The organism is Novosphingobium sp. FG137 (genome assembly GCF_057809735.1).
Genome location: NZ_JBMDKN010000006.1, coordinates 168,109 through 225,595 on the forward strand (window position 1 = coordinate 168,109; position 57,487 = coordinate 225,595).

General features: G+C 66.4%; 47 protein-coding genes, 2 tRNA genes and 1 other RNA gene (2 of these 50 running past the window's edge). 24 read left to right on the top strand and 26 right to left on the bottom strand.

Annotated features, from left to right (window positions below):
* The 6 genes from ACODS2_RS17615 to ACODS2_RS17640 all read left to right on the top strand — a co-directional run.
* Positions 1–112, top strand: partial view of a DUF4402 domain-containing protein gene (locus ACODS2_RS17615; protein ID WP_488999985.1) — the 3' end only. The gene continues 419 nt to the left of window position 1, outside the view; only the last 112 of its 531 coding nucleotides appear in the window; the start codon falls outside the window, past its left edge; its stop codon occupies positions 110–112.
* Between the two features lie 452 nt (positions 113–564).
* Positions 565–1,062 carry a DUF4402 domain-containing protein gene (locus ACODS2_RS17620; RefSeq protein WP_298169251.1) on the top strand — a complete coding sequence of 166 codons (498 nt, stop codon included), beginning with the start codon at positions 565–567 and terminating at the stop codon, positions 1,060–1,062.
* A 72-nt stretch (positions 1,063–1,134) separates the two neighbouring features.
* Complete coding sequence (locus tag ACODS2_RS17625) at positions 1,135–1,668, top strand: DUF4402 domain-containing protein (RefSeq protein WP_488999986.1); 534 nt, start codon at positions 1,135–1,137, stop codon at positions 1,666–1,668.
* Between the two features lie 72 nt (positions 1,669–1,740).
* Entirely contained in the window at positions 1,741–2,700 is a 960-nt protein-coding gene (locus ACODS2_RS17630; protein WP_488999987.1) for a fimbrial biogenesis chaperone, read from the top strand.
* Positions 2,697–6,500, top strand: a complete 3,804-nt coding sequence (locus ACODS2_RS17635; protein ID WP_488999988.1) for a hypothetical protein — start codon at positions 2,697–2,699, stop codon at positions 6,498–6,500. The genes ACODS2_RS17630 and ACODS2_RS17635 overlap by 4 nt, the downstream gene beginning before the upstream one ends.
* Positions 6,501–6,538: 38 nt before the next feature.
* A complete protein-coding gene (locus ACODS2_RS17640) occupies positions 6,539–7,891 on the top strand; it encodes an APC family permease (protein WP_488999989.1) in 1,353 nt (450 codons plus the stop codon).
* 84 nt (positions 7,892–7,975) lie between these two features.
* Here ACODS2_RS17640 and ACODS2_RS17645 read toward each other — a convergent pair whose 3' ends face one another.
* Together ACODS2_RS17645 and rtcR are read right to left on the bottom strand one after the other, a co-directional pair.
* Entirely contained in the window at positions 7,976–8,971 is a 996-nt protein-coding gene (locus tag ACODS2_RS17645) for an MBL fold metallo-hydrolase (protein ID WP_488999990.1), read from the bottom strand.
* Complete coding sequence (gene rtcR / locus ACODS2_RS17650) at positions 8,964–10,556, bottom strand: RNA repair transcriptional activator RtcR (RefSeq protein WP_488999991.1); 1,593 nt, start codon at positions 10,554–10,556, stop codon at positions 8,964–8,966. The genes ACODS2_RS17645 and rtcR overlap by 8 nt, the downstream gene beginning before the upstream one ends.
* A 266-nt stretch (positions 10,557–10,822) precedes the next feature.
* Here rtcR and ACODS2_RS17655 point away from each other — a divergent pair, with 266 nt between their 5' ends.
* The 3 genes from ACODS2_RS17655 (at position 10,823) to rtcA (ending at position 15,279) form a co-directional block, all read left to right on the top strand.
* Positions 10,823–12,370, top strand: coding sequence for an RNA-binding protein (locus tag ACODS2_RS17655; RefSeq protein WP_488999992.1), 1,548 nt, complete (start codon positions 10,823–10,825; stop codon positions 12,368–12,370).
* Positions 12,371–12,995: 625 nt separating this feature from the next.
* Positions 12,996–14,222 carry an RtcB family protein gene (locus ACODS2_RS17660; RefSeq protein WP_488999993.1) on the top strand — a complete coding sequence of 409 codons (1,227 nt, stop codon included), beginning with the start codon at positions 12,996–12,998 and terminating at the stop codon, positions 14,220–14,222.
* Positions 14,223–14,262: 40 nt separating this feature from the next.
* The gene (gene rtcA / locus ACODS2_RS17665) at positions 14,263–15,279 is read left to right on the top strand and encodes an RNA 3'-terminal phosphate cyclase (protein ID WP_488999994.1); all 1,017 of its coding nucleotides are present in this window, start codon (positions 14,263–14,265) and stop codon (positions 15,277–15,279) included.
* A 34-nt stretch (positions 15,280–15,313) separates the two neighbouring features.
* On the opposite strand, the gene ACODS2_RS17670 is transcribed toward rtcA, so the two are convergent.
* Both ACODS2_RS17670 and ACODS2_RS17675 read right to left on the bottom strand, forming a co-directional pair.
* Complete coding sequence (locus ACODS2_RS17670; RefSeq protein WP_488999995.1) at positions 15,314–16,693, bottom strand: nicotinate phosphoribosyltransferase; 1,380 nt, start codon at positions 16,691–16,693, stop codon at positions 15,314–15,316.
* 76 nt (positions 16,694–16,769) lie between these two features.
* Positions 16,770–17,834 carry a bifunctional nicotinamide-nucleotide adenylyltransferase/Nudix hydroxylase gene (locus ACODS2_RS17675; RefSeq protein WP_488999996.1) on the bottom strand — a complete coding sequence of 355 codons (1,065 nt, stop codon included), beginning with the start codon at positions 17,832–17,834 and terminating at the stop codon, positions 16,770–16,772.
* 102 nt (positions 17,835–17,936) lie between these two features.
* Here ACODS2_RS17675 and ACODS2_RS17680 point away from each other — a divergent pair, with 102 nt between their 5' ends.
* A complete protein-coding gene (locus tag ACODS2_RS17680) occupies positions 17,937–18,620 on the top strand; it encodes an NUDIX hydrolase (RefSeq protein ID WP_488999997.1) in 684 nt (227 codons plus the stop codon).
* On the opposite strand, the gene ACODS2_RS17685 is transcribed toward ACODS2_RS17680, so the two are convergent.
* Genes ACODS2_RS17685 through ACODS2_RS17705 form a run of 5 tightly spaced genes read right to left on the bottom strand, consistent with a single transcriptional unit; the run spans position 18,601 to position 28,910 of the window.
* Positions 18,601–20,625: a hypothetical protein gene (locus ACODS2_RS17685; RefSeq protein ID WP_488999998.1), complete on the bottom strand. Its 2,025-nt coding sequence runs from the start codon at positions 20,623–20,625 to the stop codon at positions 18,601–18,603. The genes ACODS2_RS17680 and ACODS2_RS17685 overlap by 20 nt on opposite strands.
* On the bottom strand, positions 20,601–21,737 hold the full coding sequence (locus ACODS2_RS17690; RefSeq protein WP_488999999.1) for a VWA domain-containing protein: 1,137 nt from the start codon (positions 21,735–21,737) through the stop codon (positions 20,601–20,603). The genes ACODS2_RS17685 and ACODS2_RS17690 overlap by 25 nt, the downstream gene beginning before the upstream one ends.
* Entirely contained in the window at positions 21,734–24,088 is a 2,355-nt protein-coding gene (locus ACODS2_RS17695) for a DUF5682 family protein (protein WP_489000000.1), read from the bottom strand. Before ACODS2_RS17695 ends, ACODS2_RS17690 begins: the two co-directional genes overlap by 4 nt.
* 8 nt (positions 24,089–24,096) lie before the next feature.
* Positions 24,097–25,197, bottom strand: a complete 1,101-nt coding sequence (locus tag ACODS2_RS17700; protein WP_489000001.1) for an ATP-binding protein — start codon at positions 25,195–25,197, stop codon at positions 24,097–24,099.
* Positions 25,194–28,910, bottom strand: a complete 3,717-nt coding sequence (locus tag ACODS2_RS17705) for a DUF4132 domain-containing protein (RefSeq protein WP_489000002.1) — start codon at positions 28,908–28,910, stop codon at positions 25,194–25,196. The genes ACODS2_RS17700 and ACODS2_RS17705 overlap by 4 nt, the downstream gene beginning before the upstream one ends.
* A gap of 268 nt (positions 28,911–29,178) precedes the next feature.
* Between ACODS2_RS17705 and ACODS2_RS17710 the strand changes: the two genes are divergently transcribed.
* The 4 genes from ACODS2_RS17710 to ACODS2_RS17725 all read left to right on the top strand — a co-directional run bounded on the left by ACODS2_RS17710 (position 29,179) and on the right by ACODS2_RS17725 (position 33,284).
* Positions 29,179–30,762, top strand: a complete 1,584-nt coding sequence (locus ACODS2_RS17710) for a DUF4153 domain-containing protein (protein WP_489000003.1) — start codon at positions 29,179–29,181, stop codon at positions 30,760–30,762.
* 11 nt (positions 30,763–30,773) lie between these two features.
* Positions 30,774–31,484, top strand: a complete 711-nt coding sequence (locus tag ACODS2_RS17715; protein ID WP_489000004.1) for a response regulator transcription factor — start codon at positions 30,774–30,776, stop codon at positions 31,482–31,484.
* Positions 31,469–33,064 (top strand): sensor histidine kinase, encoded by a 1,596-nt coding sequence (locus tag ACODS2_RS17720; RefSeq protein WP_489000005.1) that lies wholly within the window; start codon positions 31,469–31,471, stop codon positions 33,062–33,064. The genes ACODS2_RS17715 and ACODS2_RS17720 overlap by 16 nt, the downstream gene beginning before the upstream one ends.
* Positions 33,065–33,208: 144 nt before the next feature.
* A tRNA-Thr gene (locus ACODS2_RS17725) sits at positions 33,209–33,284 on the top strand.
* Positions 33,285–33,403: 119 nt separating this feature from the next.
* Here ACODS2_RS17725 and ACODS2_RS17730 read toward each other — a convergent pair.
* From ACODS2_RS17730 to ACODS2_RS17745, 4 genes are read right to left on the bottom strand one after another with little or no spacing between them, the layout of a single operon-like run.
* The gene (locus tag ACODS2_RS17730; RefSeq protein ID WP_489000006.1) at positions 33,404–33,529 is read right to left on the bottom strand and encodes a hypothetical protein; all 126 of its coding nucleotides are present in this window, start codon (positions 33,527–33,529) and stop codon (positions 33,404–33,406) included.
* A complete protein-coding gene (locus ACODS2_RS17735) occupies positions 33,526–34,203 on the bottom strand; it encodes an AMP-binding enzyme (protein WP_489000007.1) in 678 nt (225 codons plus the stop codon). The genes ACODS2_RS17730 and ACODS2_RS17735 overlap by 4 nt, the downstream gene beginning before the upstream one ends.
* Positions 34,094–35,350: an AMP-binding protein gene (locus tag ACODS2_RS17740; protein WP_489000008.1), complete on the bottom strand. Its 1,257-nt coding sequence runs from the start codon at positions 35,348–35,350 to the stop codon at positions 34,094–34,096. Before ACODS2_RS17740 ends, ACODS2_RS17735 begins: the two co-directional genes overlap by 110 nt.
* Complete coding sequence (locus ACODS2_RS17745) at positions 35,347–36,042, bottom strand: nitroreductase (RefSeq protein ID WP_489000009.1); 696 nt, start codon at positions 36,040–36,042, stop codon at positions 35,347–35,349. The genes ACODS2_RS17740 and ACODS2_RS17745 overlap by 4 nt, the downstream gene beginning before the upstream one ends.
* Before the next feature lie 87 nt (positions 36,043–36,129).
* On the opposite strand from ACODS2_RS17745, the gene ACODS2_RS17750 reads away from it, so the two are divergent.
* A complete protein-coding gene (locus ACODS2_RS17750; RefSeq protein ID WP_489000010.1) occupies positions 36,130–37,014 on the top strand; it encodes a LysR family transcriptional regulator in 885 nt (294 codons plus the stop codon).
* Between the two features lie 216 nt (positions 37,015–37,230).
* Here ACODS2_RS17750 and ACODS2_RS17755 read toward each other — a convergent pair whose 3' ends face one another.
* Positions 37,231–37,539 (bottom strand): hypothetical protein, encoded by a 309-nt coding sequence (locus tag ACODS2_RS17755; protein ID WP_489000011.1) that lies wholly within the window; start codon positions 37,537–37,539, stop codon positions 37,231–37,233.
* Positions 37,540–37,610: 71 nt separating this feature from the next.
* Between ACODS2_RS17755 and ACODS2_RS17760 the strand changes: the two genes are divergently transcribed.
* On the top strand, positions 37,611–38,210 hold the full coding sequence (locus ACODS2_RS17760; RefSeq protein ID WP_489000012.1) for a pyridoxamine 5'-phosphate oxidase family protein: 600 nt from the start codon (positions 37,611–37,613) through the stop codon (positions 38,208–38,210).
* 106 nt (positions 38,211–38,316) lie between these two features.
* On the opposite strand, the gene ACODS2_RS17765 is transcribed toward ACODS2_RS17760, so the two are convergent.
* Positions 38,317–38,859 carry a hemerythrin domain-containing protein gene (locus ACODS2_RS17765; RefSeq protein WP_489000013.1) on the bottom strand — a complete coding sequence of 181 codons (543 nt, stop codon included), beginning with the start codon at positions 38,857–38,859 and terminating at the stop codon, positions 38,317–38,319.
* A 240-nt stretch (positions 38,860–39,099) separates the two neighbouring features.
* Positions 39,100–39,185 (bottom strand) — tRNA-Tyr (locus ACODS2_RS17770).
* Positions 39,186–39,384: 199 nt separating this feature from the next.
* Here ACODS2_RS17770 and rlmB point away from each other — a divergent pair.
* Together rlmB and ACODS2_RS17780 are read left to right on the top strand one after the other, a co-directional pair.
* On the top strand, positions 39,385–40,209 hold the full coding sequence (rlmB, locus tag ACODS2_RS17775) for a 23S rRNA (guanosine(2251)-2'-O)-methyltransferase RlmB (RefSeq protein ID WP_298169349.1): 825 nt from the start codon (positions 39,385–39,387) through the stop codon (positions 40,207–40,209).
* Between the two features lie 40 nt (positions 40,210–40,249).
* Positions 40,250–41,164, top strand: coding sequence for a hypothetical protein (locus ACODS2_RS17780; protein ID WP_489000014.1), 915 nt, complete (start codon positions 40,250–40,252; stop codon positions 41,162–41,164).
* A gap of 98 nt (positions 41,165–41,262) precedes the next feature.
* Here the strand turns inward: ACODS2_RS17780 and ACODS2_RS17785 are convergent, their stop codons facing one another.
* The 5 genes from ACODS2_RS17785 to ACODS2_RS17805 all read right to left on the bottom strand — a co-directional run bounded on the left by ACODS2_RS17785 (position 41,263) and on the right by ACODS2_RS17805 (position 47,760).
* Positions 41,263–41,535 carry an HU family DNA-binding protein gene (locus ACODS2_RS17785; protein WP_489000079.1) on the bottom strand — a complete coding sequence of 91 codons (273 nt, stop codon included), beginning with the start codon at positions 41,533–41,535 and terminating at the stop codon, positions 41,263–41,265.
* Positions 41,536–41,793: 258 nt separating this feature from the next.
* Positions 41,794–44,199 (bottom strand): endopeptidase La, encoded by a 2,406-nt coding sequence (gene lon / locus ACODS2_RS17790; protein ID WP_489000015.1) that lies wholly within the window; start codon positions 44,197–44,199, stop codon positions 41,794–41,796.
* A gap of 194 nt (positions 44,200–44,393) precedes the next feature.
* The gene (locus tag ACODS2_RS17795) at positions 44,394–45,425 is read right to left on the bottom strand and encodes an MlaA family lipoprotein (protein WP_489000016.1); all 1,032 of its coding nucleotides are present in this window, start codon (positions 45,423–45,425) and stop codon (positions 44,394–44,396) included.
* A 164-nt stretch (positions 45,426–45,589) separates the two neighbouring features.
* Positions 45,590–45,925 (bottom strand): YbaB/EbfC family nucleoid-associated protein, encoded by a 336-nt coding sequence (locus ACODS2_RS17800; protein WP_489000017.1) that lies wholly within the window; start codon positions 45,923–45,925, stop codon positions 45,590–45,592.
* Entirely contained in the window at positions 45,922–47,760 is a 1,839-nt protein-coding gene (locus ACODS2_RS17805) for a DNA polymerase III subunit gamma/tau (protein WP_489000018.1), read from the bottom strand. Before ACODS2_RS17805 ends, ACODS2_RS17800 begins: the two co-directional genes overlap by 4 nt.
* Before the next feature lie 96 nt (positions 47,761–47,856).
* On the opposite strand from ACODS2_RS17805, the gene ACODS2_RS17810 reads away from it, so the two are divergent.
* Complete coding sequence (locus ACODS2_RS17810; protein WP_489000019.1) at positions 47,857–48,348, top strand: DUF4188 domain-containing protein; 492 nt, start codon at positions 47,857–47,859, stop codon at positions 48,346–48,348.
* Positions 48,349–48,467: 119 nt separating this feature from the next.
* On the opposite strand, the gene ffs is transcribed toward ACODS2_RS17810, so the two are convergent.
* The 3 genes from ffs to hrpB all read right to left on the bottom strand — a co-directional run bounded on the left by ffs (position 48,468) and on the right by hrpB (position 51,507).
* Positions 48,468–48,562, bottom strand: an RNA gene (ffs, locus tag ACODS2_RS17815) — signal recognition particle sRNA small type.
* 55 nt (positions 48,563–48,617) lie between these two features.
* Positions 48,618–48,896 carry an ETC complex I subunit gene (locus tag ACODS2_RS17820; RefSeq protein ID WP_298169370.1) on the bottom strand — a complete coding sequence of 93 codons (279 nt, stop codon included), beginning with the start codon at positions 48,894–48,896 and terminating at the stop codon, positions 48,618–48,620.
* Between the two features lie 82 nt (positions 48,897–48,978).
* Positions 48,979–51,507 carry an ATP-dependent helicase HrpB gene (gene hrpB, locus ACODS2_RS17825; protein ID WP_489000020.1) on the bottom strand — a complete coding sequence of 843 codons (2,529 nt, stop codon included), beginning with the start codon at positions 51,505–51,507 and terminating at the stop codon, positions 48,979–48,981.
* Positions 51,508–51,563: 56 nt separating this feature from the next.
* On the opposite strand from hrpB, the gene ACODS2_RS17830 reads away from it, so the two are divergent.
* The 3 genes from ACODS2_RS17830 (at position 51,564) to ACODS2_RS17840 (ending at position 53,213) form a co-directional block, all read left to right on the top strand.
* Positions 51,564–51,704 carry a hypothetical protein gene (locus ACODS2_RS17830; protein ID WP_298169376.1) on the top strand — a complete coding sequence of 47 codons (141 nt, stop codon included), beginning with the start codon at positions 51,564–51,566 and terminating at the stop codon, positions 51,702–51,704.
* An 88-nt stretch (positions 51,705–51,792) separates the two neighbouring features.
* Positions 51,793–52,809 carry an aldo/keto reductase gene (locus tag ACODS2_RS17835; protein ID WP_421837432.1) on the top strand — a complete coding sequence of 339 codons (1,017 nt, stop codon included), beginning with the start codon at positions 51,793–51,795 and terminating at the stop codon, positions 52,807–52,809.
* A 29-nt stretch (positions 52,810–52,838) separates the two neighbouring features.
* Positions 52,839–53,213, top strand: a complete 375-nt coding sequence (locus ACODS2_RS17840; protein ID WP_489000021.1) for a hypothetical protein — start codon at positions 52,839–52,841, stop codon at positions 53,211–53,213.
* A 12-nt stretch (positions 53,214–53,225) separates the two neighbouring features.
* On the opposite strand, the gene ACODS2_RS17845 is transcribed toward ACODS2_RS17840, so the two are convergent.
* Positions 53,226–54,239, bottom strand: coding sequence for a polyprenyl synthetase family protein (locus tag ACODS2_RS17845; RefSeq protein WP_421837429.1), 1,014 nt, complete (start codon positions 54,237–54,239; stop codon positions 53,226–53,228).
* A 102-nt stretch (positions 54,240–54,341) separates the two neighbouring features.
* Between ACODS2_RS17845 and ACODS2_RS17850 the strand changes: the two genes are divergently transcribed.
* Together ACODS2_RS17850 and ACODS2_RS17855 are read left to right on the top strand one after the other, a co-directional pair.
* A complete protein-coding gene (locus tag ACODS2_RS17850) occupies positions 54,342–54,632 on the top strand; it encodes a chorismate mutase (protein ID WP_298169389.1) in 291 nt (96 codons plus the stop codon).
* Positions 54,629–55,678 carry an aromatic ring-hydroxylating dioxygenase subunit alpha gene (locus ACODS2_RS17855; protein ID WP_489000022.1) on the top strand — a complete coding sequence of 350 codons (1,050 nt, stop codon included), beginning with the start codon at positions 54,629–54,631 and terminating at the stop codon, positions 55,676–55,678. The genes ACODS2_RS17850 and ACODS2_RS17855 overlap by 4 nt, the downstream gene beginning before the upstream one ends.
* Before the next feature lie 15 nt (positions 55,679–55,693).
* Here the strand turns inward: ACODS2_RS17855 and ACODS2_RS17860 are convergent, their stop codons facing one another.
* Positions 55,694–57,487, bottom strand: the 3' portion of a protein-coding gene (locus ACODS2_RS17860; protein WP_489000023.1) for a beta strand repeat-containing protein. It continues 2,556 nt past the right edge of the window; only the last 1,794 of its 4,350 coding nucleotides appear in the window; the start codon falls outside the window, past its right edge; its stop codon occupies positions 55,694–55,696.

Below are 57,487 nucleotides of genomic sequence, written 5' to 3' on the forward strand. Positions count from 1 at the left end.
ATCGCCGGTTGGCACACTCGACATCGCGGTGGGCGGCACGCTTGCCGTGGGCGCGGCGCAGACTGTCGGCACTTACAACGGCACCTACCAGATCACCGCTTCCTACAACTGACGCCGCGCGAAACGCGCTGCCTTCCCACCGCCCGCGCCGCATCGGCCGCGGGCTTTTTTGCGTGCCCGGCGCCGCCAGAAGGCCGCGCCGGGCGGTCAGGTTACGCAAAAATCGCTGTCGGCAAAAAAATTTTCTCAATTTTTCCGTCACCTGGACGCCCCAGCGAGGTGCCTCGGCTTGGCCAGCGCATGCATGACTAAATGCAGATATTCAACTTGCAGCCGCTACTTGCTTGGTTAATTACGAATAAAGAGACATTACCAAGTGGTGTATATTCTCATTTTGGGACATATTCTAAGTAAAAATGCGAATAACTACCCATTAACTCGCCCCGAATACGTACGACTACGTACCGAATAACGGCGATCCAGCCCGAATTCGCAGTACCGCAGTTTGCTGTCGTGTCGCAGCCCAGGGGGGAGGCGCCACGGCCACTATTCGGGAGCATACACGTGAAGAAGATCATTCTCGCCTCGGCCATCGCCCTGATCTCGGCCACCCCGGCTTTCGCGGCTTCGGGCAACACCTCGAGCGCCACGGGCAGCGCCACCGCCACTGTCGTTGAACCCATCGTGCTCACCCACACCTCGGGCGCAGCCCTCGGCTTCGGCCGCTTCACCACCGGCACCGGCGGTTCGATCACCGTTTCGTCGGCGGGCGTGGGCTCGGTCGGCGGCGATGTCGCCTTCGTCCCGGGTTCGACCAACTCGGCCGACGCCTTCACCGTCACGGGTGATGCCAGCCGTTCGTTCTCGATCAGCACCGGTTCGGGCACCGTCACCGATGGCACCAACTCCATCGGCTTCACCACTGCGGCTTCGGCAGCGTCCGGCACGCTGAGCGCCGGCGGCACCGCCAGCTTCTCGGTCGGTGGTCAGCTGACTCTGGCCGGCACCGAACCGGCCGGCGCCTATGCCGGTTCGTACTCGGCGACCGTCACCTACAACTGATCGCACAGATCCGCGGGGGGCTGCCGATAGCGGCGGCCCCCGGCTTGTGCACTCCCTTTTCGGAACCCCTAGATGTCTTCGCCCGCGCGATTCCTGTCCGGAATGGCGGCCATGGCCTGCGCCTTGGCAGCCCTTTCCGGCACTGCGTTCGCAGCCCCGAGCAGCTCCACCGTGAGCGGCGCGGCGCAGGCGGTCATCCTCACGCCGCTGGCGATCGCGCCTATCGATGCCCTTTCCTTCGGGCAATTGACGCGTCCGACAGCAGCGGGAACCGTGGTCCTTTCACCTTCGGGCACGATCACCACCACGGGCGGCGTCATCACCAGCACGGCGATCGCGCAGACCGTGCGCCGGGGGCCCGGAACCTTTGCCGTCGTCGGTGAAGCGGGCCGCGCCTTCAGCGTCAATCTGCCCACGGTCGCCATCCTGCGCCAGGGCACGCGCAACATGCGCCTCAGCGCATTCCGCAGTAACTGGACCTCGGGCGACGTGTTGAGCCCCACGCGGACTTATGCGCTTTCGGTGGGCGCCACGCTCAATGTCGGGGCGAACCAGACCACCGGCACCTATACGGGCACTTACGTCGTAACTGTGACTTATCAGTAGTCTGCGATTGCCAGCGAATCAGGGATTCCCCATAAGGGCATTAACCTATTTCGCTGACCCGGGACGTACCACTTGCCATACATCGGACACCGCGGCCTTGCGGCAAAGCTGACGACCGCCGCGCTGGGCCTCAGTCTCGTTTTTGCGTTGCCTTCCAGTGCCTTTGCACAGGCGGCGAGCCAGGGCGACGAACCAGCAGACGCGCCGCCCGCCCCCGCTGCGCTGCCTGCCGGCGCGGTCGGCGGTATGGGCGACATTAACCTGTTCCCCAAACGCGTCGTCATCGACGACCGCACGCGCATCGCCAGCGTCGGGCTCTACAACCGCGCGGCCGCTGCCGGTGAGTACGAGATCACCGTGAGCGACATGGCGATGCAGCGCGACGGGCGGCTTGTCGATCTGGCGGCGGTGCAGGACGCGGCGGCACGTGATGCGGTCCACACCGCCAGCGGCTTCCTGCGCTGGTCCCCGCGCCATGTCGCGCTGCCGGCGAGCGAGGCACAGATGGTGCGGATCATGGCGCGCGTACCGCCCGATCTGCCACCGGGCGAATACCGCTCGCACTTTACCGTCGTCTCGGTCCCGCCCGAAACCGGGGGCACCAGCATCGACGAGGCGGCGGGCGCGGAGACCAACAACGGCATCGGCGTGCGCATCGTGCCGCGCTTCGGCATCTCGATCCCGGTGATCGTGCGCGTGGGGGAAACGACGCTGACGGCCGGCTTGAAGGACCTGAAGCTCTCGGCGCCGCCCGGCGGCCCCACAGCGCTTTCGCTCACCATCACGCGCGAAGGCACGCGGTCCGCTTTCGGCGACATCACGATCACCGCTCCGGGCGCGAAAAAGCCGGTGGCCGAGATCAAGGGCATCGGCGTCTACACCGAAATCGCCGAGCGCGCGGTGCAGGTGCTGATCGATCCCGCCACCGAGCCGCGCTTCATGGCGAAGGGAACGCGCTGGACGGTGAGCTATGTCGATGACGACATGTCACCCGGCAAAGTGCTCGCGCGTCAGGAATTCATCGTGCCGTGAAACCACGCGGGGGGGGCCAGCAACGCGGATCCTCCAGTTCGCTGCGGGTCGTGCTGGGCGCAACGCTCGCGCTCGCGGGAGATGCCGCGCGCCGTGAGCTGACGCCGCCGGAAGGCCCTGCCCCCGATCCCCCGCGCGAGGCTAAGAAGACCCGGCGCTTGGAAAAGCTGCCCGAACCGCGCTTTGCGGAAGCGACAACGCAGGCACCCAAGGCCAGGCCGGGACGGAAGGCCAGCCCGAAGCATGCGGGTGGGAAGCCGGTAGAGTTGGCACAGGCAGAGGCCGCTCCGCTTGCGTCCAGCCTCGCCGAACCTGCACCGCAGCCCGAAAGCGCGGGCGTGCTTTCGGCCGAGTTTCGCCGCGCGATTGCACCGGAGCCGGTGCCAGAGCCGGTGCTTGCGCCAAAGCCGCCCGCTGCCGCGCCCGCGCCGGTTGCCGAGCCGGTGCCGCCTGCAGCCGAACCTGCCGCTGCCTCACCGCCGGAACCGCCGCCAGCTGCCGCGCTTGTTGCTGCCGATCCGCTTCCTGCGCCAACCTTCGGTCCTCCGGCTGCTGCTGCGCCCGCGCCGCCGGTTGCCGAAACCGCCGCCGCTGATCCCGTAGCCGAACCTGCGGCGCTGGTTGCGTCTCCTGCACCCGTGCTCGCGCAGGCACCGGAAGCGCAGCCTGTCAGCAAAGCCCTGCCCCCTCAGCCGGAACCAGAACTTGCGCTTGCGCCTGAGCCGATCAAACCTGTGGCGGAGACGCGCACGGCCCAAACTGTGCCAATCCCGGCGCCGGAGGTCGCGACGACCGCCGCGCCGCAGCCCGCAAAGCTGGCTGCGCCAGAGCAGGCCGTGCTCCCGGCCCCGCCCGCCCCGCCTCCACCGCCCATAAAGCTCACAGAAGCGTTGCCGCGCCCTGCATTTGGCGGAGCTGAGCCTTCTTCAGCAGCTTCTGCCCCCTCACCGCTTCCCAACCTAGCCCCCGCGCCAACGCGCCTCGCTTATGCGCCAACCTCGCTGCCGCTGACGACCGTGGCGGCCGGCACGGCGCCCGCTGCCACGGCTCCCGCCAAGCCCGCCTCGCGCAGCTTTGCCGAAAGCCGCCGCGCCCTGCCGGAGCCTGCATTCGGCGCGCCGGCGGCGGCACCGAAGCCCGCCCTCACCGCGTCCCCACTGCGCGCCAATGTCACCAATCAGGCGGGGCTTGGCGCGGCTTCCACGGTGCCTGTAATCAGCGACGACGACGAACTGATCCTCCAGATCGAGACCGCGCAAGGCGAGATGAGCGACACGATTGTCGCCTATGGCCTGCGTCAGGGCGTCTATCTGCCGCTTGGTGCGCTGACCCGCTTTCTCGACCTGCCGGTCGCCGTCAGCGATGATGGTCATTACGCAAGCGGCTGGTTCCTGAATGAAAAGCGCACGGTCACGCTCAACCTGCGCGATGGCACGCTACTGGTTGCGGGCCAGCCGGTGCCGCTCGGCAAGGGCGATGCGGTTGCCTATGAAGGCGAGCTCTATCTGAAAGCCGAGCGCTTTTCCGATCTCTTCCCGCTCAATCTCAAGGTCGATCTGCGTGCCCAGACGATCGCGGTGAAGACGCGCGAGCCCTTCCCCTTCGAGGAGCGCCTGGCGCGCGAGGCCGACCGCGAGCGCCTTGCCTCGCGGTCCAATCGCGAAGGCCCGGCGCGCTTCCCGCGTGAGGAAACACCGTGGCGGGCGCTCTCGCTGCCCGTGGCAGAGACCGAGTTGCGCGCGCTGACCGACGATGATCTCGGCACGCGGCTGGAAGCCGACTTGCGCCTTGCCGGGGACTTCGCCTTCATGACCGCGCGCGCCTATGCCAGCGCTTCGACGCGCGACGGGCTGACGGCAGCGCGCCTCGAACTGGGGCGGCGCGATCCCGATGGCGATCTGCTGGGGCCGCTGAAGGCCACCGAGTTCCAGCTCGGCGATGTCGCCACCGGGGCGCTGCCCATCGGCCTGCGCGGGGTGAGCGGGCGCGGCGCCTTCGTGACCAACGCGCCGCTCGAGCAGGCCTCGATCTTCGATTCCGTCGATCTGCGCGGCGATCTGCTCGATGGCTATGAAGTGGAGCTCTATCGCAACAACGCGCTGATCGGATCGACTCGCATGCCGGTAAACGGGCAGTACGCCTTCCTGCAAGTGCCGGTCGATTTCGGGCTCAACGTGTTCCGCCTCGTGTTCTACGGGCCGCAGGGCCAGCGCCGCGAAGTGGTGCGCAAGATCAGCGTGGGCGATGGCCGCCTCGCACCGGGGCAGTTCATTTACAGCGTGGGCGCGGCGCAGAAGGACGTGAACCTGTTCGGTGTGCGCGGCCCCCGCTTCAGCCCGGCCCCCGATTTCGGCGCGTGGCGCGCAACGGCGGAACTGGGGTACGGCATTTCGCGCGCGATCACCGCCACGATGGGTGCAGCGACATGGGACAGCGGCAGCAAGCAGCGCTGGCTGGCAGCAGCCGGGCTCAGAAGCGGGATCGGCGCAACGGCCTTGCGGCTCGACCTCGGCGTGCAGGACGGCGGGGGCACGACGATCGAAGTGGGCCTTGGCGGAAAGCTCTTCGGTCTGGCCTACAGCGCAACCCACGCTGAATACGGCGGCGGCGCGATCGACGAGGTGCGCGCCTTCACCGCCGATCCGCTGCGCCGCGCAAGCGAGCTAAATCTCAACACGTCGCTCCATTTCGGATCGGGCACCAATGCGCATGTCATGCCGATCACCAGCCAGGTGCGGCGGATCGAATATGCTGATGGCCGCCGCCAGACCGATGCGGCGCTGCGCACCACGCTGCCGCTGGGCGGCGTGCTGCTGTCCAATACCTTCGACTTCAACCGGGTCAGCGCGCCGACCACGCCGAGCAGCAGCCGCCTGATCGGCAACTTCGATCTCGCCACGCTATCCGGCTCGAAGATGCGCTATCGCGCCAGCCTCGGCTATGGCCTTGTGCCCACGCTCAACCTGCAATCGGTAACGCTGGAGGCCGACCGGCGCTTTGGCGAAAACACGCTGGTGCGCGGCGGGGTGACGCATACGCTGGCAGACCACCAGACCACGCTGGCGCTTTCGGCGATCCGCCGTGTAGGCCCGGTGAACGTCGCGCTCGATGGCTCGTACGGCTTTCCCAAGCGCAACTTCTCGCTCGCCCTGCGCGTGGGCCTGAGCTTCGGGCGCAATCCGCTTTCGGGCCGCGGCTTCATCGCCCGCCCGGGCCTGACCAGCGGCGGCGCGGCGGCGCTGACTGCCTTTGCCGACGCCAATGCCAACGGCGTGCGCGATCCCGGCGAAGGACCGGTCGAGGGCGTCACCTTCCTGTCCGGCACGAACGAGAGCCGCACCGATGCGCAAGGCCGCGCCTTCATCCCCGGACTGGGCGACGGCGCGCGCGCCTCGATCCGGGTGGACAGCGATTCCATGCCCGATATCGCGCTCGCCCCCTCGCGCGCAGGGATCGAACTTGTGCCGCGACCGGGGCGCATCCACACCAGCGATTTCGCGATCGTTACCTTGAGCGACATCGAGGGCACGGCCTATTTCCGCGCCGAATCCGGCACGCGCGCCGTCTCGCGGCTCCAGTTGCGGCTGCTCCGGCCGGATGGCAGCCTTGCCGCAAGGGCGCGCAGCGAATCCGATGGCTTCTTCCTGTTCGAGCGCCTGCCTGCGGGCGAATACCGCCTCGAACTCGATCCGCAGCAGGCGGCCTCGCTCAAGATCAGGCTGGAAGTCCCGGTCATGCTCACGCTTGGCGGCAAATCGAGCGTGCTGCGCCAATCGATCTATGTGAAATCGGCGAACTAGCCTTCCCCAGTCGGTAAATTTCTCTACCGTTCCGCTTGATGCACACCGGTCCTGAATTCCCGCCTCACCACCAGCCCAAGCGCGTGCTGAGCACCACGGCCGCCGCTGCGGTGGTCATGGGCATGGTCATCGGGGCGGGGATCTTCCGCACGCCGCAACTGGTGGCGCAAAGCCTTGGCGGCGAAGGCGCGCTGATGCTGGCCTGGGCGCTGGGCGGGATCTTCGCGCTGATCGGCGCGCTTTGCTATGCCGAGCTTTCCGCCGCCTACCCGGATACCGGCGGCGATTACCGCTTCCTGCGCGAGGCGTTCGGCGGCGACGTCGCGTGGCTCTTTGCGTGGTCGCGCTTTGCGGTGATCTTTTCCGCCTCGGGCGCGCTGCTCTCCTTCGTCGGGATCGACTACCTCGCCGAACTGGTGCCGATGGGCACCTTCACGCGCGCGCTGGTGGCGGGCAGCATGGTGATCCTGCTCACCGCGCTCAACCTGCGCGGGGTGCAGACGGGTACGCGCGCGCAGATCGCGATGGTGGCGATGGACGTCGCGGCGCTGCTGGCACTGGGCGGCGCGGCGCTGTGGCTGGCCTATTGGGGCGTAGCGCCGCAGCAGGTTGCAGCGACCGCGCCCGCCCCGGTCACGCTTGCGGCTTTCGGACAATCGATGGTGTTCATCATGCTGGCCTATGGCGGCTTCAACGATGCCTCGACACTTTCCGCCGAAGTCCGCACACCCGCTGACATGACCCGCGCCCTTTTCGGCGGCATGGTGCTGATCACCGCGCTCTACATGATCGCCAACTGGGCCTATGTGCGCGGGCTGGGCATGGCTGGCCTTGCCAGCAGCGAAGCCCCCGCCGCCGCGCTGATGGCGCGTGCCTTCGGATCGGCGGGCGAAGCCGTAATCGTGGTCTGCGTCGCCGTGGCCGCCTTCTCGGTGCTCAATGCGCTGATCATCGTCGGCGGCCGCACGCTCTACACCGCCGCCGAAGACGAACCCGCGCTCGCCGCCCTCGCGCAGTGGGACCAGAGCAAGGGCGTGCCGCGCGCGGCGATCCTGGTGCAGACCGCGGTCGAACTGGCGCTGATCGCCTGGGGCGCGGCGTCAGGCCGGGGCTTTGCGACGATGGTCGACTACCTCTCGCCGATCTACTGGCTGTTCCTCACCATGAGCGGGCTTGCCGTGGTGATCCTGCGCCGCCGCCAGCCGCAGGTGGAGCGCCCCTACAAAGTGCCGCTCTACCCGGTCCTGCCCCTCATTTTTGCCGCAGCCTGCGCGGGCGTGCTCTACAGCAGCGTGGTCTATGTCGGCTGGTCGGGCTGCCTGATCAGCTTCGGCATGCTCGCGCTTGGCTTCCTTGTGCGCACCGGGCTGCGGATGACCGTGAAGGGCTGAGCCGCAGTGCGGTGAACCGAGATTGCCCGGCGGCGCGAGTGACCTGCTGGACAAGTGCCAAGTGTCAGGGTCGATGACGGGGGCTCAATCGAGGCCCCATTCCGGAATGAAGCGCGATTGCGGAAAGACCGCGCACGCGGCATCGCGCATCGCGCGCCACTGGGCCGGCGAATAGCGCCGCGAAAGGTGCAGCAGGGTGTAACAACCCACGCCTGCCATGCGGGCAAGCTCGGCAATCTCCGTCACGGTTGAATGATCGTACCTGCGGGCAAGTTCGATATCCTCGGGCGTGTACTGCGCTTCGGCATAGAGCGTGCCGACCCCGGCAAGCAGCGGGGCGAGCCGCGCGCGCTCGCCCGCATCGGCGCGGAAATCGGTCATGTAGGCGGCGCAGTCGCCGGGCATGGCGGTGATGACCTGCTCCCGCAAGGTAGCGGCATCGCGTTCGGCCCCGCCGATCTTGACAGTGCGCACCCCCGGATCCTTGAGCGCGGCGAGCCACGGCCCCGGCGCCAACCCCAGCGCCTTCACCGCCGCCATATCGACAGCGGTGCGATCCGGCTCGCGCACCACATAGCCCAGGCTCGTGCCGTGATGGCGCAGCGAAAGCGCGGTGACCGAGGCCTCGGGGGTCGCCAGCACCGGTCCTTCCAGCTTGCGACACGGCCCCTCATGCATCACCGCGAAGGCTTCGTGCGCCTCGAACCGGAAGGTGTGGACTTCCGCTTCCCCGATATCGTGGACATGCCACGTCGCCGAAAGCTCGCTCGCATGGTTCCACCAGAACCCCTGAAAGCGGTGGTGAAGAATGCGCGCGGTCCCCGGCGGGCCCCAGATGTGGTTCTCCACCTCGCCGCGCTGGAAGTTCATGCGAAAGAACGCATCGAACCCGGTGATGTGGTCCATGTGGAGGTGGCTGAGGAAGAGGTGATCGATCGCGCGAATCTCGCCCGGCGATAGCGCCGCCAGGGTATCCGCGCCGCAATCGAACAACAGGCGGCTGCGGCTCTGCCCGCCGTCGGCAGTGACGAGCAGGGCGTTGTCATTCGGCGGAGTGCCGAGGATGCGCACATCAAGCATGGCCGGAGACCTGATCCCAATCGAGCCCGAAGCGGACCAGATATTTGCGCAGCCGGTCGGCATCGTTGGTGCTGGCGCGGCGCGTGCGTGAGGCCGCAAACAGCCGGCGGCCTGCTTCCGAAAGCGAGCGGCTGGCGCGGCATTCCGCCACGACATGCGCGAGTTGCACCCGGTCAAACGGATCGATTGCGGCAAGGGCTTCGGCATCGAGCAAGGCACAAAGCCCATCGTCCCCACCAGCACCGCTGCCCCACAGGCGTTGCAGCCGCGCGATCTCGGTCGCCACCACATCGCTGTCGATCCGGCCCTTGGGGGAGAAGGTCGCCATGCGCGTCACGCTGGCGGCAAGATCGCGGAAATTGCCCGGCCAGCGCGCCGCCGGGCTCATCGCGAAGGCGAGGTAGCGTTCGCGGGCTTCCTTGTTGAACATCACCCGCTCGCCCTCGCGTTCGGCATGGCGATCGAGTTCGTAATCGAGGTTCGGCGCAATGTCCTCGCGCCGGTCGGCAAGCCCCGGCAGCGCGAAAGTCCACAAGTTGAGCCGGGCGAACAGGTCTTCGCGGAACGTGCCATCGGCCACGCAGCGCGCCAGATCGCGATTGGTACCGGCGATCAGCTGGAAATCGCTTTGCGCCTCGCGGTCGGCACCCACCGGGAGGAAGCGTTTGTCCTCGATCGCGCGCAGGATCATCGCCTGCTCGTCAAGCCCGAGTTCGCCGATCTCGTCGAGGAACAGCATGCCGCCATCGGCGGTGCGCAGCAGGCCCGGCCGATCCGCCGCCGCGCCAGTGAAGGCGCCCTTGCGGTGGCCGAACAGCGCCGACATCGCGCTGTCGCCGCGCAGGGTCGCGCAGTTGACCTCGACGAACTGGCCGCTGACCTGCCGCTTCAGCTTCTTCAGCTCGAAGATGCGGCGGGCGAGCTGGCTCTTGCCGGCGCCGGTCGGACCCATCAGCAGCATCGGCGCGCGGGTGCGGCCGGCGACCTGCTCGATCTCGTCTATCATCGTGTTGAACGCGGCATTGCGCGTCTCTATGCCGGACTTGAGGAACGAAGTGCTGGCCTGCGCTTCGCTGGCAAAGCGCGTGGCGATGCTGTCATAGCGCGAGAGATCGAGATCGATCACGCTCCACTTGCCCACCGCATCGGGGCCGCCGCGCTGCGGCTGGGTCTGCAGCAGGCGGCCCGGCAGATAGTGAGCCTCAGTCAGCAGGAACAGGCAAATCTGCGCGACGTGGGTGCCGGTGGTGATGTGGACAAGCACGTCCTCGGTATCGGGATCGAACGGCTGCGCGCGCGCGAAATCGAGCAGCTTGCCGTAAACTTCCTCGAAATCCCAAGCATCGGTGAAGTCGATCACATGCCGCTCGACCTGCGTTTCAGGCGAGACCGAGGCGATATCCTCGCTCACCAGTTCGGCGAGGCGGCGGTGGAGCGAGCCGTGGATCATGAGGAAGCGGTCGACCCGCAGGTCCTCGTGCATGCATAGCCCCACCGAGGGCCGCCACTTCATCCAGCGCGAAGGGCCGAACTTGGCAGCATCGAGGGTCGAGCCGAGGAATCCGATGACGGTGGTTGGCTTCATGCGCTGAATCTATAACTGCTTATACCACGATATACAAATTGGCACACGCCTTGCGGAAGCGGCGCGCGTGCTGCCAAGCCGGGTTTCAGAATAACTATAATATTAACAGCATCTTACCACTTTTCTTCGATCTCAACGATCAAACTGGCACGCCCTCTGCAGAAGCATTGGTGTCGGGTCGGTCGAACAGCCCGGCGCACGCGGAACCGAGGGGCGGCCGGAATGGGCCGGCCGCCCCCAAGGTCCGGACTTTCCGGAGTTGGACGATGGCCAACAAGAACCTTTTTGCTTCGGCGCTCTCGCGGTTTCTGCCGCGCGCCGACACGATCAACCAGGCGGGCGGATCTGCCTATGCCTACGGCTCTGAAGCGAAGCTCGCGCAGCTGGCCGTGACCGGCACGCTGGCCGACGGCTTCTATGGCAGCGCGGAAACGCAGCTGGCTGATGTCGTGCTGGCCGCGAAGGACGTCGATCCCGAGTGGGTCGCCAAATGCGCGGTCTATTCCCGCCAGTCGGGCGCGATGAAGGATATGCCGGCCTTGCTGGCCGCCTATCTCACCGTCGCGGATCCCGATCTTGCGGTGCGCGTCTTCCGGCGCGTGATCGATAACGGCCGCATGCTGCGCACCTTTGTGCAGATCATGCGCTCGGGTCAGGTCGGGCGGGCCTCGCTCGGTTCGCGGCCCAAGCGGCTGGTGCGCGAATGGCTGGAGACGGCATCGACGGCGCAGCTGATGCAGGCGGCGACGGGGAACGATCCGAGCCTGGCGGACATCGTCAAGATGGTCCACCCGGCCCCGGCCACGCCCGAGCGGCGCGCGTTCTATGGCTGGCTGATCGGCAAGCCTTACGACGTGGCCGCGCTGCCGGCGGAAATCGCGGCGTTCGAGGCCTGGAAGCGGGCGCCGGACGGCGAGCTGCCCCCGGTGCCGTTCGAATGGCTGACCGCTTTCCCGCTTGTCGCGGAGCAGTGGGGCGCGCTTTCGGCTCGCATGGGCTGGCAGGCGCTGCGGATGAACCTCAACACGCTGGCGCGCCACGGTGCGTTCGGCGTCACGGGGGTCACCGAAGCGGTAGCGACCCGGCTGTCCGATCCGGCAGCGATCGCCCGCGCGCGTCCGATGCCTTACCAGTTGATGGTGGCCTTGGACCAGGTGGGAGACGGTGTGCCGCTGGCGGTGCAGGCAGCGCTCGAAAGCGCGCTGGAGGCATCCCTGGCTGGGGTGCCGAAGCTCGAAGGCCAGGTCGTTGTCTGCCCGGACGTTTCGGGTTCGATGCGCTCGCCGGCAACGGGTGTCCGCAAGGGTGCCACATCCAAGGTGCGCTGCATCGACATTGCTGCGCTGGTCGCCGCCGCCGTGCTGCGCCGGAACAGCAATGCCCGGGTGATTCCGTTCGAATGCGATGTGGTCGATCTGAAGCTCGATCCCCATGCCCGCGTGGCCGTGAATGCGGCGAAGCTGGCGGCGGTGGGTGGCGGCGGGACCAACGTCTCGGCACCGCTCGCGCTCCTCAACCGGGAGCGGGCGCAGGTCGATACGGTCGTGATCGTCTCGGACAACGAATCCTGGGTCGATGCCAGGCGGCATGGCGCTACGGCGACGATGAGCGAGTGGAACAAGCTGAAAGCCCGCAATCCGGGCGCGAAGCTGATCTGCATCGACATCCAGCCTTATGGCTCCACGCAGGCAAAAGACCGGGCGGATATCATGAATGTCGGTGGCTTCACCGATGCGGTGTTCGATGCAGTGGCGCGCTTTGCAAAAGGCGAGACGCGCGACTGGATCGGGATCGTCCAGAATACGGAGGTTTGAAGAAGCGGGTCACGGCGAATGCCGGAAGGACTACATGGGATTTGTGGGTCGCGGGTTCGAGTCCCGCCTGCCTTTCGGGGCGGTAGCTCAGTCGGATAGAGCAACAAACGCCGCGAGGCGGTCGTCTTTCCAATCCTTGTCGCCGTGACCCTTAGCAAGTTTCAGGAATTGCCGTGGCGAATGCCGGTGGGACTACATCCCATTGCCAGGTCCGACGAGTAAAGCGCCCGCAGCCAGCAATGGCCAAGGGAGATGCGGGTTCGAAGCCCGCCATGGGAATGTAGCTTAAGGACCGCGTCTCGCCATCCTTCTTCGCCACGGCAAACAGCAATTCACGGCGAATGCCGGGCAAGGACTACATCCTTCAACGATGCAGGCGCGGGTTCGAATCCTGCCGGGTCCACTATCTGCGGGCCTGTAGCTTAGCGGAAGAGCGGCGCCCCCTCGGGGGCATGTCTTTCCCACACCTCGTCGCCGTGAACCCTTTTCAAGCGCTGGCGAATGCCGGCGGGACTACATGGTTGGAGGCCGAAAGGCCGAGCGGTTCGAATCCGCCCCGGAGCGATCCGGGATGTCTCGCCAAACCTTGTCGCCAGCACCATGATGCAAGCAAAGGAGGTCCACCGTGGCCGATACGACTTTTGAATTCCAGCATGTGCCCGGCGGGGTGCCGATCAAGATGTGGACGCGCGGCGTGCCGGTCGATGACAAGGCGCGCGAGCAGCTGGCGCGGGCGGCGAAGATGCCGTTCGTGTTCAAGCATGTCGCGGCCATGCCCGATGTGCATGTGGGGATCGGCGCGACTGTGGGATCGGTGATCCCGACCAAGGGTGCGGTGATTCCGGCGGCGGTGGGCGTGGACATTGGCTGCGGCATGATGGCCGCGCGCACTTCGCTCATGGCGCATGACTTGCCTGACAGCCTGGAGGGTATCCGCTCTGCCATCGAGCAGGCGGTGCCGCATGGGCGCAGCGTGGGGCGCGGGCAGCGCGATCATGGTTCGTGGGGTTCGCCCCCGCCGGCGATCGTCGAGGCCTGGGCGGTGCTTGCGCAGCGGTTCGAGGCGATTTGTGCCAAGTTCCCGCGGCTGAAGAACACCAACAACCTCACGCACCTCGGCACTCTCGGCACGGGCAACCACTTCATCGAGCTGTGCCTTGATACCGAAGGGCGCGTCTGGGTGATGCTCCATTCCGGCTCGCGCGGGGTGGGCAATGCCATCGGCACGTTCTTCATCGAGCTGGCCAAGCAGGACATCCGCAAGTGGCATATCAACCTGCCCGACGAGGACCTCGCCTACTTCCCGGAAGGGACCGACCACTTCGACGACTATGTCGAGGCGGTGGGCTGGGCTCAGGACTTCGCCGCGCTCAACCGGCGCATGATGATGGCAAACGTCATCGCGGCGCTGCGGGCGAAGATTGCCAAGCCCTTCGATGCGGAGATGGAAGCGGTGAACTGCCATCACAACTACGTGACGCGCGAAAACCACTTCGGCGAGAACGTGCTCGTGACCCGCAAAGGCGCGGTGCGTGCGGCCAAGGGCGTGTTGGGGATCATCCCGGGCTCGATGGGGGCGAAAAGCTTCATCGTGCGCGGGCTGGGCAACCCGGAAAGCTTCGACAGCTGCAGCCACGGCGCGGGGCGGGTGATGAGCCGGACCCAGGCCAAGAAGCTGGTGAGCCTCGATGAGCATATCGCCGATACCGAGGGCGTGGAGTGCCGCAAGGACGCGGGCGTAATCGATGAAACGCCCCGCGCCTACAAGCCGATCGAAGCCGTGATGGCCGCGCAGGCCGATCTGGTGGAGATCGTGCATACACTGAAGCAGGTGGTCTGCGTGAAGGGGTGATCCCCTTCACGCGGATCGCCCCAAACTGAATGACCGAACAATGATCACCATCGATGGATCGGAAGGCGAAGGCGGGGGGCAGATGGTGCGCAATTCCTGCGCGCTTTCGCTCGTTACCGGCGAACCTTTCCGGATCGAAAACATCCGCGCCAAGCGCTCCAAGCCCGGCCTCATGCGCCAGCACGTGACCGCGGTGGAGGCAGCCGCCGTCATCTCGGGTTCGGAATGCACCGGCCTCGCGGTCGGCGGGAGCGAGCTCACGTTCCGTCCGGGGCAAGTCGTGCCGGGCGAGTATCACTTCGCTGTCGGCACAGCGGGGTCGACCGGGCTTGTCCTGCAGACGGTGCTGATGCCGCTGGTGCTGGCGAACGCGCCCTCGCGCCTCGTGCTTGAGGGCGGCACGCACAACATGCTCGCGCCGCCGTTCGATTTCATCGAGCGCGCGTTCCTGCCGATCATCAACCGGATGGGGCCGCAAGTCTCGGCACGCCTCGTGCGCCACGGGTTCTACCCGCGCGGCGGCGGGCGGATCGAGGTGGACATCGCCCCTGCCCCGCTCTTGCCGCTGACCTGCACCACGCGCGGGCCGCGCACCGGCGAGGCCGCGCAAGTCGTGGTCTCCGGCCTGCCGTTCGCGATTGCCGAGCGGATGCTGGCACGGGTCCGGCGCGATCTTCCGGACTGGCCGGAAAGCGCCTTCACGCTGCGCCAGCTGCCCGCCGATCAGGGGCCGGGCGTGATCCTGATGCTGGAGGCGCAGCACAGCGAGGTGACCGAACTGGTCAGCGGCTTCGGCCAGCTCGGCGTGCCTGGCGAGCGCCTCGCCCGCACTTCAGCCGCGCGGATAAACGGCTATCTCGAAGCCTCTGCGTTCGCGGGGCCGTATCTTGCCGATCAGTTGATCCTGCCCCTCGCGCTGGCAGGCGGCGGTGCGTTCTCGACCGTGAAGCCGAGCCAGCACCTGCTGACCGCGATCGACATCGCGCAGCGCTTCACCGGGCGCCGGATCACCATCGAGCAGGCACCGGGCGGGGAGCATCAGGTCACCTTCGGCTAGGCGACCTGAAGCCGCGTCCCGCCACACCGCCCCGCTAAACCGCCCGCGCGCGCACCTCGTCAAAGCTGTGCCGCACAAGCATGGCCCCATCGCGCCAGACGGGGCGGAGCAGGTTGTCCGCCTCCGCCACCTCGTCCATCCGGCGTGCGGCGGGGCGGCCGTGCTCCATCACCACCGCCTGCCGCCCCGCCTTGCTCGCCTTGGCAAGGTCGGTGGCGGGCGCTTTGGCCACATCGTTCCACACGCCGTCCGCATCGCGCATGGCATTGGCTTTCATGGCAAACCGCAGCGTATCGCGGTTGACCTGCTGGAGCAGACCGCCGCCCATGCCGAAGGCAATATTGTCGATGGCAAAGCCTTCCGCGATCAGCCGGTCGATCAACCGGGCGATGCTGGCGGGGGTCATCCCGTCGCCCTGGATCACGCGGACATGCGGATCGAGCACGCGATAGCCCTTGGCATTCACGGTGCCGCCGAAGGCCTCCCATAGCGTCCTGATCGCGCGCACCGGGGTCTCCACCGGATCGCCGCTATCGGGGCGCACCACCAGCGTGCCCTTGCGGGTGAGCACCTTGCCGCGCAGCGTACCGCCCCAGATGCCGGTGAGCGCGGCATCGAGATCGTAGCTGTCCGAGACGACGGCCACCAGCTTGCCCTCGCCATCGAAGGCATCGAGCATGTTGGCATAGGCCGCTTCTTCGCGCGCCTTGCCCCAACTGGTCATCGTGCTGTGCTCGGCGGCGGGGATGGAAAATCCCGCCATGTCCGCACCGTAGTAGCGCCGCGCCGCGATGAGCCCCTCCATCGTATCGGTGCCCATGAAGTTCACGAGATGCGCCATGCCGCCCAGGCCCGCGCTCTCGCCGCTGCTGGTGCCGCGCGCGCCGAAATCGTGGAGCTTGAAGGGCAATTGGCCCTCCACATCCTCGCTCGTGCGCTCCAGCCCCGCGCGAATGATCAGGCGGCACTGGCGGCTGAGCGTGGCGACCGTGGTTGGATACCAGACCGCGCGCAGCAGCGCCGTTTCGATGAAGGTGGCGAGCCACGGCAGCCGCGCGTCGGTCGTCTCCACCTGCACCAGCGGCACGCTGGTCGGCACGATCATGCCTTCGGGCAGCGCGCGGATCGCGATGGGCAGATAGCCGCCGTGCTCCGCCAGCACGATCTCCCAGCCCGCACGGTTGAACGGCACGCCATGCGCCGCGCAGACCGCCTCGGCCTCGTCAATATCCGCAGCCGTGATCGGGCGCGCCAGATAGTCCATGAGGAACGGCTGCAGGCCGAAGAACACCACGTCATCAGCAAAGTCGTTGGGCCGCGCCTCGATATATGCGCTGATCGCGCGCGCTTCGGGCGGGTATTGCAGGTAATGGCTGTGCTTGTAGCTGTCGGTGGCCAGGATCAGGTTGGTCATGATGTGAACTCCTCACATGGTCGCGCCGGATGCAGGGCTCCCCTGCGCGGCGGGCAGATATTCTTTCGTCAGGCCCTCAAAGGTCGGCCATCTGCTCGATGATGGCCCAGTGGTCCTCGAACAGCATGTCCGGGCTGAGATCGCCGAGGCGGTACCACTGCGCGTGCGCGGCATCGTCGCCGCCCTTCACGCTGAACAGCTTGCGCCGTTCGGGCAGGCGGAACAGGAACGCATGGGTGATGATGCGCCCCCGCAAACTGCGGCCCGGCGCATCGAACACCCGTGTGCGCGCGTCCTCGATGAAGCTGGCGAGCATGGCAGGTGGGATCTGGCCCTTGCCGTCGCTGATCGCGGTTTCCTCGCGCAGTTCGCGGATCGCGGCATCACGGATGCGCTCGGCCGGATTGACGAAGCCGCCCGGCAGCGCAAGCAGCCCCTTGCCCGGCGCGCGCCCCCGTTCGACGAGCAGGATATGGCCCGACTGGACCACGACCGCATCGGCGGTGACGAAAGGCCCCCTGCCCCACTGCGCGGGATAGGCTGCGAGGTATTCAGCTTCCTCCAGCAGGGCCTTGAAGGGCTCGCCCAGCATGAACGCCCGCAGGAACTCCGCCACGCCTGCCGAAAGGATCGTCTGCGGCACTTCGGGAAGGCGCTGGAAATAGCGCTGCCGCACGTCGCTGGATGAGAAGGTGCCGTACTGGCTCTCGACCTGCAGGTTCTCCCATTCGGGGAAAAGCTTGAGGTAGTAGGACGAGGCATCCTTGCCATAGCCCGCCAGCGCCACGCGGAAATCCTTGAGTCCGTGGTTCTGGAAACCCTGGCGGTTGCCGTGTTCCAGCACCAGTTCGCGCACCTTGCGCTGCACCTGCGTGACCCACGCGGTATCCGAATAGAGATGATCGGCGATCGGCGCGATGATCAGACGGCCCATCGCCACTTCATGCCGGAAGGCGGAGCGCAACATCGCCTCGCGCTCTGCATAAGTGAAAGGGTTGCGCGGATCGCGCGCCTGTGCGGCCGATCCGACCAGCACGATCAGCCGCTCGACTTGATCGAGCGCGCGGGCAATCACATGTTCGTGGCCGATGTGCAGGGGCTGAAAGCGCCCGATGAAGACGCCGAAATCGAAACTGTGCATGTTCGAGGCTCCCTCGAAATAAAGAGCAAGCCGGACTCCCCGACTCGCTAAGTTAGCTTATTTGCAGTTTACATATATCCTGTCAATGTGTAACCTTGATTCATGACCCAAGCCCCCGTGGCCGTAACTGTCGATCTCGTACTGATGACCGTGGCAGACGGGCGGCTCGCCGTCCTGCTCCAGCGGCGCAGCAGCGAACCGTTCGCCGGCTGCCCCGCCCTGCCCGGTGGCTTCGTCCAGCCGCACGAAAAGCTGGATGATGCCGCGCGGCGGGTCCTGATCGAAAAGGCGGGCTTTGCGGCGGGCGATGGTGCGTGGCTGGAGCAGCTTTACACCTTCGGCGATCCGCAGCGCGATCCGCGCATGCGCACGGTGAGCGTCGCCTATTTCGCATTGCTCCCGCACGCGCGGCTTGCCGAGGCAGTGGCGGCGCGCACGGACCTTTCGCTTGCGCCGGTCGGCGAGGCGGACGCACCGCTTGCGTTCGATCATGCCCTGATCGTGCAAACCGCGCATGAGCGGCTGCGCGGCAAGCTGGGCTATTCGCCGGTCGCCCTCGCACTCCTGCCCGAACGGTTCGCCCTGCGCGATCTGCAGACCGTGCATGAAGCTATCATTGGCACCCGCTTCAAGAAGCCCGCCTTCCGCAGGCGCATGCTCGATACGGGCTGGATCGAGCCGACCGGGCAACGCGAAACGGCATCGGCGTTCCGCCCGGCGGAGCTCTATCGGAAGCGGCATCACGCCCCCGGCGAAGCGGACGAAGTCACGCCAGCAACGGAATAGCCGAACGCTGCTGGCGGGCGATCAAGAGAGCATAGGCGGCAGCCAGCAGCGCCTCGGCGCTGCTGTCCTTGCGCAGCAATTCCGCCAGAACCGGCATTCCGAAGGAATCGAGCCGACCTGCATGCGCGGCGCGGGCACTTTCCAGCATGGCCTGCAGGCCGGGGCCCGCTTCGAGGCGGTCGATCAGGTGCTGCCACGCCGCATCGAGCGCGCTCTGCGTGCCGTCTCGCGGCAGGCGCGTGAAGGTTCGGCTCCCCGACCGGCGCTGGCGCAACCGCGCGAGCCAACTTTGCTCTGCGATCCTGCCTGTCCAACCCGGCTTCCGCCACAGCGTGAGATCGACCGGATGACCCTCACCGATCAACGTGATCGGGGTGAGCGCCAGCCCCTGCCGCTCGCGGCTGATCTTCACCAGCACCAGCCCCTGCCAGCCGCGACTGACCGTGGCCTCCAGCGCTTCAATCGCGGTGTCAGCCTGCTCATCGTGATCCAGCGTCAGGGCCAGCCATGCGCCGGTCTCGTCCATCACCGGCCAGACCAGTTGCTGCGCGAAATCATCGAAAAAGGGCGCGGCTGTCCGCGCTGGCGCCAGCAGGCAGGCGGCGGGACCGCGCCCGGCATCGAGCCCCAGCCCGGATTGCGCCTGATGCACCCCGCGCAAATCGGCCCATGTGCGCACCGTGCCTGGCAGATCGGCGGTCGGCGCGGCGCGCGCCTCGACAATCGCGGCGCGCGCCGCAGCGGGTGCGGAAAGGCGGCCATCGGGCGAGATGTTCGCGCCTTCCAGCGCCAGCCGGGCATGGGCCAGCGTGGCGAGCGGCCCCGCCTGCCACATCGCCTGATGGTGCCATGCATCACCGGGCATGAATTGCGGATCCTGCCCGGGCCCGCGCGCAAGGCTCGTGCTCAGCCAGCGGCCGCTGCCCGCTTCAACGAACCACGCGGTCACCCCGCGCGCGCCAGTAGGGGTGCGCCAGCGCTCGCCGCCGCAGCCGATCAGATCGAGCGGGGCCGTTGGCGCAAAGCTGCGCCGCACCTGCCCGACCAGCGCCGCCTGCCGGTCCGCGTCCCCGGCAGTGAGTGCGCGCGTGAGGGCGAAGGCGGTGGAAGTCTGTTCGAGCAGGGTATCAGGATCGAACGACAGGGCCCGCTGACGGCGCAAACGGATCTGCGCGGCGATGGCGCGCAGCATGGCAGCAAGGCGCGGCAGGGCGTCCGCGCGCGAGGAGACGGAAAGCTCGAACAGGGATTCCTCGAGCGGGACCGGCGCCAGATTGAAGCCCAGCGCCGCCACCTCGCCCAGCGCGCGGGCAATGCCCGCAAGGAACGCAGGCTCGGGCACGAAGGCGGACGGCGCAGCTGCAAGCGCATCGGCCTCCGTATCCGGCACGGCAAGGCCGAACTGGCGGCGCGCGGCAAGAACGGCGGCGGCATGGAGCGCCTTGCGCTGGGCTTTGGGCGCTTTCGAGATGATACCGTCAAAACTCTGGCCGCGCAGGATCAGGATGGCCCCTTCAAGTCCGCCCAGTTCGACCGCGATTGCATTGGCCTGCACATCGACCTTGGCCGGTTCGCCCGCCATTTCCAGCGCCGCACGCCAGCTCGCCTTGCCGGCCCAGCGCTCAAGCGCGGGGGGATCGAAGGCTGCCAGCAGTTCGTGCGGATCGGCGGCTTGTGGCGGCGTTTCCTCGCCCGCGGGTTCCTCTGTGGTCGGCGCCAGCACAAAGAGCACCGCCGCGATCCGGTGGCGGCACATCGCGGCCGACTTGCACGCACACGGCGCCGCGCCGGGCCCCCGCGCATCGAGCACCACCAGATGGCCGTCGGCTTCTACTTCAGCCTTGCCGGGCGATCCCGCGATCAGGCGCACCTTACCCTCGTCCAGATCGCGATGCGCGCGGCGCACCAGCCCCGGATTGGCGAGCGCCGCCAGCGCGGCATCATCATAGGCCGCAAGGCTCTGGCGCAAGGCCGGGTCGATCATGCGATCCGCGCCCCGATCCATTCGGCGAACCGGTCCGGGGTGAGCGCGGCGATCTCCATGCCGCAGCCCGCCAGCCGTTCCGCCATCCGCCGATCATAGACCGGCGCGGCATCGTCGCTCAGCGCGCCGAGACCGAGCATGGTGATCCGCGCCGAGGCCATCCGGCGCACCGCCGAAAGCAGCCGGCCGACCGGCGCGCCTTCCTCGAAATCGCTGATGAGGACGAAGATCGTGCGCGTCGGCTGGGTGACGAGACCCTCGCAGTACTCCGTCGCCGCGCCGATATTGGTCCCCCCGCCCAGCTGGACCGACATCAGCACTTCGACCGGATCATGCGCCTCGCTCGAAAGATCGACGATGGCGGTATCGAACACCACCAGCTTGACCTCCACCGATGGCAGCGCGGTGAGGATCGAGGCCATGACCGCGGCATAGATCGTCGAGGACAGCATCGAGCCCGACTGATCGACGCAGAGGATGATCGTCCAGGGCAGGCGCCGCCGGCTGCGACCATGAAAACGCAGCCGATCCGCCACGATCCGGCCGCGCTCGCTGTCCCAGTTCTTCAGGTTATCGCGGATCGTCTCGCGCCAGGCGAAGTTCTTCATCGACTTGAGCTGGCTGCGGCGGAAGCGGTTCGGCTTGCCGGCCAGCGCGGCCTCGACCCGGGGGCGGAGCTGCCGGAGTATCTCCTCCACCACCTTGCGGGTCACCTCGCGGATCTTCTCGCGCGCCGCCGGATTGGCCGCACCCTTGAAGGCGATCAGGGCTTTGAGCAGGTCGCGGTTCGGCTCAAGCGCATCGAGCACTGCCGGATCGGACAGCAGTTCGCTCATCCCGAGATTGTCGATCGCGTGGGCCTGCACGGTTTCATAGACCGACTGCGGAAACAGATCGCGCAGCTCGCCAAGCCAGCCGAGCGGCGTCAGGCGGGTCGGATCGAGCGAACCACCCGCGCCGCCGCCCTGCTTGCCGCGCCGGAGCCCGCGCTTCTCCATCTCGCGCGCGTAGAGATAATCGAGCGCGCGGTCCGCCCGCAGGTCCGCGCCGGAAAGCTCGGAGGATGGCAGGGCGCGCTCGGCATAGCGGCCCAGCGCAAGGCGCCAGCGGCGCAGGAGCTGCGGGTCGGTCATGCGAGGCCATCGCGTTCGAGAATGGCGTGCAATTCGCGGTCAAGCGCGAGGTTGGCGGCGAAATCGTCTTCGGGAAGTGCGACCAGCACGGCAAGGCGGTTCGGATCGGCACCGATGAGATCGGCAACTTCGCTCGCCAACCGGTCTGTCTCGCGCGGGTCAAGCGGCATGAGCGCGAGGCGCAAGTGGGGCAGCAGCGCAACGAAGGCCTCCTCGCTCGCCCCCGCCACCACATCGTTGAGCGCGGAGATGATCACCGGCGTCGTCCACAGCAGCTCGCGCGCGATTGCGACCACGCCGCCAAGGAACGCCAGCCGGTCGGCAGGCTCGACATAGCCGCTGGCCAGTTCGCCGCGCAGCCGCTGCTCCAGCGCGGCGGGGGCGATCTGGCCGCCGGTCAGGGCAAAGGCGGTCACCGCACCGGCGAGCATGGGATCGAGTTCAGCCTCACCGAGCCGGGCCAGCGCCTCGTCGAACAGGGCAAGATCGAGCGGTGCGCCAGACGAACGGGCAAGCTCGATCAGTCCGCGCAGATCGGCCAGCGCGGCAATGGCCGGGCGCAGTTGATCCTCCCCGCAATAGGCCAGTTCAGGGAGCAGGACGAGGATACGGCGCCAGGCGGCGGCCATGATCCGGTCGAGCGTGGTGGTATCGGCAATCGCCAGCACCTCGCGGCTGCGGCGCAGGAGCACGAGATCGGTCAGCGCGGCGATGAGGGAGGCCAGTTCGGGATCATCAAGCACATGGCGCTCGACCGCATCGAGCACCGCGTCTGCCGCCTCGCCAAGCCCGGCCCGGCACGCCGCCGCATAGAGATCGATTGCCGCAATCGCGCTGCGCCCGCGGCCCTGCTGCGAAAGCTTGGCCAGCTTCTCGGCCAGCACCGCCGCCAGCGCTTCGGTCAGCGTGTCCGCCACTTCGGAGAGCTCGATCAGCCGGGTCTCCACATTCGGCGACCAGCACACCGACCAGATCTCGTGCAGTCGGTCGAGCCCGGCATCGTTGCGGAAATCGGGGCCGGCCGTGCGCTGCGCAAAGTCGGAACCGATCAGCGCCATCGCGTGGCAAAGACGGCTCGCTTCGCGGTGGCGCGGCTTGCGGTAGATATCGAGTTCGCGCGTGCGCCGCTCGCCATCGGCAATCGTGAAGCCCAGCGCCCGCGCCCTTTCGCGCACCGCTTCGACCAGCGGGGGCGATCCGGCCGATGGTGGCACATCGCCGATCGCGCTGCCGGTCAGCCAGGCCCTGAGCTCCGCGAGGAGCGGCACCTCGCCCACCGGTATTTCGTCCTTGATGAAGCTGGAGCGCACCGCGTCGATGATATCGTCGCGCGCGGGAAACGGCCGCCCACGCAGCGCGGCAAGGCGCTCGGCCTGTTCGACCGCGTTGAGCACGACCGGCAAGCTGGGCGGCGCAAGGTCCGTGCCGCGCAGATGCGCCGCAAAGCCGGTGATGATATCCAGCGCCAGCGCCTTGCCGCCCGTCTCGCGCGCCTGCCACAGCCGTTCGTAGAAACCCGGCAGCGCAAGGCCGGCGCCGTATCCCGCCAGCGCATCGAGCTGCCGCATGCCAAAGCGGACAAGGTAGGAACGCCCCGCCCCCGGCTTCGGCTCGACCACCTTGTCGCGGCCGGGATCGATCAGCGCGGCGGCATGGAAGCCGCCCACAAGGACCACGATAGGCCCCTCGGTTGCGGCCCGGTGCCGCGCGATCAGCGCCCGCATCTGCGCCTCACGCGCCAGAGTGCCATCGCGCGTCATCGCATCGGACGAGACGGCACCTCGGATGCAGGCGCAGTATTGCCCGACATCGGCGAAAAAGCGCGCCCAGTCAGGTTCGGCAATGCGGCTTTCGAACAGTTGGTCCCACACCTCGTTGCCATCGCGGCAGCCGAGTTCGCGAGCGAGCGCAGTGACATAGTCGCCTACGTCGAACGGTGTCTCGTCGCCGATCAGCGAGCGGGCACCGGTGTCCTCGTCGCCGCCCGGCATCATCGCCGGGTCGGTCGACGGGAGATCGATCAGGCGCGCGGGAATGCCGCTGGCCGCAGCGGTCTGCAGGGCGATGAGTTCGGGGCTGTGGCTGCAGAACGGGAAATAGCTGACCACGCGGCGGTTGCCGCTATCCTTCGCCGCATCGCGCAGCGCGACAATGGCCACCGGCGCGCGGGTGCGAGGATCGCAGACCTGCTCGATCAGCGGCTCGAAATCGAGGGGACCCTCGATCAGCACGGCCCTCGGCCCGACCGCCGCCAGCAGCCGCTCGAGATGCGCGGCGCAGGCCGGGCTGTGGTGCCGGATCGGCACGATCCACAGATCGCGCGCGGGATCATGGAGTGGGGGCGCTTCCACCGGCGGGCTCACCCCAGCTTGAGCGACCGCGCCGCCTGATAGAATTCCTTCCAAACGCCAGAACGCCCGGCGCGCTCCTTCACGATATGATCGACATAGGCGCGCAGGCGCTTCCCATCCTCCGGCGAATCCTTGAGCACCACGCCCTGGATCTGCCGCGCGACATGCATGCCCGAAAGCCGCCCATCATCGAGATAGACCGCCTCCAGCGCGGCGGCATGGAGCACGTTGACCGCCTCGGCGGTGGACATGACCGCATCGGGCCGGTTGAGGTTCACGCCTTCAGCCGTGCGCCCGGTGCGCAAGTCCTGGAAGGTGCGCACCAGCAGATCGGCCACTTCCCGTTCGCCGCGCACGACGATGCCCGCCGGTTCCAGCCGCTCGGCCAGCTGCTTCAGCACGAGTTCGCGCTCGAAATCAGGGTCGCTGATCGGGTGCACCGTCTCGAAATTGAAGCGGCGCTTGAGCGCGCTGGAGATTTCGTGGACGCCGCGATCGCGCAAGTTGGCGGTGGCGATCACGTTGAAGCCGGGCGCGGCCATGCTCACCGCATCGGGGCCGAGTTCGGGCAGGGCCAGCGCCTTTTCCGATAGGATCGAAATCAGCGCATCCTGCACTTCGGGCGGGCAGCGGGTGATTTCCTCGAAGCGCACGATCCGGCCGGTGCGCATGGCGTTGAGCACGGGCGATGGCACCAGCGCGCGCTCGCTTGGCCCCTCGGCCAGCAGCAGCGCATAGTTCCAGCCGTAGCGGATGTGATCCTCGGTCGTCCCCGCCGATCCCTGTACCACCAGCGCCGACGTGCCGGAAACGGCGGCGGCGAGCAGTTCGGAGAGCAGCGATTTGGCGGTGCCCGGCTCCCCCACCAGCATCAGCCCCTGCTGGCTCATCAGACTGACGATGGCGCGGTCGGCCAGCGGATCATCGCCATAGAACTTGCGCGCGATGCCCAGCCGGGAATCCCCGAGCAGGAACTTGCGCACCGCACGCGGCGAAAGCCGCCAGCCGGCCGGGCGCGGATTCTTCGCATCGTCCGCCGCAAGCTGGGCCAATTCGGCGGCATAGCGCTGCTCGGCCGGTCTGCGGATCGCCTCGGTCTGCTCGGTCATGCGTAGGCCTTCTTCTTCCACAGCACATCGAAGCCGGTGCCTTTGGCGGCAATATCATGATAGTCGCGCCAGCATTCGGCGAGCAGGACCGGCGGCACATCGCCCAGCGCCACGGCATTGCCGCCCGCGCCTGACCCGCGCAGCTTGCGAAAAGCCAGCGATTGCAGCGCGGCGGGGCGGTTTTCTTCGGGCAAGGGGCTGCCGGTGAACTCGATTTCCACCTGCAGGCCGGCTTCGCGGTAGGTCTTCTCGTAAGTTAGGAACCAGCCGCCATCCTGTGCTTGGCCGCGCTGCCAGCCGAGCTTGCCCGCCGCGCCGCGCAGCTTGAACGTCTCGATCATCCAGCCCTCGCGGTCTGTGATTTCGCGGGCACTCGCCTGCTCGGGGTCCAGCTGCGGCAGATCGCGGCCCAGCTGGTCGAACGGCGATTGCACCGCATAGTCCGCCAGGTGCCCGCGCCATGCGGCGATGGCTGCGGCATCGAGCAGCGAGGAATGCGCAAGCCGGATCTCGGCAAAGGCGGCAAGATCGACATCGCCATCTTCCGGATCGGTATAGCTGCCATCGCCCAGCGGGCGGAACAGCGCCGCCGGTTGTGCTTCGTGATCAAGGCCCTGCCAGATGAGCCGCGCGGCGATGCGCCCGACGATGGGATGACCGGCGATGAAGCTCTCCCAATCCTCGCGCGGCCAGCTGCGCTGCAGGCACATGGCTTCCTTCATCCGCTCGGTCTGCGCGGCGATGACCTGTTTGGTTTCCTTGCGCGCGTTGGAAAGCAGCTTCTTGGCCGCTTCCACCGCCGGGCGTTCCTCGTCGATGCGGGGGCCGGGCAGCGCTTTCACCTCGCGCCCATCGGCGTTGAACAGCACCAGCGCATCCTGCTCGTCAAGCCGCGCGGTGTAGGTCCGCCCCTCGCCGCAATCGAGCTCCAGCACGCCGTCCGCATCGAAGCCGGCGGTGGGCACGGTGCGATCGGCCAGCTGCGCCGCCGACCAGCCGTTCCGATCGGCAATCGCATCGATCAGCGCGGCGGCATGGGCCTGCACGCTCTTCTGCTTCGAACGGTTGGACGCCGCGAGCACCACCTGCAGCGCCGCGCTGCTGCCGTTGGCGGCAAGCGCTTCGAGCAGCGCCTTGGCCTGCGAGACGCGCGCGCCATGGTCCTTGAGGAAGGCGCGCACGCGCTGCGCCGCATCGGCGCCGTTCACCCGCGCGCAGAGCGCGAGTATGCCCTTGCTGTCCGCCGCGCTGCCCAGATAGGTCGATGCCATCCCCGCCTTGAGCCGCGCGAAGACCACGGCGCGATCGGTGGGGAAGTAGTCGGCGCTCTGCGGCCAGCGCTTGGCATTGGCGATGTTCTGCTTGAGCACCGCATCGACATTCGCGGCGGCATGGGCATTGGCCTCCTCGTCGCTCGGCGTGCGGGTGTCCTCGTCGATCCACGTGGTCAGCACCATCCAGCCCAGCTTGTGCGCATCGCCGGGGGCAAGCCGGTCGAGCCACAGCGACATCAGCGCATTCCCGCCGGGCTGCTTGAGCTTGCCCGCGAGGAGCACCCACCAGCGCGGCAGCAGGGGATCGACCGGCTCCCCACTGTCCCATCGCAGCTGCGGCAACCGGTCGAACGGGAACCAATCGAGCGCCTTGATCTTGAGCTTGGCGATGCCGGCCCGCGCCTCCTTGAGCATCGCGTCCTGCGCGAAGAACTCGGAAACGTCCTCACCCAGCCGCTCCAGCGCGGAAATCATCGCGGCGCGGGCGAGATCGCTCTTGTCCTTGGCAAGGGCGCGGCGGATCGCCTGCACTTCCCCGTGCTCGCCGCGCCGGGCGAGCCAGTCTGCCGCCTGCGCGCGCACGTCCTGCCGCCCGTCCTCCAACTGCCGCGCGATGGCCTCGCCCAGCCCCGGCGTCCCCGCCAGCAGCGCCCGCGCCGGGGTGCGCACATGGCTGGAGGTGTCGCTGGCAAGGATCAGCAGACGTGATCGGTAGCGCGCGGGCAGCTTGGGGAAATGGCCGAGCAGTTCGAGCCCGACGGTGAGCCGCATCGGGCTGCCGCCAGATTGCGGGACCATACCCAACGCCTCGTCGAGCATCGCCAGCCGTTCGGCCAGCAAGGGCCAGAGTGACACCTCGATGTCCGGCTGCGGCCAATACCAGCGCTGCGTCAGATGGTCGGCAATGAAGTCCTGCCCCCCGTTCGCCAGCCACACATCATAGAACGTGCGGATATCGAGCCCTGCCGCCATCCGCCGCTGGATCGCAGCACCCGCCTGGCCGGCCCAGCCATTGAACAGGCTGTAGAAATGCCGATTGGACGAGCCGAGCACGAGGCGCACCAGATGGTGCAGCGACACGCGCGGATCATCAAGGAACAGATCGATGGCCGGATGGCGGAGCTGATGAAAGTTCAGCCAGCCCAATTGGCTCTGGTTGGTGCTGATGGGATGCGTGCTTTCCGCCAGCTTCGCGATCCGTTCCAGCGCGCTGCGATCGACCGGGGAATACTGCTTGGACCAGTGCCACTTGTTGTTTTCGGCTTCCTCCTTGCCCTTGGCCAGCAAGCGGTTGAACTCATCCGCTGCGGGCGCCAGCACGGCCAGCGCGCTGCGATCGAACGGCGTCGTCCCCGGGCCAGGCTCGGCGGGCGGCAGCGCAACCCAGGTGCCATCGACGGCGGTATAGCCCTGCGCGCCGTCCGGCTGGAGCGGGACCGCCTCGTCTGTGGCACCCGTCGCGGGCGGCGCCCCGGCAGTCCGTTCGAACGCTGCGATCACCTTGGCCGATGTCTCACCCTCACGCAGGCGGGCCAGTGTCGGTGCGGCGTGATCGCCCAGCGTCAGGGCGGCGACTTCGACCAGTTCGGCCCGCGCACCCGGCGCTGCAGCGGCAAAGCGTTCGGTGATGCAGGCGGCGAGTGCTCCACCGTGGCTTCCGGTCAACGCCTGCCGCGCCGCGGTGCGCACCTTCTTCGATGTGCCGATTGCCGCTTCCACCAGCACGGGCAGATAGATCCCTTGCAGACCCAGGCGGCCGATGGTGGCGATCACTTCGGCCCGCACATCCGCACCCGCGTCCACCAGCGCGGCACCGACTTCGGCAGTCTTGTCCCTCAACATCTGCTCGACCCCGGCGAACCGGTCCACCGAACTGTTGGAGCCATACTGCGCCGCATCGCGGCAGAACACGATATCGAGCACGGCCCCGAACCCGAGCTCCCCGGCCTTGACGAGTTCCTCGAGCGTTTCGACCGGCTGATTCTTGCGCCCTTGCCCGAGCCACTGGGTCACGACATGCCGCAGCCAGTCCGGCGATTTCTTCGTGCCGAAGTAGCCCCATTCGTAAGTGATGGGATCAAGCGCGGCCAGAACCTCGCCCAGCCGCATCATCTGGTCCACGCGCCAATCCGCCAGCTTGGTGAAGAGGCCGCCCTCATCCCGGATCGGATAGATCCTGTGGCGCGACCGCCAGGCCTGTTGCAGCACGCTGCCTTGCAGTTTCAGTACGATCGAGGTCTGCTCCCCGACGCAGACATAAGCCGCGATTTGCTGCGGAATGCTTCGCTCCCGCTTGGCAAGATCCGCGAAAAACTTCTCGAGCTTGAAAATGGGAGCCTGCCCGACGCCCTCTCCCGTCGCCTTGTAGACAAGACCAAGCGAAGTCTTGAACCGGTCCCAGATCCCCAACGCCACGGCTTCCTCCCGCCCCTTGTGCACGGCGCCTGAAACGGGCGGGCACCGTGCAATAATCCAACCAATCCGGAAGTTTGGCAGCGTCCGACGGGTCGGCGATATTCTTCGCACGGAGCGGCCTGCCGTCAAGCGATCTTGCTTGGCCGCCCGCCGCAATTCGCCGCCTGCGCTTCGCGCGGCAGGACGTCTGCATATTTTCTGCAAGCGAACCTGATCGGGATTGCACGCCGCGCGCAGGCAGCCCTCCGCGCCCCCGGCCCATTCCCCGGATATCGATGGAATGGAGCACAGCATGGTTAGCTTGCAACGCAGGGGAAGTTTCCTGTTCAAACTCGGCGGAGCGTTCGGCGTTGCCGCTGTCGTGGATGCCGCGATGTTCAGCTGGGAGGTGGGCTGGCCGGCATTCGGGGCGCTGCAACTCCTGCTGCTCGGGTTCACGGCTGCGGCGCGCCCTGCCATTCTGCGCCGCGCGGCGGCCCGGACCAGCTTCGCCCTTGCCGGGATCGCCGCGCTGGCCATGATCATCGATCCGGGTCTGCTCGCCTGGTGCCTGTTCTGGCTATTCGCCGGCATGGGCACGCTGATGCCGGCTGCGGCGCGCTTCGGCGATGCCTGGGGCTGGAGCCAGCGGCTGATCCTGCACGCGCTCCGCGCCGGGATCGCCCCCTTGCTCGATCTGCGCCGCCTGATCCGCGTCAGCCCCCGACGCGGGCGGGGACAGATTCGCCGCGCACTGCCCCAGCTTGTGCTCCCGGTTCTCGGCAGCGGCGTGATCCTCGGCCTGTTCGCCTCGGCCAATCCAGTGATCGAGAACTGGTTCGATCAGGCCCTGGCGCTGACCCCGCCGGATGACTGGTTCGTCCGCTTCCTGCTCGGCGCGGCATGGTTCACCATGGCCTGGAGCCTGCTGCGCCCGCGCATGAGCCGGCGCGTGCTGGGCACCTTCGATGGCCGGGGCGACCTGGCCCTGCCCGGAGTCACGCCCGTCTCGGTCCAGCTCTCGCTGATCGCGTTCAACGCGCTGTTCGCCCTGCAAAACGCGATGGACCTGCTGTGGCTGTGGGGCCTTGCTCCCCTGCCCAAGGGCATGACGCTGGCGGAATACGCCCACCGCGGTGCCTATCCGCTGGTCGTCACCGCGCTGCTTGCGGCGGGTTTCGTGCTCGTGGCGCTGCGCCCCGGCTCCACCACTGCTGCCATGCCGCTGGTGCGCCGTCTCGTTATCGTGTGGATCGCGCAGAACGTGCTGCTCGTAGGCAATGCCGCCCTGCGCACGATGGACTATATCGCCGTCTACTCGCTGACGGAGCTGCGCATCGCCGCGCTGCTCTGGATGGCGCTCGTGGCTCTGGGCCTTATGCTCGTGATGTGGCGCCTGCTGCGCGGCAAGAGTGCCGCCTGGCTGATCAACACCAACGCAGCGGCGGCGCTCGCCTTGCTGCTGGGCTGCAGCTTCGTCGATCTCAACTCCGTGGCCGCGCGCTACAACCTTGCCCATGCCCGCGAACTCGGCGGCGGCGGCGGCGCGCTCGATATCTGCCATCTGCAGGGCATGGGCGTCTCCGCCCTCACCGCGCTGGCGCAGCTGGAGCAGCGCCCAGCGCCGGAGCCCATCCACCTGTGGGCACGGCTGCTGCGCGAAAATGCCCAGGCCCAGCTGACCCGCGATCTCGCCGAGTACCGCTGGAGCGTGCTGGGCGCCCTGCGCCTCGCCGAAGTGCGCGCGGCTTTGCGCAAGGATGCGCTCAACCCCGCAGATCACGGCTGGATCGATTGCACGCACCGCGATGTCACCGAACTGCGCAGTGCCCTCGGGCTCGAGCCTGTAATCCCCGCACCAGCCGCACCCGCATTGACCCGGCCCGCGAAGCCATGAAAGATCAGCCGATGACCGGTACCGCCCCCCGCAAGGTTCTCCTTGTCGATGATGATCCGCATATCCGCCAGGTGCTGGCCTTCGCCTTCGCCAAGGCGGGCATGAGCACCGAGGAAGCGATCGACGGCGAGGCGGCGCTCGCCAGCGTGGCCGCCGCCCTGCCCGATCTGGTCGTGCTCGATATCAACATGCCGCGCATGGACGGGCTCGAAGTCTGCCGCCGGCTGCGCGCGATGGACTGCGCCGTGCCGATCCTGTTCCTCTCCTCGCGCGATGAGGAGATCGACCGCGTGCTGGGGATCGAACTGGGCGCCGATGATTATATCGTCAAACCCTTCTCGCCCCGCGAAGTGGTCGCGCGGGCCGGCGCTATCCTCCGCCGCGCCGCGCCTGCGCCCCCTAAGGCAGCGGGCACGGACATGGCGCACGGCCAGTTGCGGATCGACACCGCCGGCTGGCAGGCCTTCTGGCAGGATCAGGAAGTCGCGCTCACCGTCACCGAGTTCTCGCTGCTGGCGGCGCTGGCGGCGGCCGGCAACCGCATCCTGTCGCGCGATGCGCTGATCGACCGGCTCCACGGCCCGGGCTTTGCCGTCACCGATCGCACGATCGATAGCCACATCCGCAACCTGCGCCGCAAGTTCGCCCAATGCGGCGCGCCGGACGTGATCGAAACCCGCGCCGGCATCGGATATCGGCTCGGACCATGCCTGGGGAAATGAAGCGGCTGATCGCGCGCTTCTGGCCGGTGCTGCGGCTGCGCTCGATCATGTTCATTCTCCTGCTTGTCGTGGCCGCACTGCCGGGCGTCGCGGCCATCGGGCTCAGGGTCTACGAGAACGCGCTGGTCCGCCGCACCGAAGCGGAACTGATCGCGCAGGGCAGCGCACTGGCGGCAAGCACCGCGCTCGGCTTTGCCGGGGACGCGGCATCTGCGCCGATCAGCCGCGCCGCAGACCCGCGTGACTACGATGACCGCACCATCTCGACCAGCATCGACCTGCGCACGAGTTCCGTGCTCGGCGAACGCCCTGATCCGGTGCCGACCGCGCTGAAGCCTGATCCCGCCGCCGCAGACATGGCAAAAGTCTGGTCACCCGTGATCGATCAGACCCGGCAGATCACGCTCGCCTCGATCATGCTGCTCGATCGGCACGGCGTGGTGCTCAACGGCCGCGATGCGGGAAAGTCGCTGGCCGCGCTCCCCGAAGTGCGCACGGCGCTGGCCGGCAGCCCCGTGACCACGCTTCGCCATAACGGGTCGTATACCCGGTCCTCCGCGCTCGAATGGATCAGCCGCGCGACCGACATCCGGCTGCATCATGCCCGCCCGATCATCGCGAACGGTCACGTCGTCGGGGTCATCCTGCTGTCCCGATCGCCGCGCGCGTTGTTTCGCGGCATGTACGAAGACCGGGGCAAGATCGCGGCGGGTACGGCGGCGATCTTCCTGTTCCTCGTGGCGATCACTGCAGCCCTTGGCCGCACGATCGTGCGCCCGCTCGAAGCGCTCAGCCGCGCGACGCGCGCGCTCGCCGAAGGCCGGCGCGCGGCCCCGCCCCAGCCCACGCTGCGCGTGCAGGAGATCGACAGCCTGATCCGGGATTTCGCCACGATGGCCGCTGCAATCGAAGTGCGCTCGCACTACCTGCGCGATTTCGCCACCGCGCTGGCGCACGAATTCAAGACCCCGCTCACCGGCCTTTCCGGCGGAATCGAGCTGCTGCAGGACCACGGCTCGGCGATGTCGGATGAGGAATACGCGGGCTTCCTCGCCAACATGGCCGCCGATACCCAGCGCCTCAACCGGCTGATTTCGCGCCTGCTCGATCTCGCCAAGGCCGACATGCAGCGCCCTCACGAAGGCGCCTCGTGCGATCTCGCCGACGTGCTCGCCCGCATCGCGGACGGGCTCGGCACAACGGACTTCACCATCGACACCGCCGCTGCGCGTATTCCGGCCCGGCTGCGGATCGATGGATCGGCACTCGAAACCGCCCTCACCACCCTGATCGACAATGCCCGCGCGGCCGGCGCCGGCCAGGTCACCCTCGCCGCCGCCCTGATCGACGACCACTTGCAGCTCACGGTCAGCGACAACGGCAGCGGCATCGCGCCGAACGACCGGCCCCGCATCTTCGAACCCTTCTTCACCAGCAAGCGCGCCCAGGGCGGCACCGGCCTCGGCCTGCCCATCGCCCGCGCACTGATCGAAGGAAACGGTGGTTCGCTCACGCTGGAGGACACGAGCGACGGCACCCGCTTCCTGCTGATCCTGCCCTGCTGGCCCCTGGGCACATGAGCCAGCACCTCACGCCGCCCGGCTCTCGCTTGCGACCGAAATGCGCAATTTGACCGCGATCGCACGAACTCGGCGCCAATCCCACGAAATGCCATTGCCTAGAGCCCAGCCTCTGGCTAAAGCGCGCGCCTGCCCAAGAGGCACGCCGCTTTAGCTCAGTCGGTAGAGCACATCATTCGTAATGATGGGGTCAGGTGTTCGAATCACCTAAGCGGCACCATTTTTCAGAGACTTAGATGGACTCGGCACTCCGAATGGTGCGAGCAAGCATCACATAGACACCACGAGTGCCTTGTGAATCCCCGTCCAAGCCAGCCGATCTCGAGCGTTTCTCATCCTTCAGGACAGTTGCCGAAGCTTCGTGTCGGCGATCCCGAGATTGATGCCGCTGCCACCGCCGGTGACGGCGACGACGCGCCCCTTAAACAGCTCTGGCGCAAAAAATGCCGATGCATGTGCGGTCATGTTGTTTTTCCTTCGTACGGTACGCGCGCGATGGTGACGGCGATTTGGAGGGCCCGCGCCGCGGCGAGAATGGTGGCTTCGGCGTCAGGTGCGACGGTGTTCGGAAGTTCGACCACGATGTTCGCTTCGGCGTCGTCCGGCGCTCTAACCTTGGCGGTCCCGCTGGTCAGGCACGGCAAGCCGTCGAGCGCGGATTGCAGAGTTACGACCGAAGCGAGCAGGCGGAGCCGGGGCTTGAAGATCTTGCCCAGCAGGGTCAGCGGCATAGCGGGCAGAATGGTGACAGTGGCCGGAGCTGCCGGACGTTCGGCAACATGGTCGCGGGCGTGGCGTTCAAGCTCGGCCTCGGTAATCTCGGCCCCGTCCCGCAGCGTCACGAAAGCGACGGGCACCTCGCCGGCATAGCCATCCGGACGGCCGACCGCCGCTGCCAGCGCAACGGCCGGATGCGACTGAAGCGCGTCCTCGATCATCCGAGGGTCGATATTGTGCCCTGACCGGATGATGAGATCCTTGGCCCGGCCGGTGAGGAACAGGTAGCCGTCCTCGTCGAGCCGGCCGAGATCACCGGTCGGAAACCACCCCTCGGCATCCGTGACAGCCGCCTGCCCGAAGTAGCCAGAGACGACGGCTGGGCCGCGGATGAGGATCTCGCCCGCGTCGCTGATGCGCAATTCGAGGTAAGGGGCGGCCAGGCCGACTGATCCTTCCCGCCGCGCCGCGCGGATTGCTGGACACCATCGTCGTCGCCTCGGTCATGCCGTAGGATTCGAATACCCGCGCGCCAGTTTTCGCCTCAAAAGCGTCGATCAGTGCCGAGGGCATCGGCGCTGCCCCACACGAGACATAGCGCAAGCTCGCGATATCGGCGTCGACCGGCACGCCCATCAGCGCAGTCAGCACAGTGGGGACCGCCGAGAAGCCGGACACACGATGGCGCGCGACGATCTTCCAGAAGTCCTGCAACAGGTAAGGGTTGCGGAAGCCCGCCAGCCCCGGGATCAACATATGCGCGCCAGTGGCGAGGACTGTGAGACCGGTTGCGATGCCGGCGATGACATGGTTGGTCGGCAGCGCGCTCAGCAGAACGTCGCCCGGAGCAAGGTCGCTGCCGCTCGCGACCTGCACTGCGCAGACGAGCTGGTTACGATGCGTGTGCGCGACAAGCTTGGGGCGCGCCGTGGTGCCACCAGTGTGGAAGATGCTGGCGATGTCATCGAGCGTGGGGTGCACAACAGACAGCGCATTGTCCGGCTGTTCAGCGATGGCTGCTTCGAGATCGAGGGCACCGGACCGTGCGCCGCCTGCCGTAATAACGAGCCTCGCTCCCACTGCTTCAGCTACCTTCATCGCGCCTTCAGCAAGATCCGCGTCGATCTCCGGGCCTACGCTGACCACCACCTTGACCCCGGCTGCGCGCATGATCTCGACCATGTGGTCCGGGCGGAGCAGCGGGTTGACCGGAACTGCCACCCCAACGGCTGAGGCCGCCCAGATCGTGGTAAAGGCATCGGGCATGGTCGGCAGCAGCACCGCCACTCCGTCGCCGCGCCCCACGCCGAGCTCCACGAACAGATTGGCTATGGCTGTAACGCGCCGGGCGAGTGCGGCGAAGGACAGGCTCTCGGGCACATCGCTCGCAAGTCCATGTGGCAGGAAGGTAATGGCAGGCGCATCGGGCCATTCCGCCGCCGCCCGTTCGATCAGCACATAGGTCGAGGAGACCGCAATGCGCTCTTCAATCGGCCTTTCAACGAAAGCCGCAATATCCTCGCGGCTCTTGAATGGTGCGGGCGCGAGCGCGAGAGGAGGTGTCGTCATCGGGCCTCTCCCGCCTCGTCGAAGCCGATCATCGTGACCGCGGCTTCGACCGGCTCTCGACCGATGCGCAGCGCGTTAATCTGCGCCTCTGGATCAGCATATCCCAGCGCGATGCCGCAATAGATCAGGTTTTCGTCGGGGATCGCGAGCGCGCTGCGGACGGTCCGGTTCATTCCGGCCCACGCTGCCTGAGCACAGGTCGAAAGACCGCGTTCCTGCGCCAGCAGCATGAAGGTCGAAAGCCAGATGCCGACATCGGCCCATTGTCCGCGCTCCATCGTGCGGTCGATGGTCACGATCAGGCCCACCGGTGCGCCGTAGAAGGCGAAATTGCGGGCGAAGTGCATCAGTCGGCCGAGCTTGTTCTCACGCGCCACACCGATATGGCCATAGAGATCCTCCGCGCAGGCTATGCGGCGCGCATTGTAAGGGTCTTTGAGTTCGGGCGCATAGATCGGATATTCGGGCGGCTCGCCACGCGGATTGGCTGCTGCCGTTTCCCGCACGCGTTGCAGCAGATCGGCAAGCGGCGCTCCGGTGACGGCGAAGACGCGCCACGGCTGCAAATTGCTGCTCGACGGCGCAAGCTGCGCGAGTTCGAGTATTTCATGCAAGGTGCCCGCGGGGACAGGGTCGGGCAGGAATGCTCTTACCGAACGGCGGGATTGGACCGCCTGTGAAACACCAACCATGTAAGTCGCTCCTTGATCGGATCAGTGGTCGATGCATAATGCGGATTGCAAACTGGATAGGATCGATATGACTAATGCAAATTCTGAATGAGTGGCGCGCAACTTGGCACCATCGAAGCGTTCCTTACGGTGATCGACGCGGGCGGCTTCGGCGATGCCGCACGCGAGCTCGGGCTGAGCCAATCCACCGTGAGCCGGCGTATCGCTCAGCTTGAAGAGCATCTCGGTTGCCGCTTGCTGGCGCGGTCAACCCGCCACGTCAGCCTGACAGAAGCAGGCATGATCTTTGCAGAAGAAGCCCGGGCTGCGCTTGTGGGCCTGCGCAGGGCCGAGCATCGCATCAAGGGTGAGGATGCCGTTCTTTCGGGGTTGATCCGCATGACGATGCCGACCGCCTACGGGCGCCTGGTCGTAATTCCCGTGATCGCAAGACTGATGGAACAGCACCCTCGCCTGCAGTTCCATCTGAACCTCTCCGACCGCTACGTCGACCTGTCAGCCGATCCCCATGATGTTGCGATAAGACTCACGGACGAGGCGCCGTCAGGTTGGAAAGTAGTTCGGCTCGGTTCAGTCGGGGGCGGGCTCTATGCTGCGCCGTCCTATCTGCGCCAGCATCCGGAACCGCGATCTCCGCACGAATTGCAGTCGCATCGGCTGCTCGCTGCCAGGACCTATACTCCTCGAACCACATGGAGGCTGAAATGGCAGGACAAGGAGAGCGTTCTTGAGATCGCGCCGGTGGCGATCATTTCAGACTTCTCCGCACTTCATGATCTGGCGCTTGGCGGCGCAGGGATCGCGGCTCTGCCAGACTATGTCGCCGCCCAATCCGTCCAGAACGGAGCGCTCGTGGAAATCCTGTGCGGCACTGTGATCGACCTTTGGCCAGTGTTCGCCGCATATCCGCAGCACATGGCGACCGACCGCAGATTGGAATCGATTGTTTCGGCGCTTCAGGTGAGAGGCTGATGGAGGATCAACGCGCACGAAAACAGATGCGCGGCTTTTTGACCTTTCTCGCCAAGACACAACTTTCGGCAGGTCGCCCAATTGCAGTGACGGTGTGAGACCAAGCGGCTGACAACATGCAGTTGTGTTTTGACACTTAATCTGCCGTTCAACACGGCGCGAAGGAATGACGGCTTTGTCCCATAACCTGCCAGTCCGGAGTGTTGAACATGTCGGTCATTCAGCTCCAACTTTCACTGCTTGATCTGATTGCTTCCCAGCGCCGATTGGGACCACGTTGGTCCTCTCGGCTGGCGCGATGATTGCAGCCACATGGCGCGCCCATGCTTCCAGCGCTGCTTGTTTTTCCTCGCGCCAGTCATGGTGCTGATAGATGCCAGCAACGCCGGAGCGTGCGCCCGAAACGTGATTAAGCACTGCCTCGGTGACTTCGAAGCGTACGCCCAGCTTTTGCAGGCCGGTTCGCGCGGGCGACTCTGGAAGTTCAAATTTCGCACATCGACGGGCCCGAGAAGAAACAGTCACTCGGCAGCGAGCCAGAGCCGTTGGTTTCGCGTGATGACCTTAGCCATGTAAATCGGAAAATGGAGATGTGCATGGCATGCCGCGCTCGCTCAGCCGATCAGGCCTGCATTGGTTACGGAATGATTTTGGTGGAACCGCCGGGTGACTTGGCACGTTTGGCCAGAGAACAACACTGGAGCACCCCCATGGCGAAGCCCGATGACCTCAAAGCCAAATTCTGGAGCGCACTCGCGAGCGATCGCACGATGATGGTCGGACTTGATGGCGCCGAAGGAGGCCATGCTCGCCCGATGACGGCGCAGTTCGAAGGCGATCGCAGCCCGATATGGTTTTTCGGGGCGAAGGACAGTGATCTGGTGCAGCTTCTCGACAGCAGCCGCAAAGCTGTGGTCGCAACGTTTACCGCCAAGGGCCACGATCTCTTCGCAGCCGTTCGCGGCACCTTGATTCTCGACAGCGACCCTGCGGCGATAGACCGGCTGTGGAACGCACACGTTGCCGCCTGGTACGAAGGCAAGGACGACCCAAAGCTTGCGTTGCTGCGGCTGGATGCCGACGAGGCCGATATCTGGCTGGACGGGTCGAGCCTGATCGCGAGCATCAAGGTCTTGCTCGGGCATGATCCGAAGCAGGACTATGCCGGCAATGTCGCCACTGTCGCGCTCGATTGAAGTACGGGGGCCAGCACGATCGGTACGACTTGCTGGGCACCTCAACTACGCATCGGCGGCCTGCACAGCGCTGCAATGCCGGCCGCCGATGTACGTATGAAAGCTGTCAGTTGATCGCGCCGCTCATATAACGATCATACTGCTGATGATATTGCTCGCTGATCTTGTCCTGCTCGTCGTCAGGCGCGCTCTGCGCGAGATCGATGAACCACGTGCCTTCCTCGGAATAGACGTGGTGCGCCACAGCCCCTTCGATGTGCTCGAGCTTGTCCCGGTAGTCCTCGCTCATCGGATCGAGCCGTTCGAGGAGGCCCAACTCCATCTTGGCGGCGGATTGTTCCTGATAGGCAAGTTCGGCATGTCCGACTTGCGCATGGGCCGCCATGGCGGGATAAACTGCAGCTTCTTCCGCGATCGAATGGGCGGTTAGCAGCTCAGCCAGCTTTTCCTGCCCAGCTCGCCGAGCATCCGCCGACGTTGCTGTTTTGAGCGCGGCGAACTGAGCTTCGATCTCGCGGTGATGATCGAGGATCTGGAAAAGCCAGTCCCCCGGTTCGGCCATGTTTTCGGCTTTGGCGCGGGCGGCAAGCCGGTCTTCCTCGCTCTCAGGCGGTGTGATCGCTGCTATTGCCTTATCAAGAATAGACATGAACATTCTCCTTGTGCGCGGCGCAAGGGGAAGCGCCACTTCAGCAACGCAGACATCTTGTCGGGGTTCCCGGCGATCGTGGCGATGCGCGAAAGTCTGGCTGTCGGAAGCTTCGCACTGGCCAGCCCGATGGCCTGCTGCTTGCAAAGCTGTGCGGTGTCTTGTGGGCTGCGGAGGCGAAAAACATGCCCGGAAACCCAGAATTTCGCGGGGTTCTGCGTTTCGACATGGAACGGCTGGTGGTGGACAGGGCTAGATTCGAACTAGCGTACGCTTGCGCGGGCAGATTTACAGTCTGCTGCCTTTAACCACTCGGCCACCTGTCCACACCAGTGTTGCCGGTCCGGAAGCGAGCTTCCGATTGTGCGCTGCCCCTTCGTGAAAAAGGGCGGCTCCGGCCGAGTGAGGCGCCCCTTTGGCGAAGCGCCGCGCGCCTGTCAATGGCCCAACTGTCAATAGCCTTGCCTGTCAATCGGGCGGCTGGCATGGGCCGTGCGATATCTTGCAAGCATGGAAAGCCGAGCAATGGCCAAGCGCGATGAAAACACGAACCGCAGCAAGCCGATGCGTGGGCGCGCCGGGCGGATGCAGGGTGGGCGCGGCTCCGGCCGGGCCTCGACAGGCGCCGTGCGGCTGTGGGGCCGCCATGCGGTCGAGGCGGCGCTGACGAACCCGCTGCGAAGCGCCAAGAAGCTGTGGGGCACGCGTGAGGCGATCCAGTCGCTGCTCGATGACAACGATGCCGAACTGCCACCCTCGCTCCCGGTCGAATACGCGCAGGCCGCCGATCTTGCCCGCCTTGTCGCGCGCGATGCGCCGCACCAGGGCCTGGTGCTCGATTGCCTCGCGCTCGACGATGTCGCGCTGGTCGATGTGCTCGACGAGGCGGAGGGCCGCACCCTCGTCCTGCTCGATTCGGTTACCGATCCGCACAACGTCGGCGCGATCCTCAGGAGCTGCGCTGCCTTCGGTGCCGCCGCGCTGATCACGCAGGATCGCCATGCACCGCCCGAATCCGGCACGATCGCCAAGTCCGCCTCGGGCGCGCTTGAAATCGTGCCCTGGGTGCGCGTCGTCAATCTCGCCCGCGCGCTCGAACAGATTGCCGAAGCGGGCTACTGGCGCATCGGGCTTGATGGCGATGGCAGCGCGGTGTTTCCCTCTGCGGTCCCTGCCGGCCCGGTCGCGCTGGTCCTCGGCGCAGAAGGCGAAGGGCTACGCCAGAATGTCGCGCAGCACTGCGATGCCATCGCACGGCTGCCGATTGTTTCCGCGATAGAAAGCCTGAATGTATCGAATGCGGCAGCGATTGCGCTCTATGCTGTCGCGACTCGGGGCGAGACCGACTGACCCAGCCGGCCCTCACCCTTCGCGCAAAGGGGGATGAGCCATGAAATCCAATCGCAGGATCGCCGCTGTGTTCGGCGCCGCCACCGTACTTCTGCTCCTTGCCGGGTGCATGGTGCTGCCCGGCAAGTTCGCCAGCGATCTTTTGCTGCGCCGCGACGGGACCTTCACGTTCCACTACAAGGGTGAGATCATTCTGGCGGCGCTGGCGCAGGGCAGCAAAAGTGCCAAAGCGGAAGCAATTCCAGCCGAACCCTTCGAGCAGCAGCCCTGCACCGATCCGAGAACCGACGAGACGCATGACTGCACCGCGGCCGAGATCGAGCAGCAACGCGCGAAGTGGAACGACGAGCAAAAGGAACGCAAGACGGCCAAGGCGAACGAGGACGCGCAGAACCGCAAGATGATGCAGGCGCTCATGGGCGGCATCGATCCTGATGACCCCAAGGCCGCCGCAGCCTTTGCTGAGCGCCTCGCGCGGCAGGAGGGCTATGCTTCGGTGGTCAGCAAGGGCGGCGGCAAGTTCGAGGTGGACTATACCGCCAGCGGGCGGCTCGACCACGATTTCACCTTCCCCACGATCGAGCGTCTGCCGATGGTCATGCCGTTCGTCTCGCTGATCCGCCGCGCCGATGGCAGCGTGCGGGTCGATGCGCCGGCCTTCAGCACAGCGGCGGCCAATCCGGTGATGCCGGGGCTTGGCGCGATGGCAGGGGCAATGGGGGCCGGGGAAACGGGCGAAATGAAAGTGGGCGCAAAGCCCGGAGCGAAGGCGGGTGCCGCAGGCCCTCCGATCGCCGATGGCACGTTCACCGTGCGCACCGATGGCCAGATTCTCGCCAACAACACCGATGAGGGGCCGCAGGCCGAAAGCGCGGGCGGCCTCTCGCGGCTCGACTGGAAGGTCGATGCGCGCACCGCAACCGCGCCCACCGCGCTGATCAAGCTCGCGAAGTAGACGCAAAACCAAAAACGCCGCTCCAGCATCCCGGCGCGGCGTTTTTGGTGGGTTGTGCGCGAGGCCTGCGGGGCCCTGCGCAAATGCCGATGTCCGGCTTAGTTGACGGCGTCCTTCAGGCCCTTGCCGGCCTTGAACTTCGGCTGGGCCGAAGCCTTGATCGACATTGGTTCGCCCGTGCGCGGATTGCGGCCCGTGGAGGCCTTGCGCTTGGCGACCGAGAACGTGCCGAAACCGACGAGACGTACTTCATCACCCTTGGCCAGCGCAGAGGTCACGCTTTCGAAAACGGCTTCAACCGCCTTCGTTGCGTCACCCTTCGAAAGACCGCTCGCATCGGCCACAGCGCTGATCAGATCGTTCTTGTTCATTGCGAAACCCCCATTGGTTTTTATGCAAACACCGAATGCCTGAATCGAAATTCTGGTTGCGCGAAGAGAGCCGAGAAAGAATCGGCTGTCAAAGCCAAAAGCGCCCGGAATCGCCGAAAAAGCGCCGGAATCTGGCCCATTCAGGATGAGTGAGGCCGCCCCCTCTGATTGGAAGATAGGGGCGGCTTCCTCAAAGGTTAATGCTGCAACGCGAGGGTGCAGCATGAAAATTCATGCTGCACCGCAATAATCGCGTGATCAGTGCGCGGTTGGCACCGCCGCCCCACCGGTAAGGGCAGGTGCCGGCCCCGCCGCCACTTCGTCGGCTTCGGTCCATTCGATCGCCTCGGTCGGCTCCACCAGCGCACGCGCCAGCACCTCGTCGACATGGCTTACGGGGATGATCTCCAGCCCTTCGCGGATATTGGCCGGGATCTCGACGAGGTCCTTGCGGTTCTCTTCGGGGATCAGCACCGTAGTGATGCCGCCGCGCATTGCGGCCAGCAGCTTTTCCTTGAGTCCGCCGATTGCCAATACCCGGCCGCGCAGGGTGACCTCGCCGGTCATCGCCACATCGGCGCGGACCGGGATGCCGGTGAGGGTGGAGACCATCGCCGTCACCATGCCCACGCCCGCACTTGGCCCGTCCTTGGGCACTGCGCCCTCGGGCAAGTGGATGTGGAGGTCCTTGCGATTGAAGATCGAAGGCTTGATCCCGTATTGCGGCCCGCGCGCCTTGACGAAGCTGAACGCCATCTGGACGCTCTCGCTCATCACTTCGCCGAGCTTGCCGGTGGTCTTGACCGCACCCTTGCCGGGCACCGTCACGCTTTCGATCGTCAGCAGTTCGCCGCCCACTTCGGTCCAGGCCAGACCTGTCACCGCACCGACCTGGTTCTCATCGTCCGACATGCCATGGCGGAACTTGCGCACCCCGGCGAAGTCGGCAAGGTTTTCAGGCGTGACGGTGACCGCCGTGTCCTTCTTCTCAAGGATCCGCCGCAGCGCCTTCCGCGCCAGCCGCGCGATCTCGCGCTCCAGCGTGCGCACGCCCGCCTCGCGGGTGTAGTAGCGGATAAGGTCGCGCAGCGCCGCCGGCTCCAACGTGAACTCGCCCTTCTTGAGCCCATGCGCCTCGATCTGCTTGGCGATCAGGTGCCGCTCCGCGATCTCGACCTTCTCGTCCTCGGTATAACCCTCAAGCCGGATGATCTCCATCCGGTCGAGCAGCGCCTGCGGCAGGTTGAGGCTGTTTGCAGTGCACACAAACATCACGTCCGAGAGGTCGATATCGAGCTCAAGGTAATGATCCTGGAACTTTGCGTTCTGCTCCGGGTCAAGCACCTCGAGCAGCGCCGAGGCGGGATCGCCGCGGAAATCCTGGCCCAGCTTGTCGATTTCGTCGAGCAGGAACAGCGGGTTCGACGTGCCGGTCTTCTTGAGATTGGTCACGATCTTGCCCGGCAGCGAGCCGATGTAGGTGCGCCGGTGGCCGCGAATCTCCGCCTCGTCGCGCACGCCGCCCAGCGACTGGCGCACGAACTGGCGCCCGGTCGCCTTGGCGATGGACTTGCCCAGCGAGGTCTTGCCCACGCCCGGCGGGCCGACGAGGCACAGGATCGGCCCCTTCAGCTTGTTGGTGCGCGCCTGCACCGCAAGATACTCGATGATGCGGTCCTTGACCTTGTCGAGCGCATAGTGATCGGCATCAAGCACCGCCTGCGCAGCCGCGATGTCCTTCTTGAGCTTCGACTTCTTGCCCCAGGGCAGGCCGAGCAGCACATCAAGGTAGTTGCGGATGACGGTCGCTTCCGCGCTCATCGGCTGCATGGTCTTGAGCTTCTTGAGCTCCGCCGTGGCCTTGGCCCGCGCTTCCTTCGAGAGCTTCATCGTCTCGATCTTTTCGGCCAGCTCGGCAATCTCGTTGCCTTCGCCGTCATCGCCGCCGCCCAGCTCCGACTGGATCGCCTTGAGCTGTTCGTTGAGGTAATACTCGCGCTGCGTCTTTTCCATCTGGCGCTTCACGCGGCCACGGATCTTGCGCTCCACCTGCAGCACGCCCAGTTCGCCCTCCATGAAGGACAGCACCATCTCGAGCCGCTTCAAGGGATCGCCCTCGGCCAGCACGGCCTGCTTTTCCGCCACGCGCGCGGCCAGGTTCGCGGCGACCGCATCGGCCAGCTTCCCGGCGTCCTCGATATCGCCGAGCTGCGAACCGGCATCCTGCGGCAGCTTCTTGGAAAGCTTGGCATATTCGCCGAATTGCTCAACCACCGAGCGCATCGTGCCGGCAATTTCGGGGCCGGAGACTTCGGCAGGCTCAACCAGCTCGACTTCGGCCAGTACCAGTTCGCCTTCGTTGGCGGTCTGGACGGTCAGCGCTTTCAGTTCGGCGCGCTGCTGCCCTTCGACGAGCACGCGCACCGTGCCATCGGGCAGCTTAAGCAACTGGAGCACCGTGGCGATCACGCCGGTGTCATACAAGTCATCGCGGTCCGGATCGTCGCAGCCCGGATCGAGCTGGGCGAGCAGGAAGATTTCCTTCGAGCCCGCCATAGCCACCTCGAGCGCGGAGACCGACTTCTCGCGGCCGACGAACAGCGGCACGACCATGCCGGGAAACACGACAATGTCGCGCAGGGGAAGCAAGGGATACTGTGTCATAGCTTCAATTCCATTCGCCCTGCCGCTGGGAGAGAGAACGGCAGGTTCTCTTGAAAGTGAATATGGGAGCCCGCCCCCCTGCCCGCAATGGCCCGTTGTGCCGGGGTTGTGGATGAGGGGGCGTGAGGCCGCCTCGTCTCCATTCCCGAAACGCTGTGATCACGTCCGCACAAAGCAGATGCACCACCGCCCGCTCAGGGAAGTGGCTGCACCACCGGCTGCGAGATGAACACGGGCGGCGGAGGTGGCGCCGGCGCGGCGGGCGGCGCAGACGGTGCTGGCTCGGCAGCTGGCGCCGCCGGTTGCGCTTCTGTCACGGCCGCGTCCGCCGCCGCGTCATCCTGCTCGATCACCCGCTGCTCTGCCGCCGACACCGGGGCAGCCGCCGCGCCTACTGGCCGCGCGAACGGGCCATAGCGGGTCTGGCCCTTCGCGAGCGGCCCGCGCCCGTGCAAGGCTTCGATCTGATCGAAGCGCGATTGCAGGTAGACCCGTCGATAAGTCGAATAGGGATCGGCCGCCTTGCGCAGCCGCGTGAAGTCCGCATCCGCTTCGTTGCGATAATCGAGCGAGTCCACGATGTTGATCGGGATCGCATACCAGGCCTTGTTGAACGGCGCGCCCACCGCCAGCGGCAGCGCCAGCCTGTCCACTACAAGTCCGAACAGGTCGCGCACCGTCGTCGGCCCGACCAGCGGGAGGAAGAGATAGGGCCCCGGCCCCACGCCGTAATAGCCCAGCACATTGGCAAGGCCGTTCTGGCGATAGGGCAGGTTGAACGGCTTGCTGCGCGCCACGTCGATCGTGCCGCCAAGACCGATCGTCGAATTGATGCCGAACCGGCCCACGGTTTCGATCGCCTTGCCGGGCTTGAATTCGAGCAGGTATGCCACTGCGACGACCGGCTCACGCAAGTTGCGGATGAAATTGCGCAAGGCCATGCGCGCGGGCCGAGGCACCGCAGTTTCATAGCCTTTTGCCACCGGCCCGACGAACGCATCGTCCACCGATTGCAACACATCGTAGCTCTTCTCGTTGACCTTCGCGAGCGGGTCTTCCGACGGTGCCTTGATCGAACCGGACACGACGATCTCGCCCGGCAGCGGGGGAAGCTCGTCAGGCGTGGTGGTGGCAGGCCTGGTAGCCGGCGGCGCAGCGGGTTGGCTTGGCGCCGCAGCCACAGCAGCAGCGGCCGGTTGGGCATCGGCAGGCGGGGCGCTCGCCATCACGGCGGCAGCAAGCAGAACAAATGCGCTCAGGGGGAAACGACCTTTATGGGGCACACCGGCCAGAACCGGCGGCCCGTTCCAATATTATGAACATTCGACATAGCGCCTGTGTCCCCCGGGCGCCAGACCACCGCGCGCACCGCGCGCGGCAGAGCGCCCGCTCAGAACGGCAGCTTGAAGCCCGGCGGGATGCCCGCCGCCATCTGCACCTTCTGCATTTCCTCCGCGGCGGCGGCATCGGCCCGCTGGCGGCAATCATTGAAGGCGGCCGCGATCAGGTCTTCGAGAATGCCTTTCTCAGCCTTGTCCATCAGGCTGTCGTCGATCGCCACGCCGATCACGCGGCCCTTGGCCGAAGCCTTGATCCTCACGAGCCCGCCGCCGGACACGCCCTCAACCTCGATCTGGTCGAGCTTGCCTTGCGCATCTTCCATCTGCTTCTGGATGGTCTGGGCGGCTGCCTGCGCGGCCTGGATCATCTCTTCCATCGACTTCATGCGCGTTTGCTCCAAGGTTTCCGTGTTTGCGCCGATATAGCGCTTTCATCGATCATTTCAGCCCCCGGAAAAGCAGCGAATGCGGCGCGCACCAGAGGGTCTTCGCGCAAAGCCGCCTCTTCAAGCGCTGCTGCGGCGGCCCGCGCTTCCTCAAGGCTCGGCATCGCGCCAGCCAGATCGGCACTGCGCTCCACCCGCCAAGACCCGCCGGTTGCGCCTTCCAGCCCGCGCCGCATATCGGTCGTCGGATCGCCCGCAATCCCCGGTGCGAGCGCATAGACAAGGTGGCCCGGGGTGAGCGAAACCACCCGCACCGAAAGCCGCATGGCAGAGCCGATCAGCGGCGAGATCTGCTCGACCTGCTCGACCAGATGGGCCCATTGCCCTGAAATCCGGGCGGCAATCGCCTCTGCACTCGGCGGTGCAGCGGCAACCGGCGCGGACGAACCAGCCGCAGACGCCGCCGTCTGCATGGCCGGCGGATTGGCCGCAAAGGCCTCCAGTTGCTTGATCAACCCGCCCGGATCGGGAAGGTCAGCCGCGTGCATCACGCGCAGCAGCGCCATCTGCGCCGCCACCAGCGGATCGGGCGCGCCGCGCACTTCCTCATAACCCTTGAGCAGCAATTGCCACAGCCGGTGCAGCGCCCCCGCGCCGAGCCGCTTGGCCCAGCCTTCCAGCGCCTCGCGCTCTTCAGAAGAGCGCGCATCGGCCGCGCCCGAAATCTGCGTCACCGTCACCTTGTGGACGAGATCGAGCTGCGCGCGCATCATCGCGGTGGGCTCGATCCCCAGTGCAAACTGGCTCGCCACTTCCTCGAGCACGCCATCGCCCTTGCCGCCGATCATGGCGCTGAACAGGCGGCGCTGCATGGTCTTGTCGGCCAGGCCCAGCATCTCGCGCACTTGCGCAGCCGTAACTTCACCGCCGCCTGCCATATCGGCATGGCTGATCGCCTGATCGAGGATCGAGAGCCCGTCGCGCACCGAGCCTTCCGCCGCCGCCGCGATCATCGCCAGCGCCTCTTCCTCGGCCGAAACGCTTTCCGCCTCGCACACCTTGCCGAAGTGCGCCGCAAGCACCGGCGTCTGGATGCGGCGCAAATCAAACCGCTGGCAGCGCGAGAGAACCGTAACCGGCAGCTTGTCCACCTCGGTCGTCGCGAAGAGGAACTTCACATGCGCAGGCGGCTCCTCCAGCGTCTTGAGCAGCGCGTTGAAGGCATTGCGCGAAAGCATGTGCACTTCGTCGATGATGTAGATCTTGTAGCGCGCCGAAACCGCCGCATAGCGCACCGCCTCGATGATCTCTCGCACGTCGTCGACGCCGGTGTGGCTCGCCGCGTCCATCTCGATCACGTCGATATGCCGCCCTTCGGCAATCGCAACGCAGGGCTCACAAACCCCGCAAGGATCGATCGTCGGCCCGCCCTGCCCGTCCGGCCCGATGCAGTTGAGCGCCTTGGCGATGAGGCGCGCGGTCGATGTCTTGCCCACCCCGCGCACGCCGGTCATCAGGAAGGCATGCGCCAGCCGCCCGCGCCGGATCGCATTGCCCAGCGTCTGGACCATCGCGTCCTGCCCGATCAGCTCGGCAAAGGTCTGCGGGCGATACTTGCGCGCCAGCACGCGGTAGGGCTGGCCGGAAGGCGCGGGTGCTGGCGGCGCAACCGGCGGCGCGGCGCGCTCCTCGCGCACCACAGGCGCGGCAGGTGCAGCCACCGGATCGCCGAACATCGAGGCCTGCCCCGCCGCCTCAAGCTCCGCCGCCGAGGGACCTTCGTCCTCGGGCTCATCGGCCATCGGCGCGCCAAACATGTCGGTGGAATCGACCATGACCTCTGATTAGGCCCTCTTGCCGCGATTGTCGAAGCCCCCTGCCCCAACTCTCCGGGGATTGACAGACAGGTTGCAAATGGGAAGCCTGCCCGCATGAGCACCATCACGCCCGGCAGGATGACTGCCGCCCATCACGGCCCCCTCGTGGTCTTCGTGATCGGCATGCGGATCAATCACTTCCACAAGGTCGGCAAGTGGCTACCAGTGATCCGTTCGATGGGCCCGATGCTGGAGGAGCTTTACCGCAATCCTGCCAGCGGCTTTCTCGGCACCGAAACGATGCTGCGCAGCCTGCGCACGATCGTCCTGCTGCAATACTGGCGCGATTTCGACAGCCTCGAAGCCTATGCCCGCGCGCGTGATCAGAAACATTGGCCGGCCTGGACGGCCTTCAACAAGGCGATCGGGGGCGACGGCACCGTCGGCATCTTCCACGAAACCTACGTGGTGCCCGAACACGGCAGCGAGACGATCTACGCCAACATGGTGCCCTTCGGCCTTGGCCAGGTCAGCGGCACGGTGCCCGCCACAGGCTCACGCAACGCGGCGCGTTCACGGATGCGGGGTATTTCGGAGGGGGAATAAGCTAGATCCTATCCCCAACCCGCTCATGCTGAGCTTGTCGAAGCATCAAGCACAACTGTCGCACCAACACCCTTCGACAGGCTCAGGGTGAGCGAAGTTTTGACGAGACTGCAGATTGGATTGAAGGAGCCGGGCGACCCGCCGCACATCGTTGTGGCTGCTTCCTTCCGGACCTGACCAAGTTGGCGACAGCAAACGTCCGCCCGACTCCCGCCGCGCATATGGCGGGGCTCGCCGGAAAATGCAATCCCGCGCAGGCAACCAAGAACCTAGCGGAAGTTGTCCGCGTAGCTCTGCAGCTTGAGCCGCTTCGGCGGCACCGGGCTGACATGCGCGGCAATGCCGTACTTGTCGGCATAGGCCTTGGCCTCGTCAGCAGAGCCGAACGTCAGCACCACTTGCACCTGCGTATCGCCGGAGCCGGCCCAGCCCATCAGCGGATCAGGCTTGCGCGCCTCAGCCGGCGCGAATTCGAGAACCCACTGGTCGGTGCGCGACCTGCCCGATTGCATGGCATTCTTCGGGCGCTGATAGATGCGAGCAGTCATGGCGTTCCCTTGGCCACGAATCGGCTTTGAAATCAAGTGCGCGATGCCCGCAATGCAGACTGTGCAGCCCTGGAGCCCTGCCTCACCGCTTCCCCGCCTGAAACGCGTTCTTCGTCCTGAGACTCGCCTCCTCCTCCCACGGCGCTTCGGGCCAGCGGTGCTTGGGGTAACGCCCCTTCATATCCTTCACCACATCGCGCCACGAACCGCGCCAGAAGCCCGGCAGGTCCGCCGTCGTCTGGATCGGCTTCTGCCCCGGCGAGGTAAGCGAAAGCAGCAGCGGCCTTGGCGGATCGCCGATCATCGGATGCCGGTCGAGCCCGAACAGCGCCTGCACCCTGAGCTCCACCGCCGGCCCGCCCTCGTGCGCATAATCGATCGCGTGGCTCGTCCCGGCGGGCGAGGTGAACTCCGCCGGTGCCAGCCGGTCGAGCGTGCTCCGCGCGTTCCAGTCGAGCCGGCCCAGCAGCGCTTCGTGGAGCTTGCCCGCACCGATCTGGAAATCGCGCCGCCCCGCCAGCAGCGGCCCCAGCCAGTCCTCAGCCTCGGCCAGCAGCGCCTCTTGAGCCAATTCCACCAGCCCCGCGTAGCGCGCCCGCTCGATGAGCGCCAAGGCCTTCTCGCCCAGCGGCAGTAGCCCCAGCCCCTCGGCTCGCAGCCGCTCCAGCAGCAAGGCAAGCACCGCCTGCGCTGGCGGCGAAGGATCGGGCACCCGCGCCAGCACGACGGCCCCCAGTCGCCGCTCCAGCCGTGCCTCGATACGAGCCTCGGCGGCATTCCACGCCAGCGCATGCCGCGCCTCGATCCGGTGCGCGAGATGGCGGGTCACGTCGGACTCCTCCAATGCCAGCGCCGCGGTGATCCGCGCGCCCTTTGCCTCGCCCTGCGCATCACCGATCACCAGCCACGCCGCGCGGACCAGCGAACTCGCCGGATCGAGCCGGTAGCCGCGCCCGCCCGAAGCCAGCCACTCCTCCCCGCTCCCGCCGCGCGCCCGCGCGATCCGGTCCGGGAAGGCTTCTGCCAGCAGCACGCCCAGCGGCAAGGCGGCGCCCGATGCTTCGTCCTTCGTCGGGCTCAGGATGAGCTCAGCATGAGCGGGTGGTGTCGATCTGGCATTCAAGGTCCGCTCGTCCTGAGCCTGTCGAAGGGCGCCTAGCGCAAGGCTTGCCCAGCGCGCCGCCAACTTGCGCGACGCTTCTGCCCGGCCCCCACGCTCGCGCCCCCAGCGCTCCAGCCGCGCAGCAAGGTCCTCGCCGCGCCCGCCCAGCCCGCGCTCCTGCAGCAGCAGCGCCAACCGCGCTGCGTCCTCCGCCTGCCCGCGCGCCGCCGCATAGAGCAGCATATGCGCCAGCGCCGGCTCCATTGGCAGCGACGCCATCGCGCGCCCATGCGCCGTGATTCGGCCCTCTTCGTCCAGCGCCCCCAGCGCCGCCAGTGCGCCACGCGCCGCTGCCATTGCGGCCACCGGCGGCGGATCGATCCACGCCATCGCCGCCGGATCACCCGCGCCCCATTGCGCCAAAGTCAGCGCCAAGGGCGTCAGGTCGCTGGTCAAGATTTCCGGCGGATCGAACGCCTCGCGCCCCGCATGGCCTGCTTCTTCCCACAAACGATAGGCCACGCCCGGGCCCTGCCGCGCCGCGCGCCCCGCCCGCTGCGCTGCCGAAGCCTGACTCGCCCGCACTGTCACCAGCCGCGAGACGCCCGCCGCCTTGTCGAACTCCGACCGCCGCGAAAGCCCTGCATCGACGACGATCCGCACGCCGTCCAAGGTCAGCGAGGTTTCGGCAATGCTCGTTGCCAGCACCACCCGCCGCCGCCCTTGCGGATCACGCCGGATCGCCGCGCGCTGCCCTGCCGGCTCCACCTGCCCATGCAGCGGCAGCACCAGCGCCTGCGGCAGCCGCTCCGCCAGCAAGTCCGCGCACCGTTCGATCTGCGCTACCCCGGGCAGAAACGCGAGCACATCGCCGTCTTCCTCGCCCCACGCCTGCACCACCGCGCTGGCCGCCGCCTGCTCCGGTTTCAGGTCCGGTCGTGAACCCAGCCAGCGGATCGCCAGCGGATGCGCCTTGCCCTCGCTTTCCACCACCGGGCAATTGCCCAACAACCGCGCAAACCGCGCACCGTCCAATGTGGCGGACATCACCACCAGCCGCAGATCATCGCGCAGCACGACCTGCGCCTCGACCGCCAGCGCCAGCGCAAGATCGCTGCCCAGTCCGCGCTCGTGCGCCTCGTCGAACAGCACCGCCGAAACGCCCGCCAACTCCGGATCACCCAGCAAGGCGGAAACGAAGATCGCTTCGGTCATTACAACGATCCGCGTCTTTGCCGATCGCTTGGCATCAAGCCGGGTGACATAGCCGACCGTCTCGCCCGCCTGCTCCCCCATCAGTTCGGCCATGCGCTCCGCTGCCGCCCGCGCTGCCACGCGCCGTGGGCTCAGCACGATCACCTGCCCACTGCACCACGGCTCGCGGATCAGCGCGGGCGCCACTGCCGTCGTCTTGCCCGCCCCCGGCGGCGCAATCAGCACGGCCGATGGGCTGGCGCGCAAGGCATCCAGCAACTGTGGCAAAACGGCATGGATCGGAAGGTCACTCACACGCTTTGCCCTAAGCACCCTCTTCGGCCCCTGCAATCCATGCTAGGGCGCTGCCCATGAGGACCAGCATCGAAATTCTCGTCGCGCTCCTCACGAGCATACTCGCCGGCGGCACGGTGATCGCCGCCCTCATTGCCGCCGCTGCTCTGCTCGCCGCCAGCGCCGTGTGGTGGCTGATCGGCAAGCGCCCGCACTGACCCATTCACACTTTCGCTAGCACCCGCGCGGCTTGACCGGCCCGCAGCCCAGCGCCACCTTCACCCAAACTTCTGGAGCACGCCAAACATGCAACACCGCCGCCTCGGCACATCCGCCATCGTTGTTTCCGATATCTGCATGGGCACGATGACCTTCGGCAGCCAGGCCGATGAGGCCACCGCCCTTCGCATCCTCGACATGAGCTACGACGCCGGCATCAACTTCTACGATACGGCGGAAGGTTATCCCGTGCCGCCCGATGCGAAGTGGGTCGGCCGCACCGAGGAAATCGTCGGCAAGTGGATGAAAACCAAGCCGCGCGATGCGATCATCATGGCCACCAAGGTCTCCGGCCCCAGCCACGTCTGGTTCAAGAGCCCCAAGCGCAATGGCATGACCGCGCTCGACCGGCACAACATCATCAAGGCGGTGGAGGACAGCCTCACCAAGCTCGGCACCGACTACATCGACCTCTACCAGACCCACTGGCCCGATCACGACACGCCTTATGAAGAGACGATGGAAGTGCTCGACGAACTCGTCCGCGCGGGCAAGGTGCGCGTGCTCGGTTGCTCGAACGAAACCTCGTGGGGCCTGATGAAGTCGATCGAGGCGGCGAAAGCCGTCGGCGCGGCGCGCTATCACACGATCCAGAACAATTTCAGCCTCAACAACCGCCGCTTCGAAGATGAACTGGCGCAGGTTTGCCGCAAGGAAGGCGTGAGCCTCATCCCCTATTCGCCCATCGGCGGCGGCGTGCTCGCCTGCAAGTACAGCGGCGGCGCCCGGCCCGACGGCGCGCGCTTCTCGAAGTACCTCGAAATGGGTGGCCGTCAGGCCAGCATGGCCCGCCGCTTCGTGAACGAGAAGTCGATCGAATCCGCCGAGCGCTTCGCAGCCATCGCGGCGGAACATGGCCTTGATCCGGTGACTTTCGCGGTCGCCTGGTCAAAGCAGCACGATTTCGTCGCCTCGACCATCGTCGGCGTGACGACCGAGGAACAATGCGCCCCGATCTTCGCGGCTGCGGACTTGGTGCTGCCGGAGGAAGCGATGAAGGCGGTCAACGCGGTGAGCCGCGAGATCATGTACCCGATGGGGTGAAGATTGGGATCCTGATCGACATGGACAATATGCCTGACGAAGCCGGCGCTCGACCGAAGTGGCTGAAACTGCTGCATTGGTTCGGTTATCTGACAACGGCGATTGTCATTGCTGAAGTCGCTCTTTTCGCAGGCATGATAATCGAGGAGAAAGCGGCAGCGCAGCGACAGGATTGCGCTTCCATTTCAGACGAAAGGGCCATTGCAATGGCCCGCGAGCAAAAGCGCGAGATGCTCGGCCGGTCGCGGAGATTCGAACAGGAAGATTTCGCGTCCGACAAAGTGGAAGGCGTGGTGCGAGATGGTATGGGTGGCGCGCGCGTGGTTTTCAGAGGCAACAGCCACCGCACGCTCGAAGCCCGGATTGATAGCGACTGCTATATGGGTTGGAGCGGAACAGGGTAAGGCCCAGGTCCCTCAATATCGCCGCGCGACCGCAAACTCCGCCGCTTCGGTCATCGCCGCCTTGGCCGCCCCGGCCGGGAACTTGGCAATCGCGTCGATCGCCCGCTGCGCATAGTGCCGCGCGCGTTCTCGCGTTGCGTTCACCGCCTCGTGTTTGCGGATCAGCGCAATGGCGTGGGCCAGATCGGCATCGCTGTTGCGGTCTCCGGCAATCGCTTCCTGCCAGAAGGTGCGCTCCTCGGCTGAGCCGCGTGCATAGGCGAGGATCACCGGCAGGGTCATCTTGCCCTCGCGGAAGTCGTCGCCCTGGTCCTTGCCCATTTCGGAGGCGTCCGAATCGTAGTCGATCGCATCATCCGCCAGCTGGAACGCGATGCCGAGATTGCGGCCATACGAATCGAGCGCCAGCTCGTCGGCCTCGTTGCGCTCCGCCACCACCGCGGCGATCCGGCAGGCTGCGGCAAACAGCGCGGCGGTCTTGGCGTTGATGATCGCGAGGTAGCGTTCCTCGCTCGTCTCCACCTGCCGCTGCGCGACGAGTTGGTCGACCTCGCCCTCGGCGATAACGGCGGAGGCATTCGAGAGGATTTTCAGAACCTTGAGACTGCCATCCTCGACCATCAGTTCGAAACTGCGGCTGAACAGGAAATCGCCGACAAGCACCGTGGCCGGGTTGCCATAAATGATGTTGGCGGCCTTCTTGCCGCGCCGCATGTCCGACCCATCGACCACATCATCATGCAGCAGGGTGGCAGTGTGGATGAATTCGACCGTTGCGGCCAGCTTGTAGTGGCGGCTGCCGCCGTATCCCAGCAGTGATGCGCTCGCGAGAGTCAGCATCGGGCGCATGCGCTTGCCGCCGCCGGCGATGAGATGGCCAGCGAGTGCCGGGATCAGCGGGATGCGCGATTGCATCCGGCCGAGGATCACTTCGTTGACACTGTTCATGCCTTCGGCCACGAGCGCCATAAGCGGCTGCAGCGATGGCTCGGCGCGACGGGGGAGCGAGTGGATGGATGCAGTCATCGCCCGTTCGCTTGGCCTGCCCACCGGCGCTTGGCAAGATGCAACTTGTGCCACAGTGGGCATCATCCCCCACGAGGCGGGGCAGGTGAACGGAGATTTGGGATGAGCGAAGACCCGGTTCTGGCCGGCTACCGCCAGAGCATCGACAATATCGACGCGGCGATGATCCATATTCTGGCCGAGCGATTCCGCATCACCCAGGCGGTCGGCGCTTACAAGGCGGCGCATCAGCTCCCGGCCAGCGACATCGCGCGCGAGGAGCGCCAGATTGCCCGTCTGCGCGCGCTGGCGGTCGATGCCAAGCTCGATCCCGAATTCAGCGAGAAGTTCCTGCGCTTCATCATCCAGGAAGTGATCCGCCACCACGAACAGGCGGCGGAAGCCAAAGGGTGAGCCGAGGGGGCAGCAGCGGCCTCGGCGCCGAAGGCTGGCTCAGGAACGCGTGGTATGTCGCGGATTGGGCCGATGCGATCACCGATGCGCTGACCTCGCTGGAAATTCTGGGCGAACGGGTGGTGCTGTTCCGCGCCGAGGACGGCCAGCCCGTCGCGCTCGAAGATGCCTGCCCGCACCGCAAGCTGCCGCTTTCGATGGGTCGGCGCGAGGGCGACCGCCTCGTCTGCGGCTATCACGGCCTCGCCTTCGATACCGCCGGCACCTGCATCGCGGCCCCGACTCAATCAGCGCTGCCCAAGGCCTGCGTGCGCAGCTTTCCGCTCGCCGAACGCTACGGCCTCGTGTGGATCTGGATGGGCGATTCGGCCGGGGCAGACCCGGCGAAGATCGTCGACATTCCGCAGTGGGGCTCGCCCGATTGGGGCTACAATCGCGGGCCCATGATGCAGGTCGATTGCCACTACCTCTATGTCGTGGACAACCTCCTCGACCCCACCCACGTCACCTGGGTCCATCCCGGCTCGTTCGGCGATGCGTCCTGCGCCGCCGTGCCGATCGAGACCCTCTCGGCGCCCGGCGGCGTCACTGCCGCGCGCTGGCTCATGGATACCGCGCCCGCGCCGTTCTACGCCAAGTTCCTGAAGTTCGTGGGGCCAGCCGATCGCTACCAGCACTACGAGATGCGCTACCCATCAAACGCTGTGATCAAGGCGGTGTTCGTGCCGGCCGGCTCCGGCGGTCATGACAGGCCGCTGCATCCAGACGCATTCTGCATGGACAGCTTCAATTTCCTGACGCCCGTCAACGCCGGCCAGACGCGCTATTTCTGGTTCCAGCTGAGGAACTTCGCGCCCGATGATGCGGCCGTGTCCGAGGAATTCACGGCCGACGTGAAGCACGCCTTCGAGGAAGACCGCGTGATCCTCAACGCCGTGCAGATCGGCATGGACACCAGCCCCACACCGACCATCGACCTCAAGAACGACCTCGCCTCATTCCGCTTCCGTCAGACGCTGGCGCGGATGATCGCTGCGGAAGGATGAGCGAGATTCAGGCGATCAGACCGCAATCAGGAAGTCGCTAAACGCCAGCGCCGGTGCCCCTGTCAGCTGGGCCACTTGCACCGCAGCGCTCGCCCCCGTTCCATCCGCGTCATACCACAACACCCCGGTTGCGGTGTTGTAGATGAACCGGTCAGTCGCATCGTGCGCCGTATTCACCCCTGTGCCCGACCAGAACGCATCGACGCTCATTGCCCCCGTCGCCGCAAAGCCGGTGTAGACGGCGCGGCTGAACGAGAGCTTGTCGGTGCCCGAAGTAAAGTCCTGCAGCGTATCGAAATTCGTCGCAGCATTGGGCGCGGTATCGAACACGAAGGTGTCCGTCCCCGTCCCGCCGTTCAACGTGTCGTTGCCCAGACCGCCGACGAGCCGGTCATTGCCGATCCCGCCCAGCAGCGTGTCAGCCCCCAGCCCGCCCGTCAGGGTGTCATTGCCGTCGAGCCCCGAAAGCACGTTGTTCCCGGTATTGCCGGTCAGCACGTTGCCGAGCGCATTGCCGGTCCCATCGATCGCCGCGCTGCCCGAAAGCGTGAGATTTTCGACATTGAGCGCAAGCGTCCAGCTGAGCGATGCCGTCACAAGGTCGGTCCCACCGCCCGCCGCCTCGGTCGTCACGTCGAGCGCGTTGTCCACCACATAGCTGTCGTTGCCGCTGCCGCCGATCAGGGTATCAGCGCCCGCGCCGCCATCGAGCACATCGGCACCACTGTTGCCGGTGATCACGTTGGCCAGCGCATTGCCGATGCCGGTGTGGGCTGAGGAGTTGGTGAAGGTCAGCCGCTCGACATTCGCGCCCAGCGTGTAGGAGGCCAGCACGGTCTGCACGGTATCCGTGCCCTCGCCAGCGAGTTCGGTGACGACATCGCCCGCCACGTCGACAACATAGATGTCGTCGCCCAGCCCGCCGAACATGGTGTCGCTGCCGGCCCCGCCGTTCAGCGTGTCGTTGCCGCCCAGCCCCGTCAGCACGTTGTTGCCGCTGTTGCCCGTCAGCACGTTGGCCTCGTTGGTGCCGGTGCCGCTCAAGGCCGCCGTGCCCGAAAGCGTCAGGTTTTCGATATTGGCGGCCAGCGTCCAGCTGATCGAGGCGGTGACAAGATCGGTCCCCTGCGCCGCCAGCTCGGTGGTCACATCGCCCGCATTGTCGACGACATAGCTGTCGTTCCCCGCGCCGCCGATCAGCGTATCCGCGCCCGCGCCGCCATCGAGTACGTCGTTGCCGGTATTGCCGGTGATCACGTTGGCCAGCGCGTTGCCGATGCCGGTGTGCGAGGAGCCGTTGGTAAATGTCAGTCGCTCGACGTTCGCCGCCAGGGTATGGCTCGCCAGCGTGGTCTGCACCGTATCCGTGTCCTCGCCAGCAAGTTCGGTCACCACATCGCCCGCCGCGTCGACGACATAGATGTCATCGCCCAGCCCGCCGATCATGGTGTCGTTGCCCGCCCCGCCATTCAGCGTATCGTTGCCGCCGAGGCCGGTGAGCATGTTCGCGCCGCTGTTGCCGGTCAGCACGTTGGCATCGGTATTGCCCGTACCATTGATCGCCGCTGTGCCCGAAAGCGTCAGGTTCTCGACATTGGCGGAGATCGTATAGCTGACCGAGGCCGTGACCAGGTCGGTGCCCTGCGCGGCGAATTCGGTCACCGCGTCGCCTGCATCGTCAACCACATAGCTGTCGTTGCCGAAGCCGCCCAGCAGCGTATCCGCCCCCGCGCCGCCGTTCAGCGTATCGTTGCCCGCATTGCCGGTGATCACGTTGGCCAGCGCATTGCCGGTGCCGCTATGTGCCGA

Coding starts and splice junctions, on each gene's coding strand:
- ACODS2_RS17700 (WP_489000001.1), bottom strand. CDS start 25,197: ATGACCGAGCAGACCGAGGCGATCCGCAGACCGGCCGAGCAGCGCTAT.
- ACODS2_RS17760 (WP_489000012.1), top strand. CDS start 37,611: ATGGCATGCCGCGCTCGCTCAGCCGATCAGGCCTGCATTGGTTACGGA.
- ACODS2_RS17835 (WP_421837432.1), top strand. CDS start 51,793: ATGCAACACCGCCGCCTCGGCACATCCGCCATCGTTGTTTCCGATATC.
- ACODS2_RS17670 (WP_488999995.1), bottom strand. CDS start 16,693: ATGACCAACCTGATCCTGGCCACCGACAGCTACAAGCACAGCCATTAC.
- rlmB (WP_298169349.1), top strand. CDS start 39,385: ATGGCCAAGCGCGATGAAAACACGAACCGCAGCAAGCCGATGCGTGGG.
- ACODS2_RS17680 (WP_488999997.1), top strand. CDS start 17,937: ATGACCCAAGCCCCCGTGGCCGTAACTGTCGATCTCGTACTGATGACC.
- ACODS2_RS17850 (WP_298169389.1), top strand. CDS start 54,342: ATGAGCGAAGACCCGGTTCTGGCCGGCTACCGCCAGAGCATCGACAAT.
- ACODS2_RS17710 (WP_489000003.1), top strand. CDS start 29,179: ATGGTTAGCTTGCAACGCAGGGGAAGTTTCCTGTTCAAACTCGGCGGA.
- ACODS2_RS17830 (WP_298169376.1), top strand. CDS start 51,564: ATGAGGACCAGCATCGAAATTCTCGTCGCGCTCCTCACGAGCATACTC.
- ACODS2_RS17625 (WP_488999986.1), top strand. CDS start 1,135: ATGTCTTCGCCCGCGCGATTCCTGTCCGGAATGGCGGCCATGGCCTGC.
- ACODS2_RS17655 (WP_488999992.1), top strand. CDS start 10,823: ATGGCCAACAAGAACCTTTTTGCTTCGGCGCTCTCGCGGTTTCTGCCG.
- lon (WP_489000015.1), bottom strand. CDS start 44,199: ATGACACAGTATCCCTTGCTTCCCCTGCGCGACATTGTCGTGTTTCCC.
- ACODS2_RS17640 (WP_488999989.1), top strand. CDS start 6,539: ATGCACACCGGTCCTGAATTCCCGCCTCACCACCAGCCCAAGCGCGTG.
- ACODS2_RS17720 (WP_489000005.1), top strand. CDS start 31,469: ATGCCTGGGGAAATGAAGCGGCTGATCGCGCGCTTCTGGCCGGTGCTG.
- ACODS2_RS17690 (WP_488999999.1), bottom strand. CDS start 21,737: ATGACCGACCCGCAGCTCCTGCGCCGCTGGCGCCTTGCGCTGGGCCGC.
- ACODS2_RS17795 (WP_489000016.1), bottom strand. CDS start 45,425: ATGGCGAGCGCCCCGCCTGCCGATGCCCAACCGGCCGCTGCTGCTGTG.
- ACODS2_RS17820 (WP_298169370.1), bottom strand. CDS start 48,896: ATGACTGCTCGCATCTATCAGCGCCCGAAGAATGCCATGCAATCGGGC.
- rtcR (WP_488999991.1), bottom strand. CDS start 10,556: ATGAAGCCAACCACCGTCATCGGATTCCTCGGCTCGACCCTCGATGCT.
- ACODS2_RS17800 (WP_489000017.1), bottom strand. CDS start 45,925: ATGAAGTCGATGGAAGAGATGATCCAGGCCGCGCAGGCAGCCGCCCAG.
- ACODS2_RS17750 (WP_489000010.1), top strand. CDS start 36,130: ATGAGTGGCGCGCAACTTGGCACCATCGAAGCGTTCCTTACGGTGATC.
- ACODS2_RS17745 (WP_489000009.1), bottom strand. CDS start 36,042: ATGGTTGGTGTTTCACAGGCGGTCCAATCCCGCCGTTCGGTAAGAGCA.
- ACODS2_RS17785 (WP_489000079.1), bottom strand. CDS start 41,535: ATGAACAAGAACGATCTGATCAGCGCTGTGGCCGATGCGAGCGGTCTT.
- ACODS2_RS17685 (WP_488999998.1), bottom strand. CDS start 20,625: ATGGATCGGGGCGCGGATCGCATGATCGACCCGGCCTTGCGCCAGAGC.
- ACODS2_RS17730 (WP_489000006.1), bottom strand. CDS start 33,529: ATGACCGCACATGCATCGGCATTTTTTGCGCCAGAGCTGTTTAAGGGG.
- ACODS2_RS17645 (WP_488999990.1), bottom strand. CDS start 8,971: ATGCTTGATGTGCGCATCCTCGGCACTCCGCCGAATGACAACGCCCTG.
- ACODS2_RS17765 (WP_489000013.1), bottom strand. CDS start 38,859: ATGTCTATTCTTGATAAGGCAATAGCAGCGATCACACCGCCTGAGAGC.
- ACODS2_RS17715 (WP_489000004.1), top strand. CDS start 30,774: ATGACCGGTACCGCCCCCCGCAAGGTTCTCCTTGTCGATGATGATCCG.
- ACODS2_RS17805 (WP_489000018.1), bottom strand. CDS start 47,760: ATGGTCGATTCCACCGACATGTTTGGCGCGCCGATGGCCGATGAGCCC.
- ACODS2_RS17845 (WP_421837429.1), bottom strand. CDS start 54,239: ATGACTGCATCCATCCACTCGCTCCCCCGTCGCGCCGAGCCATCGCTG.
- ACODS2_RS17810 (WP_489000019.1), top strand. CDS start 47,857: ATGAGCACCATCACGCCCGGCAGGATGACTGCCGCCCATCACGGCCCC.
- rtcA (WP_488999994.1), top strand. CDS start 14,263: ATGATCACCATCGATGGATCGGAAGGCGAAGGCGGGGGGCAGATGGTG.
- ACODS2_RS17675 (WP_488999996.1), bottom strand. CDS start 17,834: ATGCACAGTTTCGATTTCGGCGTCTTCATCGGGCGCTTTCAGCCCCTG.
- ACODS2_RS17840 (WP_489000021.1), top strand. CDS start 52,839: ATGCCTGACGAAGCCGGCGCTCGACCGAAGTGGCTGAAACTGCTGCAT.
- ACODS2_RS17740 (WP_489000008.1), bottom strand. CDS start 35,350: ATGACGACACCTCCTCTCGCGCTCGCGCCCGCACCATTCAAGAGCCGC.
- ACODS2_RS17780 (WP_489000014.1), top strand. CDS start 40,250: ATGAAATCCAATCGCAGGATCGCCGCTGTGTTCGGCGCCGCCACCGTA.